This window comes from Fodinicurvata halophila, assembly GCF_042651425.1.
GTDB classification, from domain to species: domain Bacteria; phylum Pseudomonadota; class Alphaproteobacteria; order Kiloniellales; family DSM-21159; genus Fodinicurvata; species Fodinicurvata halophila.
On the sequence record NZ_JBHSCW010000010.1, the window covers coordinates 164440 to 205080 of the forward strand.

The 40641-nt window shown below is 68.1% G+C and carries 44 protein-coding genes and 1 pseudogene (1 of these 45 only partly in view); 24 read left to right on the plus strand and 21 right to left on the minus strand.

The window, feature by feature from the left end:
• The 9 genes from terL to ACFOW6_RS15970 all read left to right on the plus strand — a co-directional run.
• Positions 1-1040, plus strand: the 3' portion of a protein-coding gene (gene terL / locus ACFOW6_RS15930; protein ID WP_382423412.1) for a phage terminase large subunit. Its footprint begins 463 nt before the window's first position; only the last 1040 of its 1503 coding nucleotides appear in the window; the start codon falls outside the window, past its left edge; the stop codon is at positions 1038-1040.
• A gap of 13 nt (positions 1041-1053) precedes the next feature.
• Positions 1054-2277 (plus strand): phage portal protein, encoded by a 1224-nt coding sequence (locus ACFOW6_RS15935; protein ID WP_382423413.1) that lies wholly within the window; start codon positions 1054-1056, stop codon positions 2275-2277.
• Positions 2278-2289: 12 nt separating this feature from the next.
• Positions 2290-4179: an HK97 family phage prohead protease gene (locus tag ACFOW6_RS15940; protein ID WP_382423414.1), complete on the plus strand. Its 1890-nt coding sequence runs from the start codon at positions 2290-2292 to the stop codon at positions 4177-4179.
• A gap of 87 nt (positions 4180-4266) precedes the next feature.
• On the plus strand, positions 4267-4803 hold the full coding sequence (locus ACFOW6_RS15945; RefSeq protein ID WP_382423415.1) for a hypothetical protein: 537 nt from the start codon (positions 4267-4269) through the stop codon (positions 4801-4803).
• A 13-nt stretch (positions 4804-4816) separates the two neighbouring features.
• Positions 4817-5143, plus strand: a complete 327-nt coding sequence (locus ACFOW6_RS15950; RefSeq protein ID WP_382423416.1) for a hypothetical protein — start codon at positions 4817-4819, stop codon at positions 5141-5143.
• Entirely contained in the window at positions 5140-5574 is a 435-nt protein-coding gene (gp17, locus tag ACFOW6_RS15955; protein ID WP_382423417.1) for a tail completion protein gp17, read from the plus strand. Before ACFOW6_RS15950 ends, gp17 begins: the two co-directional genes overlap by 4 nt.
• On the plus strand, positions 5571-6002 hold the full coding sequence (locus ACFOW6_RS15960; RefSeq protein ID WP_382423418.1) for a phage tail tube protein: 432 nt from the start codon (positions 5571-5573) through the stop codon (positions 6000-6002). The genes gp17 and ACFOW6_RS15960 overlap by 4 nt, the downstream gene beginning before the upstream one ends.
• A complete protein-coding gene (locus ACFOW6_RS15965; protein ID WP_382423419.1) occupies positions 5999-6400 on the plus strand; it encodes a GTA-gp10 family protein in 402 nt (133 codons plus the stop codon). Before ACFOW6_RS15960 ends, ACFOW6_RS15965 begins: the two co-directional genes overlap by 4 nt.
• Positions 6400-6582 carry a phage tail assembly chaperone gene (locus tag ACFOW6_RS15970; RefSeq protein ID WP_382423420.1) on the plus strand — a complete coding sequence of 61 codons (183 nt, stop codon included), beginning with the start codon at positions 6400-6402 and terminating at the stop codon, positions 6580-6582. The genes ACFOW6_RS15965 and ACFOW6_RS15970 overlap by 1 nt, the downstream gene beginning before the upstream one ends.
• 326 nt (positions 6583-6908) lie before the next feature.
• Here the strand turns inward: ACFOW6_RS15970 and ACFOW6_RS15975 are convergent, their stop codons facing one another.
• Positions 6909-7418, minus strand: a complete 510-nt coding sequence (locus ACFOW6_RS15975) for a hypothetical protein (protein ID WP_382423421.1) — start codon at positions 7416-7418, stop codon at positions 6909-6911.
• A gap of 128 nt (positions 7419-7546) precedes the next feature.
• Between ACFOW6_RS15975 and ACFOW6_RS15980 the strand changes: the two genes are divergently transcribed.
• The 8 genes from ACFOW6_RS15980 to ACFOW6_RS16015 are packed head-to-tail and all read left to right on the plus strand — an operon-like array spanning position 7547 to position 16301.
• Positions 7547-8245 (plus strand): hypothetical protein, encoded by a 699-nt coding sequence (locus tag ACFOW6_RS15980; RefSeq protein WP_382423422.1) that lies wholly within the window; start codon positions 7547-7549, stop codon positions 8243-8245.
• The gene (locus tag ACFOW6_RS15985) at positions 8238-8915 is read left to right on the plus strand and encodes a DUF2460 domain-containing protein (protein ID WP_382423423.1); all 678 of its coding nucleotides are present in this window, start codon (positions 8238-8240) and stop codon (positions 8913-8915) included. Before ACFOW6_RS15980 ends, ACFOW6_RS15985 begins: the two co-directional genes overlap by 8 nt.
• Complete coding sequence (locus ACFOW6_RS15990) at positions 8912-11764, plus strand: non-contractile tail sheath protein (protein WP_382423424.1); 2853 nt, start codon at positions 8912-8914, stop codon at positions 11762-11764. Before ACFOW6_RS15985 ends, ACFOW6_RS15990 begins: the two co-directional genes overlap by 4 nt.
• Positions 11765-11776: 12 nt before the next feature.
• On the plus strand, positions 11777-12208 hold the full coding sequence (locus ACFOW6_RS15995; RefSeq protein WP_382423425.1) for a C40 family peptidase: 432 nt from the start codon (positions 11777-11779) through the stop codon (positions 12206-12208).
• Positions 12208-14589 (plus strand): phage tail protein, encoded by a 2382-nt coding sequence (locus ACFOW6_RS16000; protein WP_382423426.1) that lies wholly within the window; start codon positions 12208-12210, stop codon positions 14587-14589. The genes ACFOW6_RS15995 and ACFOW6_RS16000 overlap by 1 nt, the downstream gene beginning before the upstream one ends.
• A complete protein-coding gene (locus tag ACFOW6_RS16005) occupies positions 14586-15437 on the plus strand; it encodes a DUF2793 domain-containing protein (RefSeq protein WP_382423427.1) in 852 nt (283 codons plus the stop codon). The genes ACFOW6_RS16000 and ACFOW6_RS16005 overlap by 4 nt, the downstream gene beginning before the upstream one ends.
• Positions 15438-15451: 14 nt before the next feature.
• Positions 15452-15739: a hypothetical protein gene (locus ACFOW6_RS16010; RefSeq protein WP_382423428.1), complete on the plus strand. Its 288-nt coding sequence runs from the start codon at positions 15452-15454 to the stop codon at positions 15737-15739.
• Positions 15723-16301, plus strand: a complete 579-nt coding sequence (locus ACFOW6_RS16015) for a glycoside hydrolase family 108 protein (protein WP_382423429.1) — start codon at positions 15723-15725, stop codon at positions 16299-16301. Before ACFOW6_RS16010 ends, ACFOW6_RS16015 begins: the two co-directional genes overlap by 17 nt.
• Here the strand turns inward: ACFOW6_RS16015 and ACFOW6_RS16020 are convergent.
• Positions 16267-17640 (minus strand): MFS transporter, encoded by a 1374-nt coding sequence (locus ACFOW6_RS16020; RefSeq protein WP_382423430.1) that lies wholly within the window; start codon positions 17638-17640, stop codon positions 16267-16269. The two genes, ACFOW6_RS16015 and ACFOW6_RS16020, sit on opposite strands and share 35 nt — an antisense overlap.
• Positions 17641-17785: 145 nt before the next feature.
• Here ACFOW6_RS16020 and ACFOW6_RS16025 point away from each other — a divergent pair, with 145 nt between their 5' ends.
• Together ACFOW6_RS16025 and ACFOW6_RS16030 are read left to right on the plus strand one after the other, a co-directional pair.
• Entirely contained in the window at positions 17786-18190 is a 405-nt protein-coding gene (locus ACFOW6_RS16025; protein ID WP_382423431.1) for a 3TM-type holin, read from the plus strand.
• A 460-nt stretch (positions 18191-18650) separates the two neighbouring features.
• On the plus strand, positions 18651-19592 hold the full coding sequence (locus ACFOW6_RS16030) for a DMT family transporter (RefSeq protein ID WP_382423432.1): 942 nt from the start codon (positions 18651-18653) through the stop codon (positions 19590-19592).
• A 251-nt stretch (positions 19593-19843) separates the two neighbouring features.
• Here the strand turns inward: ACFOW6_RS16030 and ACFOW6_RS16035 are convergent, their stop codons facing one another.
• Complete coding sequence (locus ACFOW6_RS16035) at positions 19844-20557, minus strand: dihydrofolate reductase family protein (RefSeq protein ID WP_382423433.1); 714 nt, start codon at positions 20555-20557, stop codon at positions 19844-19846.
• A gap of 266 nt (positions 20558-20823) precedes the next feature.
• On the opposite strand from ACFOW6_RS16035, the gene ACFOW6_RS16040 reads away from it, so the two are divergent.
• Both ACFOW6_RS16040 and ACFOW6_RS16045 read left to right on the plus strand, forming a co-directional pair.
• Positions 20824-21234: a hypothetical protein gene (locus ACFOW6_RS16040; RefSeq protein WP_382423434.1), complete on the plus strand. Its 411-nt coding sequence runs from the start codon at positions 20824-20826 to the stop codon at positions 21232-21234.
• Between the two features lie 37 nt (positions 21235-21271).
• Positions 21272-22489: a winged helix-turn-helix domain-containing protein gene (locus ACFOW6_RS16045; protein WP_382423435.1), complete on the plus strand. Its 1218-nt coding sequence runs from the start codon at positions 21272-21274 to the stop codon at positions 22487-22489.
• A gap of 15 nt (positions 22490-22504) precedes the next feature.
• Here the strand turns inward: ACFOW6_RS16045 and ACFOW6_RS16050 are convergent, their stop codons facing one another.
• The 12 genes from ACFOW6_RS16050 to ACFOW6_RS16105 all read right to left on the minus strand — a co-directional run bounded on the left by ACFOW6_RS16050 (position 22505) and on the right by ACFOW6_RS16105 (position 31420).
• Positions 22505-22954, minus strand: coding sequence for a hypothetical protein (locus tag ACFOW6_RS16050; protein ID WP_382423436.1), 450 nt, complete (start codon positions 22952-22954; stop codon positions 22505-22507).
• A gap of 151 nt (positions 22955-23105) precedes the next feature.
• A complete protein-coding gene (locus ACFOW6_RS16055) occupies positions 23106-23567 on the minus strand; it encodes a DUF411 domain-containing protein (protein ID WP_382423437.1) in 462 nt (153 codons plus the stop codon).
• Between the two features lie 25 nt (positions 23568-23592).
• Positions 23593-23922: an SHOCT domain-containing protein gene (locus ACFOW6_RS16060; protein ID WP_382423438.1), complete on the minus strand. Its 330-nt coding sequence runs from the start codon at positions 23920-23922 to the stop codon at positions 23593-23595.
• Positions 23923-24027: 105 nt separating this feature from the next.
• A complete protein-coding gene (locus ACFOW6_RS16065; protein WP_382423439.1) occupies positions 24028-25155 on the minus strand; it encodes a molybdate transporter family protein in 1128 nt (375 codons plus the stop codon).
• 57 nt (positions 25156-25212) lie between these two features.
• Complete coding sequence (locus ACFOW6_RS16070) at positions 25213-26010, minus strand: ABC transporter ATP-binding protein (RefSeq protein WP_382423440.1); 798 nt, start codon at positions 26008-26010, stop codon at positions 25213-25215.
• Positions 26007-27065, minus strand: coding sequence for a FecCD family ABC transporter permease (locus ACFOW6_RS16075; RefSeq protein WP_382423441.1), 1059 nt, complete (start codon positions 27063-27065; stop codon positions 26007-26009). Before ACFOW6_RS16075 ends, ACFOW6_RS16070 begins: the two co-directional genes overlap by 4 nt.
• Positions 27055-28101, minus strand: a complete 1047-nt coding sequence (locus tag ACFOW6_RS16080; protein WP_382423442.1) for an ABC transporter substrate-binding protein — start codon at positions 28099-28101, stop codon at positions 27055-27057. Before ACFOW6_RS16080 ends, ACFOW6_RS16075 begins: the two co-directional genes overlap by 11 nt.
• A 3-nt stretch (positions 28102-28104) precedes the next feature.
• On the minus strand, positions 28105-28317 hold the full coding sequence (locus ACFOW6_RS16085) for a TOBE domain-containing protein (protein WP_382423443.1): 213 nt from the start codon (positions 28315-28317) through the stop codon (positions 28105-28107).
• An 18-nt stretch (positions 28318-28335) separates the two neighbouring features.
• Positions 28336-29130: a molybdate ABC transporter substrate-binding protein gene (locus tag ACFOW6_RS16090; RefSeq protein ID WP_382423444.1), complete on the minus strand. Its 795-nt coding sequence runs from the start codon at positions 29128-29130 to the stop codon at positions 28336-28338.
• 5 nt (positions 29131-29135) lie between these two features.
• A complete protein-coding gene (locus ACFOW6_RS16095; protein ID WP_382423445.1) occupies positions 29136-29954 on the minus strand; it encodes a substrate-binding domain-containing protein in 819 nt (272 codons plus the stop codon).
• A gap of 35 nt (positions 29955-29989) precedes the next feature.
• On the minus strand, positions 29990-30715 hold the full coding sequence (locus tag ACFOW6_RS16100; protein WP_382423446.1) for an ATP-binding cassette domain-containing protein: 726 nt from the start codon (positions 30713-30715) through the stop codon (positions 29990-29992).
• A gap of 3 nt (positions 30716-30718) precedes the next feature.
• A complete protein-coding gene (locus ACFOW6_RS16105) occupies positions 30719-31420 on the minus strand; it encodes an ABC transporter permease (RefSeq protein WP_382423447.1) in 702 nt (233 codons plus the stop codon).
• An 88-nt stretch (positions 31421-31508) separates the two neighbouring features.
• Between ACFOW6_RS16105 and ACFOW6_RS16110 the strand changes: the two genes are divergently transcribed.
• From ACFOW6_RS16110 to ACFOW6_RS16120, 3 genes are all read left to right on the plus strand, one after another.
• A complete protein-coding gene (locus ACFOW6_RS16110) occupies positions 31509-32387 on the plus strand; it encodes a substrate-binding domain-containing protein (protein WP_382423448.1) in 879 nt (292 codons plus the stop codon).
• Positions 32388-32502: 115 nt separating this feature from the next.
• The gene (locus ACFOW6_RS16115; RefSeq protein WP_382423449.1) at positions 32503-33018 is read left to right on the plus strand and encodes an adenine phosphoribosyltransferase; all 516 of its coding nucleotides are present in this window, start codon (positions 32503-32505) and stop codon (positions 33016-33018) included.
• A gap of 172 nt (positions 33019-33190) precedes the next feature.
• A complete protein-coding gene (locus ACFOW6_RS16120) occupies positions 33191-36073 on the plus strand; it encodes a PAS-domain containing protein (RefSeq protein ID WP_382423450.1) in 2883 nt (960 codons plus the stop codon).
• 45 nt (positions 36074-36118) lie between these two features.
• On the opposite strand, the gene ACFOW6_RS16125 is transcribed toward ACFOW6_RS16120, so the two are convergent.
• The 6 genes and pseudogenes from ACFOW6_RS16125 to ACFOW6_RS16150 all read right to left on the minus strand — a co-directional run.
• A complete protein-coding gene (locus tag ACFOW6_RS16125) occupies positions 36119-37366 on the minus strand; it encodes an amidase (RefSeq protein ID WP_382423451.1) in 1248 nt (415 codons plus the stop codon).
• Positions 37363-37746 (minus strand): hypothetical protein, encoded by a 384-nt coding sequence (locus tag ACFOW6_RS16130; protein WP_382423452.1) that lies wholly within the window; start codon positions 37744-37746, stop codon positions 37363-37365. The genes ACFOW6_RS16125 and ACFOW6_RS16130 overlap by 4 nt, the downstream gene beginning before the upstream one ends.
• A gap of 71 nt (positions 37747-37817) precedes the next feature.
• Positions 37818-38429 (minus strand): LysE family translocator, encoded by a 612-nt coding sequence (locus ACFOW6_RS16135; protein ID WP_382423453.1) that lies wholly within the window; start codon positions 38427-38429, stop codon positions 37818-37820.
• A 172-nt stretch (positions 38430-38601) separates the two neighbouring features.
• The gene (locus ACFOW6_RS16140) at positions 38602-39177 is read right to left on the minus strand and encodes a GcrA family cell cycle regulator (RefSeq protein WP_382423454.1); all 576 of its coding nucleotides are present in this window, start codon (positions 39175-39177) and stop codon (positions 38602-38604) included.
• 521 nt (positions 39178-39698) lie between these two features.
• Positions 39699-40439: a hypothetical protein gene (locus tag ACFOW6_RS16145; protein ID WP_382423455.1), complete on the minus strand. Its 741-nt coding sequence runs from the start codon at positions 40437-40439 to the stop codon at positions 39699-39701.
• A gap of 77 nt (positions 40440-40516) precedes the next feature.
• Positions 40517-40641: pseudogene (locus ACFOW6_RS16150) on the minus strand (IS5/IS1182 family transposase); the annotation flags it as partial.

Sequence of the window (40641 nt, forward strand, 5' to 3'; positions counted from 1 at the left end):
ACGCCAAGGCCCGGTTCGAGACGCGGGCCGGCGGCTTCCGCCTGGCAACTTCGGTGGGCGGGCTGGCCACCGGCGAGCGCGGCGACCGCTTCGTGATCGACGATCCGCACAACGTGCAGCAGACGGACTCGGACCGGGTGCGCGAGGCCACGCTGCGCTGGTTCCTGGAAACGGTGCCCACGCGCCTGAACGATCCGGCGCGCTCGGCCCTGGTGGTGGTGATGCAGCGGGTGCACGAGCGCGATGTCAGCGGCCTGATCCTGGCCCGGGCGATGGACTACGAGCACCTGATGCTGCCCATGGAGTTCGAGCCCGACCGGCGCTGCGTCACCCGCCTGGGGCCGGCCGATCCGCGCCGACGGGCGGGCGAGCTGCTGTGGCCGGAACAGTTCCCGGCACGCGAGGTCGCACGCTTGAAGGACACGCTGGGCAGCTACGCCGCCGCCGGCCAGCTGCAGCAGCGGCCGGCCCCGCGGGAAGGCGGGCTGTTCCGCCGGGACTGGTTCGCGATCGCGGGCGCCCTGCCGGCCGACTGCACGTCGGTGCGCGGCTGGGACCTGGCGGCCACGCGGGCCGGCGCCGGGGCCGGGGCCGACCCGGACTGGACCGTGGGCGTGAAGCTGAGCCGCTCGGCCGAGGGGATCTTCTACATCGAGGATATCGTCCGCCTGCGCGGCAGCGGCCTGGAGGTCGAGCGCGCCATCCTGACCTGTGCGCAACAGGACGGGCCCGGCTGCCTGGTGGCCCTGCCCCAGGACCCGGGGCAGGCGGGCAAGGCCCAGGCGGCCTGGCTGGTGCGCCGGTTGGCCGGCTATCGCGTGAAGGCCAGCCCGGAAAGCGGCGACAAGGTCACGCGCGCCGCCCCGGTGGCCGCCCAGGCCGAGGCCGGGAACCTGCGCCTGATCCGCGGCGCCTGGAACGATGCATTTCTGGAGGAGGCGAGCTTGTTTCCCAACGGCGCCCACAAGGACCAGATCGACGCGCTGAGCCGCGCCTTCGCCGAGCTGACCGCCGCCCGCCCGCCGCAGGTGTTTACATGAGTGGGAGGGCGTGATGCTGCATTGGCTGACGAAACGGCGGGCGGCGCCGGTGGCGGGGCCGCGGGGCAATGGCGGTGGCTTCACCGGCCTGCTGCGCCAGGGGCCGGAGCTGGAGCTGCGGCCCATCCGCGGGCGGCGGCAGGCGCTGGAGGCCTATGCCGGCTGGGTCGCTGCGGCGGCCGGGGCGCTGGCCCAGGACGTGCGGGCCGCGCCCTGGGACCTCTGGCAAAGAAGTGGCCGCAAACGGCACTGGCGGCGGCTGGACGAGACGGAGATTCCGCCCCTGCTGCGCCGGCCCAATGCACTACAGACCTGGGGCGACCTGCTGGAGCTGACGCAGCTGCACCTGGACCTGACGGGCGAGGCCTTCTGGCACCTGGTGACGGAACAGGACGGGCGTGGCCGCGCGCGGGTCACGGGGCTGCAGATCCTCTATCCGCAGTGGATCGAGGGGCCGGTGCTGGACCGCGCCGGTCTGGAGCTGGCGGGCTGGCGCCTGCAGGTGCCGGGTCGGGCGCCGCAGACCCTGCCGGCGCGCGACGTGATCTTCCTGCGCTATCCCCATCCGGCGGAGCCGCTGCGCGGCGCCTCGCCGGTGGAGGCGCTGGCCCTGTCGCACGAGCTGGACCAGCAGGCCCGGGCCTATGCCGGGGCGCTGCTGCGCAACCGGGCGACGCCGGAGCTGGTGATCACCAGCGCCGAGGAACTGACCAGCGAACAGGCCGACCTGATTCGCGAGCGCTGGCTGGACCGCTATCGCGACCCGGCGAGCGGGCCTGCGGTGCTGGGCCGCGGCGGGCAGGTGCAGCAGCTGGGCGGCCAGCTGAAGGACCTGGCCTTCCTGGAGCTGGCGCAACTGAGCCGCGACCAGGTCTTCGCCATCTACAAGCTGCCGGCCAGCAAGGTCGGCCTGACCACCGATGCCAACCGCGCCAACGCCGAGGCGGCGGACGCGACCTACAAGGAGAACGCCGTGCTGCCGCGCCTGCGTCGCATCGAGGAGGCGGTCAACCACGCCCTGCTGCCGCGGCTGGCGGAGGAGGCGGGGCCTCAGGGTAACGGCGCGGGGCGGCTGTGGTTCGAATTCGAGAGCCCGCTGCGCGAGGACCGCGAACACCTGCTGCGCCGGGCCGGGGAGCTGCTGGCCAACGGGGCCATCACCCTGGACCGCTATCGCGAGCTGCTGGGCGAGGACCCGGCGGGGGCGCGTGGCGAGGCCGAGGTTTCCGAGAGCTGAAGGGGAGGATGCATGGAAGCTGAAATGGAGACAGTTGGCCAGACGGCCGGCGTGCTGCGCCGCGCCGAAGGAACGGCCCTGGCCGATGACGGCCGGCCGGGTGCGGAGGCGGAGGACCGGCGAGTGACCTTCCGCGCCATCGGGCCGGGGGTGGACCGCCACGGCACCCGCATCGACCCGCGCGGGGTGCGCACCGCCAACTTCGACCGCAACCCGGTCTTCCTCTGGGGCCACGACGGCTATGCCGCCCAGGGCAAGGCGCCGGCGCTGGACAGCGTGATCGGCCGGGTGGTGCGGCACAGCGCCGGGGCGGCGGGCTTCGACATCGTGGTGGAGTTCGCCGAGGAAACGGTGAACCCGCGCGCCGAACAGGCCCTGCGCCTGCTGCGCGCCGGCTTCCTGCAGGCCGTGTCGGTGGGCTTCATCCCCCTGGAGAGCCGGCAGGAGGAGGCACCGGGCGGGCGCTCGATCACGGTCTTCGAGGCCGTCGAGCTGCTGGAGGTCTCGCTGGTGCCCGTGCCCTCCAACCCCCAGGCGCTGGCGCTGCTGCGCGCCCTGGCGCCGACAGACGATGCAGTGACAAGAGATCAACGTACAGCAAGGGAGTACAGCATGACGGCAGAGACTGAGACCCAGGCGCCGGAGCGCGCCGAGAGCCGGGAAGAAGCAGCGGGGGAGGCGGCGCTGACCGGCGCCGTGCAGCGCGAGGTGGCGGCCCTGCGCGGCAGCCTGCTGGCCGAACTGCAGGCCGGGGCGGCGCCCACCGACGGCCGGGTGCGCGACCTGGAGGCGCGCCTGGGCACGGCCGAGGCGCAGCTGGCCGATGCGCGCGAGACACTGCGCCTGCAGCGGGCGGGGCCGCTGCTGCCCGGTGCGGCCGGGGGAAGCGGAACGGAGGCCTTTCGCGGCATCTTCCTGTCCGACCCCGGCGAGGTGCGGGCGCGGCTGGCCCAGCTGCGCTCGGGCGAGGCGGCGACACGGGCCATCGACTCCAGCCTGTTCACCGGCGGCGGCAAGCTGGCCGCCGAGACGGCCGACCGCTTCGTCGACTACCTGATCGAACAGCAGGTGGCCCTGTCGCGGGTCCAGGTGCGGCGGATGAACAGCCCCGAGGGGCATACCGACGAGCTGACGGTGACGGCGCGCCGCCTGCGCCGGGGCAGCGAGGGCACGGCGCCCACGCCGGCCGACGCCGTGGGCGTGCGCCGGCGCGGCCTGTCCACCGTGGAGGTGATCTGGGCCGAGGACGTGACCCTGACCTTCCTGGAGGACAACATCGAACAGCAGGACGCCGAACAGGCCATCGCCGGCCTGCTGGCCAAGGCCTTTGGCAACGACGTCAACGACCTGGCCTGGAACGGCGCCGAGGCCGAGAGCGGCGATCCCTTCCGCTCCATCAACGACGGCTGGATCGCCCTGGCCGAGGCCGATGCGGCGGTGAACGACCTGGACCTGGAGGACGTGGCCCACGGCATCGACGCCGACAGCTCGGCGCGCGATGTCCTGGCCCTGCTGCTGCGCCAGCAGCCCGTACGCTTTCGCGGACGTACGGACCAGGCGATCTTCGTGCCGGTGGCCTTCGCCGAACGCTATGCCGAGGAGACGGCGAGCCGCCAGACGGCCCTGGGCGACCGGGTGCTGGTGGGCGGCTTCCCCGAGCTGCGCTACTTCGGCATCCCGGTGATCCCCGAGCCGCACCTGAGCGGCGCTACGGGGACCCGCATCATGATGACACCGGCCGGCAACCTGTTCTTCGGCATCCAGCGGCAGATGACCGTGGACGGCCAGTGGCAGCCGCGCCGCCGGGTGGTGGAGTACACCATGACGGCGCGCACGGATTACCAGTACGCCACCGGCGAGGCCATCGTGCTGGCCGACAACCTGCCGGCCCACCTGGCCTGAACCACACCACCCTATCCCCCTGACTGACGGGCGGGTTCCTAGCGTGGACCCGCCCGTGCTTTTTCGCGCAAGGGAGTAGAAGTAACGATGTCTTTACTAACGCAGGCGGAGCTGGCCGCCTTCGCCGGGGTGGAGGCGGGCCATCCGCGTCTGGAGGCGGCCGCGGAGTCCGCCGAGGCCTTGGTGGCGGCCTGGCTGGGCACGGCGTCGCTGACGGCGCGGCAGGTGACCTGCGAGATCGTGCCGCCGCGCCGGCGGCGCCTGCTGGAACTGCCGGAAGGACCGCTGAGCGCGCTCTCCTCTGTCGAGGTCGACGGGGCGGCGCTGGCGCCCGAGGGCTTCACGGCGCGGCCATGGGCCGTCTCGCGCGCCAGCGGCTTCCGTGCCGGCGTGCCGGTGACGCTAAGCTGGCAGTCGGGCTGGGGCGACGGCCCGGGCGAAGTGCCGCTGCCCGATGCCATCCGCCAGGCGCTGCGTCTGGTGGCGGGCAGCCTGCTGGGCCGCGGCGCCGATCTGAGCCGTGAAGAGGAACGCCTGGGCGACCAGCAGGTGACGCGCCGACTGCAGGGCCAGGGTTTGCCCGGCGAGGCGCGCCTGTTGCTGCGGCCCTGGCGCAAGCCGTGAGGGGGTGGGCGTGATGATGGGATTGAACGCGCGCCTGACCTGGCTGCGCCGGGTCGAGAGCCGCGACAGTGACGGCCGGTGGCAGGTGGACTGGCAGGAGGCGGGGCCGGTCTTCGGCCAGATTCAGCTGCGCCTGCCGGCCGGGGCGCCGGACGCGCCCTATGACGTGAGCGCCGTGACGGGACGCGCCTGGCTGCCCGGGCATCTGGCCCTGAAGCTCGGCGACCGCCTGCGCCACGCCGGTGTGGACTACGAACTGCGTGCGCTGGTGCCCGCCGCCGGGCCTGACGGCCTGCAGCAGGCGCGGCTGGAGGCTGTGCGGCCGGAGGCGGGCTCATGAGCCTGTCGGCGGCGCTCTACGAACGCCTGAGCGGCGATGCCGAACTGGCCGCCCTGCTGCCCGCCTTTCATGGCGGGGCGGCGCTCTTCACCGCCCTGCCGGTGCCGGCGACGGCCCCCCTGCCGCTGCTGGTCATCGGGCGGCCGGAGCAGGAGACCAACCTGGACGTACAGGACGTACGCCTGGCGCGCCTGGGTGTCGTGCTCACCGCCTACGCGCGTCAGGAGGCGCCGGCCGAGGAGGTTGACGCGCCGCTACGGCGGGCGCGCCGCCTGCTGGAAGGCGCCGACTTTGCCTGGCCGGGCGGGGAACTGGCGGCGCTGACCTGCCGCGGGCCGCTGGCGGCACCGGCAGAGCGGCCCTGGCGCGCGGCCCGCCTGGAGGTCGAGGGCCTGTACTTTACACAGCCTGAAGGAGGCAGCACGCCATGAGTCACCAGGCCTATCGCGGGCGCCTGGCCCGCCTGTACCTGGCCGACCTCCAGGACCCTGAGAGCTTCGAACTGGTGGCCGGGCTGCGCAGCAATGCGGTCAGCCTGGACAACGACCTGCAGGACGCCACCACCCTGGACTCCCAGGGCTTTCGCGAGCTGCTGCCCGATGCCGGGGTGCAGCGCCTGACCATCGAGGCCGAGGGCCTGGCCAACGACAGCGCCGCCTGGGCGCGCCTGCAGGCCAGCGCCGTGGCGCGGCAGGTGGAGCGCGCCCGCGTCACCTTCGACAACGGCGACCGCTTCCAGGGCGATGTCTGCATCGCCCGCTTCGTGCGCACCGGCAGCTACAACGAGGCCGAGACCTTCTCGCTGACCCTGGAGAGCAGCGGGCCGGTGAGCTTCACCACCGGGGGAGGCACGCCATGAGCGTGGGCGTGACGGGCAATCCCCAGCGCGGCGAGGTGGTGCTGACCCTGCAGGGCCGGCACCATCGCCTGCGCCCGACCTTCGCTTTCGTGGCCCGCGCCGAGGCGGCCCTGGGCCCACTGCCCGACCTGGCCGAACGCCTGGTCGCGGGCCAGGGCTGGCGCATCGGCGAGGTGGTCACTCTGCTGGCCCTGGCATTGGAGGAGGGGCCGGAGGCGCTGTCGGAGCCGGAGATCGAGGACCGCCTGCTGCGCGCGGGGGCGGCCCGTCTGCTGCCCGTGGCGGCACAACTGCTGATTCAGGCGCTGGCAGGTGAGGAACAGGAGGGAGGCGGCTCCGCCGAAGCCGCGCCGGGAAAGCCGGAAGACATGACTGGCGCATCGACTGGCGCCGCCTGATGGCGCTGGCCTTCGGGCGGTTGGGGCTCACCCCGGAGACCTTCTGGGCCATGACCCCGTGCGAGTTCACCGCCCTGCTGGAAGGCCGCGGCCTGCTGACACCGACCAACGGCGGCCTGTCGCGGGAAGAACTGGAATGTCTGGTGGCCTTGCTGGGAGAAAGCGCCTCTGGGTCCTGCTGACGCTTGGCGTCGGGAAGCATGCCAGCGGCGCCGCCGGTGCAAGAGACCTTTCGAGTGCGCTTCGCGCAGCCTCAAGGTGAAGGAAATTTTATGAAGGCGGGAGGTTTTTTTATTAATTATTGCAAATATTTAAGCCCTCTTCCCTTTTCCTCATGTTGAGGCGCTTTGCCGAAGGCAAAGCCTCGAAACAGGCTGGCACCGACTGATGGACCTGGCAAAATGCCAACGGCGCTGTTGGTGCCAAGCTGCTTCGAGGGCTTGACTTGCGTCAAGCCACCTCAGCATGACGGTGGGTAGGGAGAGGGTTTGGAAGGATCAGGGGCGCATCACCGCTCGTCATTGGCAGTGCCCGGCGTGCCCAGGACGGGTTCGCGGCGCTGTTTCTCCTGGCGGGCCGGCTTTTCGTTGCGCAGGCCGCGGAGGCGGCGGCTGCGCGTCTCCTCCTCGTCTTCGTCCTTGAGCGGCGGCTCGTCCGTCAACGGCGGTTCGCGGTGGGCCTTGCGTTCGCGCCTGGGCTCCTCAGGGGCCGGTTCCTCACGCGGGGCGGTGTCCCGGGCCGGGGCCTCGCGGACGGGCAGCTTTTCCAGGCTTTTCATCAGGGCCGCCTGCTGGGCCAGGATGCGGGCGAAGCCGTAGGACAGCAGCGCCAGGCTGAGCCAGGCGACCAGCCAGAAGCCGCTGGCCACCACCGGCGTGTTCATCACCAGCGTTGCGGTGCCGCTGGAGGGGCCGAAGATCTCTCCGGACAGGCCCTCGAAGACGGCCACCCGCGCCAGCGGCAGGAAGGCGATCACCAACTGGGCGAGGCAGAAGAGGTAGAGCAGGAAGCGGGCCATGCGTCTGTTTCCCTGGAAAGCCGCGAATGGCGCGAGCCTAGACCCAGCGGGCCGGCAAGGCAACGCGGGGACCCTGAAACAAAAATGGGAAGATTCCGTGACGTCCCCACGCGAAGAGGAGGTTGGGCATGGCCGAGCTGTCGTCGCCCTATGGTCATGACGGGCGCCATGAGGCGCCGCCGCTGCGCCTGGAGGTGGACCTGGCGGACTATCGCCGGCAGCTGCAGGCCCTGCGCCGGGAGACCGAGGCCGAGCTGGGCCGGGTGCTGGAGGCATCGCCCGCCGGCCTGCCCGATCCCAAGGCGCTGGCGGAGCTGCGCCGGAGCCTGCTGCAGAGCCGTGAGGCGGCGCGCGGCCTGAACGGGGCCGCCGACGACCTGGGCACGGCCTTCGCCCGCGCCTTCGAGGGTGCAGCGCTGGAGGGCGGCAAGCTGTCCGAGGTGCTGCGCGGCCTGGTCGGCGACCTGCAGCGCATGACCCTGCGCCGGGTGCTGGACGGGCCGCTGGAGCAGCTGGGCCAGGGCGTGACGAACCAGCTGGGCGGTTTCCTGGGTAATCTGCTGCCGTTTGGTGGAACGCGGGCCAGCGGCGGGCCGGTGCGGCCGGGCCGTGCCTATCTGGTGGGCGAGCGCGGGCCCGAGGTCTTCCGGCCCGATGCTGGCGGACGCATCCTGCCCAATGCGGCGACGCGAGAGGCAGCGGGCGCGCCGCAGATCACCATCAACATCCAGGCCCCCGGCGGCGATCCGCGCCGGGTGCGCCAGGCCGCCAGTCAGGCGGCGGTGCAGCTGGCCCGCATTGTCGAGAAGGGACGGCGCGATGCCTGAGCATTCCATTGAAGGCTTCGATCCGGGGGGATTCGACGACGTGGCCTTCCCGCTGGCGCTGGCCCGGGGGTCTGAGGGCGGGCCGGAGTTCAGCACCGCCATCGTGGAGACCGCCTCGGGCCGCGAGCAGCGCAACCAGAACCGGGCGGCGGCGCGCCTGCGCTTCAATGCGGCGCGCGGGCTGCGCTCGGCCGCCGACCGCGACCTGCTGATGGACTTCTTCTATGCCCGCCGGGGCCGGGCGCGCGCCTTCCCGCTGCGCGACTGGGCCGACTACAAGTCCTGCCCGACGACGCAGGCGGTCAGTCCCACCGACCAGCTGCTGGGCCATGGCGACGGGGTGCGGCGGCGTTTCGCGCTGGTCAAGCGCTATGGCGCCGGGGCGGCCAGCTACCAGAGGCGCATCACCCTGCCGCAGGTGGACAGCCTGCGCGTGGCCCTGGACGGCGTGGAAGTGGACGGGGCCGAGGTGACGGCGGGCTGGAGCGTGGACCGCCTGGCCGGTGAGCTGGTCTTCGACAGCGCACCGGCAGCGGGCGTGGAGCTGCGTGCCGGCTTCATCTTCGACGTGCCGGTGCGCTTCGACAGCGACCGGCTGGAGGTCTCCTGGCTGGCGCCGGGCGGGCACGAGGTGGCCGAGGTGCCGCTGGTGGAGGTGATCCTGTCATGAGCTATCTGATGAGCCTGCCGGCGGCCGAGCGGTACGGCCAGATCATGCGCTTCGCGCCGGACTACTGGCAGACGGACTTCAACCTGCTGACCTCGGCCTCGCTGGTGAGCGCAGGTGACGACAGCCTGGTCTTCCGCGCCGTCTATCGCCGCAACCTGGACCTGGCCGGCGCGCACTGGGCGAGCGAGGATACGGCCGGGCACCTGCTGCACCGCTACGAGGCGCAACCCAGCTATCGCGGCTGCAGCCTGCGCTTCCGCTACCGCGCCAACCCGGAGACCCTGGGCCTGGACGCCTTCAACGGGCCGGCCCTGGCGCTGGAGACCCATGGCGGGCCAATCCATCACCTGCGCCTGTGGAACCACCGCGTGCTGCCCAATCCCAACGCGGCGGACGACGACCCTTACGACCAGGTCATCGAGGTGGTCTTCGACGACCATCTGTATAGTGGCTTCAGCCCGCCAGACGCAAACGACCCCGAGGCCGTGCGGGCGGCGCGGGTGCCGGTGGACGACATCAAGCGGGTGCTGCTGACCCTGCCGCCCCGGAGCTACATGGCCGGGCGCACCAGCCTGGCCGCGCCGCTGGCCAGCGGCGACAGCCAGGTGAGCCTGGCGGTGCCGAGCGGATTGACGATCTCGCCGGGCGACCGCCTGGTCTTCCCGGCCCAGCGCGCACCGGGCCCGGACGCGTACAGGGTCACCAGCACCACGAGCGGCCCGCAGCAGACGGTCAGCTTCGAGCCGGCGGCCGTGCTGACCGACAGCATGGCCGCGGGGCAGGAGGTGCGGGTGACGGTGGAAACCCAGCAGCGCCTGCCCCAGGCCGAGACGGTGGAGGTGCACTTGGAGGAGCTGACCTGCACGGGTCCGGGGGCGCTGCTGGCGATCAACGACCAGGGCTGCGCGCCGCATGGCCTGGCCATGGCCGACGGCTACGACAACGCCTATCACCTGACACCGGCGCGGGTGGTGGCGCAGGCGGTGAAGCTGGGCTATCGCGACGACTGGGTGCTCTACTTGGGCATCTCGCACTTCCACAACCTGTCCTGGGACGAGGGCGCCGGGCGCTTCCAGGTGGACCCGGACCAGGCGTCGCTGAACCCGCCGGCGGCGGCCTGGCTGGCCGATCTCTGCGCGCGGCTGCAGGCGGCGGGCTTCCGCCTGTGGCTGTCGCTCAGCTTCGAGATCCTGGCCGACTTCATGCCGGCCGACTGGGCGCAGAAGGACCATGCGGGCCGCATGGCGCTGACCGGCTGGCAGCCGCCCTCGTCGCTGATCTCGCCCTGCAACGCGGCCGCCCTGGACTGGCTGGGCGGCGTGGCCGAGGCGACGTTGGGGTTGGCCGTGGACGCCGGTCTGGCGCCCTGCCTGCAGATCGGCGAGCCCTGGTGGTGGGACGGCAGCTTCGGCACCCAGGTGCCGCACATCTACGACGCCTTCACGCTGAACGCCTATCACGCCGAGACCGGGCTTTATGCGCCCACGCCCTGGCTGCAGCGGGTGGAGGGGCCGGCGGAGGTGCATGGGCCCTATCTGGACTGGTGCCGCGAGCGGCTGGGGGCGGCCACCGACGCGCTGCGCGACCGGGTGCGGGCGGCCTATCCGGCGGTGCAGGTGGCGCTGCTGCTGTTCACGCCGCAGGTCTTCCGCCCCGACAGCGAGATCCTGACGCGCCTGAATTTTCCGGCGGCGGCCTGGGCCTGGCCGGCCTATGACGTGCTGCAGGTTGAGGACTACGACTGGGTGGTGGCGGGCGATTTCGCGCGCACGGCCGAGACCTGGCGCATCGCCCAGGAGGTGCTGGGCTATCCCCTGTCGGCGATCCACTACTTCGCGGGCTTCGTGCTGCTGGGCGAGGAGGCCTGGCGCTGGCGTGCGATCGACCGGGCGCTGGCCGAGGCGCTGGCGCGCGGGCCGGCCCGGGTCTTCGTCTGGTCACGTGAGCAGGTCGTGCGCGACGGCTTCGTCTATGACCCTGAGGTGAGCTGGCCGGGGGAAGGCGCGGCGCTGACCCGCCTGGCGCTCGCTTGGCGGGTGGAGCGGCGCGACGGCCGGGTGCAGGGCTTCACCACCCACGACCGGCCGCTGACGATCGCCGGCGAGAGCTATCGCCCGGCCGTCAGCTTCGAGCCCAGCGAGATCCGCGCCACCGGGCGGCTGACCGGCGACAGCCTGGAGGCCTGGGGCGGCTTCCACAGCGAGGAGATCGCCGAAGCCGACCTGCGCGCCGGACTCTATGACGGGGCCCGGGTGCGCATCCTGCAGGTGGACTGGCAGGATCCGGAGGGGACGGCGCCGCTGGTGCTGGCCGAGGGGCATATCGGCGAGATCGAGCCCCGGGACCATCACTTCCGCGCCGAGCTGCGCGGGCCGGCCCAGCGCCTGAACCAGCCGCTGGGGGACGTCTACCAGCCGCACTGCCGCGCCGACCTGGGCGATGCCCGCTGCGGCGTGGACCTGGCGGCGCTGGCGCTGGAAGGCGAAGTGACGGCCCTGGGCGCCGGCGGGCCAGGCGGGCTGGCGGCGGACCAGGTCCTGGCCTGCGACATCCAGGTGGCGGCGCCCGAGGCCTGGCGCGGCGGGCTGGTGGAATTTCTCGATGGCCGCCATGCCGGCCGGTCCCTGGAGGTGAAGGAGCTGCGCGCCGACAGCGGGCGCCTGGTGCTGTTCGAGCCCCTGGGCCGGCCGCCGGACATCGGCGACCGCATCCGCCTGACGCCCGGCTGCGACAAGGCGGCCGCGACCTGCCGCCAGCGCTTCGACAACCTGGTGAACTTCCGCGGCGAGCCGAGCCTGCCCGGCAGCGATGCCGTGCTGCGCCCCGTGACCCGACTGAGCCGGGCCTGAGGATCCAAGACCATGACAGAGAACGATCTGCGCCGGGCCGTGGTGGCCGAGGCGCGCGGCTGGCTGGGCACGCCCTTCCGCCACGGCGGACGCTGCCGCGGCGCCGGCGTGGACTGCATCGGCCTGGCCATCGGTGTGGCGAAGGCGCTGGGCCTGCCGCACGCGGATGCGGCCGGCTATCCGCGCCGGCCCGACGAAGGGGAACTGGCGCGCGGGCTGGATCGGCTGCTGACCCCCTGCGCGCCGGAGGCGGCGAAGCCGGGGGACCTGCTGCGCCTGTCCTGCCGTGGGCGGGCGACCCATGTGGCCATCGTGACGGAGCGCGGCATCCTGCACGCCCATGCGCCAAGCGGGCGGGTGATTGAGCATGGCTATGACGGCTGCTGGCCCGGGCCGGCGGTGGCAGCCTATCGCCTGGTGCCGGCTGTGTCGGAGCGGGGCTGATGGCGACGCTGGCATTCTCCGTCGCCGGCGGGGCGCTGGGGCAGTCGCTGCTGCCGGCCGGCGTCAGCCTGTTCGGCCAGACCCTGGGCGGGGCCGCCATCGGCCAGGCCGTGGGCGGGCTGGCGGGGGCTGCGGTGGACAACGTGCTGTTCGGCGCCTCGCTGCCGCGCCAGCGGGTGGAGGGTCCGCGGCTGTCGGAGCTGCGGGTTTCGGGCTCGGAGTACGGCAGCGCCATCCCGCTGGTCTATGGCGCGGCCTGCCGCCTGTCGGGCACGGTGATCTGGATGGGTCCGGTGGCCGAGCGCAAGTCCACGCGCACCGAGACCCACGGTGGAGGCGGCAAGGGCGGCGGCTCGAGTGCCAAGACCACCACCACGACCTACAGCTATGACGTCTCGCTGGCCCTGGGGCTTTGCCAGGGGCCGGTCCGCGCGCTCAGGCGCATCTGGGCGGACGGGCGTTTGCTGTGGGAAGCGGGCCAGGAGCTGGATGGCCTGGCCGCCGGGCTGCAGCTCTATCCCGGCGACGCGGCGCAGGCGCCCAGCCCGGTGATCGAGAGTGTCGAGGGCGCGGGCCGGGTGCCGGCCTATCGCGGCCTGGCCTATCTGGTGCTGGAGCGCCTGGAGCTGGGGCCCTTCGGCAACCGCCTGCCCAACTTCACCTTCGAGGTGGCGCTGCCGCCCGAACGCACGCGCCTGTCCGATGCCTTGGTCGACCTCTGTGCCCGGGCCGGGGTGGGGCCGGTCCAGGCCCTGGCGCTGGAGGGGCAGCCGCTGCGCGGCTATGCCATCCCGCGCCTCATGTCGGCGCGCGAAGCCATCGAGCCGCTGCAGCGCGCCTATTTCTTCGACATCCGCGAACAGGACGGGCAGCTGGCCTTCCGGCCGCTGGTGCAGGCGGCGCAGACGCGCATTCCCGCCGAGGACCTGGGCGCCTTCGATGCCGATGGACGCGCGACGGCGGACTTTGCGGAGGGGGCGCCGGTGCCGCGGCTGGCCAGCCGGCGCGCCGATGTCCACAGCCTGCCGCGCGCGCTGGCGGTGCAGTATGCCGACGTGGCGCGCGACCACCAGGCGGGGGTGCAGCAGGCACGCCGGCGCGAGTCCCTGTCGCGCAGCGAGACGGAGCTGCAATTGCCGCTGCTGCTGACTGCCGACGAGGCGCGGAGCATCGCCGAGCGCAGCCTGGCCCTGGCCTGGCAGCAGCGGGTGACCCACGAGATCACCCTGCCACCGGCCTATCGGCGGCTGGGCCCCGGCGACGTGGTCAGCCTGGAGCTGGAGGGTGCAGAGCTGCAGGGGCGTATCCTCGAACGCCGCTTCGCCGCACCCGGCCTGCTGTCGCTGGAGCTGGTGGCCGACCGCACGGGCCCGGGCAGCGCCCTGGAGGCGGCCGCCCCGCCCGGCGTGCCGGCGCTGGCCGCGCGCAACCGGGCGCCGGCCCGCAACAGTCCAACGCACCTGATCCTGCTGGACCTGCCGGCCCTGCGCAGTCAGGACGCCGGCGCCGGCTTCTATGTCGCGCTGAGCCCGGCGGACCCGGCACTGCGCTGGCCGGGGGCGCTGGTCGAGGGTGGCGGCCTGCCGCAGCCGGAGAGCTTCCGCAGCCTGGCCGAGAGCGAGACGGCGGCGGTGACGGGCCGGGCCTTGACGATCCTGCCGCCCGGGCCGGTGACCCACTGGGACCGGGCAGCGGCCGTGGAGCTGCAGCTGGATGACCCGGAGCGTGAACTGGACAGCCTGCCGGAAGACCAGGTGGCGGCGGGGCGTAACCTGCTGTGGCTGGGCGGCGAGATCCTGCAGTTCGCCTCTGCCGAGTTGATGGGACCGGGAAGCTATCGCCTGTCGCGCCTGCTGCGCGGGCGCCTGGGCACCGAGGCGGCGGTGGCCGGCCACAAGGCCGAGGAAACGGCAGTGCTGCTGGACGGGCCGGGGCTGGGGCGCATCGCCCTGGACGTGAACGACCTGGGCCGGCCGCGCTGGTACCGCGCCGTCACCTGGGGCCGGGACGGCGATGATGCGGAGGTGACGGAGCGGACCTGCGAAGGCCGCGCGCTGCAGCCCTGGGCGCCGGTGCACCTGCGCGGGCGGCGCGCCGGTAACGACGACCTGGCGATCACCTGGGTGCGCCGGGCGCGGCTGGACCGGCGCTGGCGTGACGGTTTCGACGTGGCGCTGGAGGACGGGCCCGAGACCTATGAACTGGAGGTACTGCAGGATGGGGCCGTGCTGCGCCGGGAGACCTGCCCGGCGCCGGAGTTCACCTATACGGCGGTGCAGCAGCAGGCCGACTTCGGGACCGTGCCCTCCTCGGTGCGGCTGCGCGTCTGCCAGATCTCCCCGGTGGTGGGCCGGGGGCAAGCAAGGGAGGCCGAGCTGTGAGCCACGAGAGCGAGACGACGCCCCGATTCCACCTGCCCTATCTCTTCACCGGGCAGGCGCAGAAGGAACTGTTCCATAACGCGGCGCTGAACCGCCTGGATGCCCTGCTGGCCTGTGTGCTGGTCAGCCGCACGGAGACCGCACCGCCGGCGGAGCCGCAGGCCATGCAGGCCTGGCTGCTGCCGGCGGGCGCGCAGGGCGACTGGTCGGGCGCGGCGGGGCGCATCGCCCTGTGGCTGGACGGCTGGGACTTCCTCGATCCGCCGTCGGGCCTCAAGGCCTGGATCGCCGACGAGGACCGGCACCTCTTCTTCGACGGTGCGGCCTGGCGCGCGCCGCACGCCAGCCCGGCGCAGGGGCAGCTGGCCGACAGCGCCGTGCAGCCGGCGGGATTGGTGGCAGCGCTTGCGGACTATGCGCCGCTGGCCGGGGCGACCTTCACCGGCGATGTGGAGACGGCCGGGAATCTGAGTGCGGCCAACAATATTCACGCGGGGGGTGGCTTCCTGACGCTGGGCAGCGGCGCGGCCGGCCTCTCGGCCGACGGCACCTATGCTTACCTGAAGGACGCCGACGGGGCGACGCGCCTGTTCTTCGGGCGCGCCGGAGCCGACAACCGCGTCATCGTCGAGCTGCAGGACCAGGCCGGCGGCGCCAGCTTCCAGGTGCGCGATGCCGGGGCGCAGACCGTGGCCAGCGTGAGCTCGCTGGGGGCGGCGGACTTCCAGGGCGCGGTGAGCGCCGCCGGCTTTGCCAGCGCCGGCCAGGCCGGTGTCAGCGGGAGCTTTCAGAGCGCCGACGGCAAGACCGTGACGGTCACCGGCGGCCTGGTGACGGATATCTCATGAGAGGGGAGGAGGAGATGAGCCTGTACGGCAAGCCCGACAGCCTGAATGCGACCTTCATGGGCCTGCGCGGGGCCTGGATGGGCCTGTGGCGGGCGCTGATCCTGGCCGCCCTGGTGGGCACCGGCAGCGTCGCCTGGCAGTCCGTGGAGACCCTGGTGGAGGTGCGCACCGAGCTGCGCCTGATGCGCGAGCAGGTGACCCGGCAGCTGGAGAACCACGACGAGCGCCTGCGCTACCTGGAGCGGGAGTCCGCCTATCGGCCCACGCCTGGACAGGAGGCGCCTGATGCAACCCGGCTTTGATGATGCCCTCGCCTTCGTCCTGGCGTGGGAGGGCGGCGGGGCCGTCACCGACGATCCGGCCGATCCCGGCGGCACCACGCGCTGGGGCATCTCGCTGCGCTTCTATCGCCGGCTCCATCCCGACGCGGAGGCGGACGACATCCGCCGGCTGGACGCGGCCGCCGCGGCGGACCTCTATCGCACGCACTTCTGGCAGGCGCAGCACTGCGACCGGCTGCCGCCGCCGCTGGCGCTGCCGGTTTTCGACATGGCGGTGAACTGCCCGCCCGAGGTGACGGTGCGCGCCCTTCAGCAGGCGCTGGGGGTGGCTGTGGACGGGGTCTTCGGTCCGGTCACCCTGGCGGCAGCCCGTCGGCGCGGACGGGAGGAGGCGGTGCTGCGCGACCTCTGCGCCGAGCGGGCGATCTACTACGCCGGGCTGGCCGGCTTCGCGCGCTACGGCCGCGGCTGGCTGCGCCGCACCCTGGCCGCCCACGGTGCGGCACTGGCGCTGCGCGCGGCGTCAATCGACATGCGGGAGAGTGTGATTACACAGGCCAGTGCGCGTGATGGGTATCGATGACGAAGGCATGGCGATGGCGGCCGGGCGCATGGCGATGCGGATGCGCATGGGGTTCCGGGCCTTCCCAGCCCTCGTGTTCGTGCTGATGGTGTTCGTCGTGGACGTGCAGATGGCTGTGATGCTGGGGCGCGTGCTCGTGTTCCAGCATGACAGGATCTCCATCGGGCCAGAGCCGTGCGGACGCAAGGGTGCCTGTCAGCGCGAGCAGGCCGAGGACAAGGAAGGCGAGCGAGAGCCCGTACTGGCTGCCCAGCCATCCGGCCAGCGGATAGGTGACCAGCCAGCAGGCATGGGACAGCGAGAACTGGGCCGAGTAGACGGCGGCGCGATCCGCTTCGCGGCAGGACTGCTTCAGCAGCCGCCCCGAGGGCGTCAGGACCAGGGAGCTGCCCGCGCCCAGCAGGAACCAGAGCAGCAGCAGGGGACCGTAGGCAGGTTGGAGCAGGCCGAGGAACAGGCTGGCCGTCATGAGGCCGCCGCCCGTCAGCATGAGCGGGCGCTGGGCGACGCTGTCCAGCAGGCGCGGCAGGCCGAGCGCCACGACCATGGAACCGCCGCCGGCGGCGGCGAAGGCGAGCGCGACCGCAGTCTCCCCCAGGCCCAGGTCGCTGCGCACATAGACCACGGTGTTCACGATCTGCATGGCGCCGGCGGCGGCCACCGCCAGGCTGAGGGCCAGCAGGCCCTTCAGGCGGGGCGTGCGCAGATAGATCGTCAGGCCGTGCCCGAGCCGGTCGCGCAGGCCCTGCGGCGCATCCGTCGCCTGGGCCCGGGGCAGCACGACCGAAATGACCAGCAGGGCCGAGGCCAGAAAGGCCAGGGCGTTCAGCAGGAACAGCAGGTCGAAGCTGACCAGCGTCAGCAGCAGGGCGGCGGCCAGGGGACTGAGCAGGTTCTCCAGGTCGTAGGCCAGCCGCGAGAGGGAGAGAGCCCGTGTATAGTGGCGATCCGTCTCGAGGATGTCGGGAATGGTGGCCTGGAACAGCGGCGTGAAACCGGCGGAACAGGCGTTCAGCAGAAAGATGAGCAGATAGATCTGCCAGACCTCACTGACGAAGGGCAGGAAGGCAACGGCCGAGGCGCGCAGCAGGTCGAGTGAGACAAGAAGGCTGCGCCGCGGCAGGCGCGTGGCGTAGGCGCCGACCAGCGGGGCGATGCCCACATAGGCCACCATCTTGATCGCCAGGGCCGTGCCCAGCACGTGGCCCGCCTGGGCGCCGGCCAGGGAGTCGGCGAGCAGCGCCAGGGCGACCGTCGTCAGGCCGGTGCCCAGAAGGGCGATCACCTGGGCGGCGAAGAGATGCCTGTAGCGCCTGTCGCTCAGGGGTCCTGAAAACATGGCTCAATCTGCAGCTTGCCAACCCCGGCATTGTCGGGAGGGCGAGCGGCGGAATCAAGACGGACGGGCCGGTGCTACGTCCGGTCTTGGCGGCCGGCTTGGTCCGTCATGGGAAACATCGAGACGGGAAGATGAGGAGGGAACGATGGCATTTCCAGCCCTGATTGCGGCGTTGGCGCCGGTCTTCGGACAGGTGCTGGACCGCGTGCTTCCCGACAAGGGCGCACGGGACGAGGCGGAACGCGAACTGACCGCCGCCTTGCTGGCCCATGCCGGCGAGATCGAACGTGCCGGCGCCGAGATCGTGCTGGCCGAGGCGCGCTCGGAACATCCCCTGACGGCCACCTGGCGGCCGCTGCTGATGCTGGTCATCGCCGCGGTGATCGCCAACAACTACCTGCTGGCGCCCTATCTGCAGGCCCTGTTCGGCATGGGCCTGACCCTTGAGCTGCCCGAGCGCCTCTGGGACCTGCTGACACTAGGCGTCGGCGGCTACGTGGTCGGCCGCAGCGGCGAGAAGATGGTGAAGTCCTGGAAGGGGACGGGGTGAGAGGGTTAGAGTCTAAATAACAATTCCGCCTGGTACTTCTGGGATCTTACGATGTGGAGCGTCGTGTGTGTCAGCTCAAGCACCCCACTATTGCACAGCATGTGGGGATAACCCTGAAAGGTGGTAAACGTAGGGAATTCCTTCGGCAGCATCGCCCACTGGCATCCCGTTGCTGCCATGTACTGGATCGCATCCCAGACGTTCAGAATCCGTCATCCAAGGACGTCCGATCTTGCTCTGCGCGGACATGAATTGGACGACCACCACCCGCTCCTCGTCCGTGCTGCTGCTTGCGTGGCGCAGGCCATTGCGGGCATAGTCTCGGCGAGTGTTTTCAGTCCAGGACATAGAAATCTCTAAGGTGTCGCAACCCAAGATAATCATAACTAACTGAAATCATTAAACTTAATGTTCGGTCGTGTTCTTTCGGGGAGTGACGGGTGTAGAATTCAATCAAAAGTTGAAAATCTACGCCCAGCTTTTTATAGGCATGGCGTTGTTCGGCACGGGGACTCCGTCTGCCAAGGTCGTGTCGGAGGCCTTTCCCCTTTTTCTCGGGCCGTTCCTTCGTCTTTCGGTGGCCGCTTTGGCCTTGACGCCCTTCTTGATCGTCTACCGGCGGCGTCTGCCGCGCATATCCAAGCCGGACTGGATCAAAATCGTTGTGATTGGCGGGGTGGGCATCGTCGCATTCACGCTCTTCCTACTCACCGGCATGCAGCGCGTGAACGGTGTGGTCGGCTCAGTCGTGATGAGTTTGAGTCCCGCCGCCATGGCCACCGCTGCCGTGCTCTTTATGCATGACAGCATGGGATGGCGGAAGATTCTGGCCGTCACGCTGGCCGTCGCCGGCGTGCTTGTGATCAATGTCTCAGGACAGTCTATCCAATCCTCTGGCTGGGACCTGATTCTGGGCAGCATTCTGGTTTTCTGCGCAGTGGCCAGCCAGACGCTCTACTCGCTGCTGGGCAAGCAGCTGATCAAGGACCTACGCCCCACCGTGGCGTTGCCGCTCATCGTCTGGGTTGCGACGCTATTGTTTGCCGGACCCGGCCTGTATGAGGCCGCAAGCTTCGACTTCTCCAAACCGACACTGAACGAGTGGGGTGGGCTTTTCGTCTGGGGCATGGGCCCGCTGGCAATCGGCACATTGATCTGGTTTCGCGGTCTGAGCCAGGTACCGCCAAGCACCGCCTCGGGCTACATGAGCGCAATGCCTGCGATGGCGCTGGTGCTATCCTACTTCTGGCTCGGCGACGAGTTTCACCCCATTCACTTGATAGGCTTCGCGCTGGTCTTTACCAGCATTGGGCTCGTGACTTGGGCCCATCGCGTCAAAGAAGCGCGCCAAGAGAAAACACAGTGCGCGGCGGACAGCGCAAACTGTGCCATGCCCTGTTGAAACACGGCTTGCCGGTAGGAAGGCTAATCTCAGCCAAACGGATATTCGGTCGCGCCGTTAGAGTCTGCATGAATACTCTGCCCGCCACTTCTGGAACCTGACGATACGGCGCGTCATGCGGCGGATCGAAGCGATGGGGGCTTCCCAAGCCTGAGCTGGGCAATCGCTATTATAATCAACAAGGGGCCCAGTTTTTTGACTTGTGCGATTTTCCCAAAGGCTGATGTTGGGCATCTATTCAGGAGCAGATGTTACCGTTCGATTATCTGACCTGTATGCCTGCCCGCGTTGTTGATGCCCTGACCTTCCTCGGCAGCCAGCTTCCTGCGGCGCGCCAGCTCGGCTTCGGACGGAGTGTCAGGAACAAGCGATGCTTCCGGGAGAGGTCCGGCTGGACGGTAGGTGTTGAGGAGGACGCCCTTGGGTACGGGGCGCGAGTCGATCAGGGTCAGGCCCCGCGGCGGCACGCCAGTCTCGAACAGCCGCTTGCCTTGGCCGAGGACCAGCGGGAAGATCCAGATGCGGAACTCGTCGACCAGGTCTGCGGCGATCAGTGTCTGAAGCAGTTCGCTGCTGCCCCAGACATGTAATGGAGGCCCGTCGGGGGCCTTCAGCCCGCGAATTTCCTCAACGGCGTCACCGCGCAGGGGATGCGTGTTCACCCAGTCGAAGCTGTCGAGGCTGTTCGTGATGACGTATTTCGTCGCCTTGTTGAAGGCCCTCGCGATGGGATGGTCACCGACATAGGGCCAGTACGCCGCGAATATTTCGTAGGTGCGGCGTCCCAGGAGCAGGTCGAAGTCATCAGACATGATTTCGCCGAGGGCCTCGTCCAGGGCTTCGTCAAAGAAGGGTGCAATCCAGCCGCCTTGCCTGAAGCCTCCACTCGGATCCTCCTCCGGTCCTCCAGGCGACTGCATGATGCCGTCGAGCGTGACGTGGGTAATGGCGATGACCTGTCTCATGAGTGTTTCTTCGGTTGCGGGTGGCACCAGATGGCGTGTGCCTTCGACGAATGCACATACCAACACATGACTATCATGGATTGTTCTTTCTGCTAATACAGTGGATCGATCTCTGGTCCCCGGGCGTCGGTAACGAAAGCGCCCAACGCGCCACTCTGCACGCATCATATGAAGATTCGGTCACAGGCCATGACAATTCTTGATGAATTTGCGATTCGGCTGCTTTATAATCTGGATTCGCGCAAAAGCCTGACCGGATTCATCTCATGCCTGAATCGCATTCCCAGACGTCCCTCCTGACCCGCCGGAAGGCGCTGGCGGGGCTCGGTCTCCTGGCGCTGGCCGGTGGACTGGCCGGCTGTGGCTCCGGCCGCGATCTGCCAAGCCGGCGCTACGCACGTTCTCGCAGCGGGACGGGCAAGATCTCCCTCGCCCTGCTGACGGACAGCTCGAGCATGACGCCGATCCGGGAGAATATCGACTGGCGCGTCTACCACCACGAAGGGTCTAGCGGGAACCACAGGTCCCTGGTCGCCCAGGAGAACGGCGCCAATCCCAGGATGAGCCTGCCCTCCGGCTGGTACTACGTGGAGGCGCATCACTCGCGGGGTGTCGCTACCCACAGCGTCGAGGTCATGCAGAACAACAGTCTCGACTACTACATCGTCAGGAACTGAGCGTCCCGCCACCGGACGGAAGGGGACGCAAGGCCGTATGGCGGGGCAGGAACGATTGACGCGTTTGCAGGCGCAGCGGATTGCTCTGGCCGCCCAGGGGTTCGCCGGACGGAAGCCGGCGTCACGGGTCGAACGGCGCCATCTGCTGCGGCTTCTCGAGCGCATCGGCCTGTTCCAGATCGATTCCGTCAATGTTACCCAGCGGGCTCAGTACATGCCGGCGTTTTCCCGGCTTGGTGCCTACGACACGACCATCCTCGACCGCGCCCAGGCCCGGCGGCCGCGTGCGCTGTTCGAATATTGGGCCCATGAGGCCTCGTTGTTGCCGGTGGAGATTGAACCGCTGCTGCGCTGGCGCATGGAACGGGCGCGGCAGGGACGCGGCATCTACAGCGGGCTTGCCACCTTCGGCCGCGAGCGCCGCGCCGTCATCGACCATGTCCTGCGGGAGGTCGAGCGGAACGGTCCGCTGAGCGCCGCCGACCTCGATGGTCACCGCAGCGCCAGCGGCTGGTGGGAATGGAGCGAACCCAAGCGGGCACTGGAGTGGCTGTTCTGGGCCGGGCTGGTGACCACGCATTCGCGCGGCCCCAACTTCGAGCGGCTCTATGACCTGCCCGAACGCGTGCTGCCGCCGCAGATCACGGCCCGCCCGACACCCTCACCCGCCGATGCGCAGCGCAGCCTCATGGAGATCGCGGCAAAGGCCCATGGTGTGGCCACGGCCAGCGACCTGCGCGATTATTTCCGCCTTGCCCCCGACGATGCCCATCCGCGGATCGAGGAACTGGTGGAAGAGGGCGTGCTGATCCCGGTCACTGTTAAGGGCTGGCCAAAGCAGGCCTATCTCCACCGCGCTGCCCAGCGCCCCCTCAAAGTCGAGACCCGTGCCCTGCTCGCCCCGTTCGACCCCTTGATATGGGAACGCGCACGCACCGAACGCCTGTTCGCCTTCCACTACAGGATCGAGATCTATACCCCCGCCGACAAGCGCGTCTACGGTTATTACGTCTTCCCCTTCCTGCTGGGCGAGCGGATCGTCGCCCGGGTCGACCTGAAGGCCGACCGCCGGGCTGGCGCGCTTCAGGTGCAGGGTGCCTTCGCGGAACGGAATGCTCCGCCGGAAACAGCCGCCGAGCTGTTCAGGGCGTTGACCTCGATGGCCTCCTGGCTCGGCCTCGAACGGGTGGACATCCGCGAGCAGGGCGACCTGGCGCCGCAGCTCAAGGCAGCAGCAGCCAGCCGGACAACATGATCGAATCTTCGCTTCCTAATCCTGGGATGATCCGGCCCGTTCGTAGTTGAACAGCGCACAAAAGCCGGGACTGTCCGTGTCCATGCCCTTCGTCACTGTGGCGGGGGGTTCTTCGGCGCCGTCGAAGACCTTCAGATGCAGGCTTTGGGATTTGGCCAGGCTGTCGCTGGTCTCGCTGTGGGCAAGGGCGACAAAGGCAGGTGGCTTGTCGCCGCAAAGGCGATTGCCGTTCAGGAGAACGGGGTTCTGTGACGAGCTCACGCGATAGAGACCCGGCCTGTCCGGGCCGAGGGCCCCGAGTTCGAGCGCCGCGCCGTTCTGGAAGACGATACGGTCATCCTCGACAGAAATGTCGCCCGTGATCGCCATGGCGGTGGTGCTGGTCGCGATCCAGTCATGCGAATCCGCCTGTGCGACCTGCGTCGCAGCCAGCAGAAGCAGGCTCAAGATAATCCTGTAAGGCATGGGCAATCTCCGGGGTTGTGGAATCTTGAGCGTGCACCGAACGATGTGCACCCGGCAAGCCTACAACCTTTCCATGCTGGGAGAGAGTCCTCATTGGAGGCCAAGGTGTGACCCCAGCGCAGGTTTCAGCAGAAGGACGCGCCGCGCTCACTCAGTGACGGGCGAAGACGGCCTGCTTGCCCGTTTCGGTGAAGACGATGACATCGTAGGGTTGGCTGCGGTTTCCCTGCTCCATGCCGGGTGAGCCCAGCGGCATGCCCGGGACGGCCAGGCCTTTTGCCTGGGGCGCGGCCTCGAGCAGCCGCGCGACATCTTCTGCAGGAACATGCCCCTCGATCACGTAGTCGCCAAGAACGGCGGTGTGGCAGGAGGCCAGGTCCGGGGTGATGCCGTGGCTCTGCTTGATCGGGGCCAGGTCTTCAACGTCGTGAACTTCCACGGCGAAACCGGCCTCGCGCATATGGCGGACCCAGGCTTCGCAACAGTTACAGTAGGGCGACTTGTAGACCTCGAGCTTTTCCGAGGCCAGGGTCGGCAGGGACAACTGCAGCAGGGCCAGGAGCAGGCTGCCGGCGAGGAACAGAACCGGAATGCGGCGGAATTGTAGGGCCATGCCTGTAAATCCTTGTGTAGGGGGTTCAGTCCCGCAGGTGCTTCCTGCGGTTCTGGAATTCCTCTTCGTCGATTTCGCCACGGGCGAAGCGTTCCTTGAGGATCTCCAGGGCACGATCCTGGCTGTTGCCATTGTTGCGCGAGGTGTCGCCGATGCCCAGGGCGCGCAGCACCAGCACCACACCCAGGATCAGCAGGCCGAAGACCAGCAGCATCATGATCGGCCCCATGAACCAGCCGCTCCAGCCGTCCATCATGTGATAGCCGTAGGAATTGCCCGATTGGGCCAGGGCCGCGCCCGCGGCCATGCCGGCAGCAGCCAGAGTCAGGGAGAAAGTGGAAAGCGCCTTGATCATGAGTTTCTATCCCGTCCTGGCCGAGGCCGGTTTCAAGTTTCAGAGAGGCAGATTGAGGCTTCCAGTTGGGGGAAGGTCAAGGGGGATCAATAGCGCGTGTTCGTTTCAATGCCCCTTGCGGCGCGCATGCAGGTGACGTTTGACGCTTGCACGCACGCCCTCCACGGCGCAGCCGGCCAGCAGGCCGACGGCCGGGTTGACCAGCAGAGTCAGCGCCGCCGCCGTGCCCATGGCTGGCCAGCAGTTGGGGCGGGCATCCAGCAGGCGGCGTGAAAAGGCCAGATCGCCGCCGGCGATGACCAGCAGGGCGCCCACGGCAGCCAGGGGAATGGCGCCCAGGATGGCCGCTGCATCCTGGGACAGGAAGAGGGCGCAGAGCAGCAGCAGGCTGCCGAAGACGATGGGGGCGAGGCCGCTGCGCGCGCCGAAGCGGTGCTGGGCCTGCAGGCCGCCGGCGCCGTGGCACATGGGCAGGGCGCCCAGGGGTGCGAGCAGCAGGTTGGCCAGGCCGGTGGAGAGCGACAGGTTGCGTTCCGTGGCCCGCCCGGCAGCGCGGGGATAGAGCTGGCGTGCCAGGGCGGCGGCGACAATCACGGCATTGGTGAGGGTCAGTGCCAGCTGGGGCAGCACGGTCAGCTCCAGCGCCAGCAGCAGGTCGCCCCAGCCGGGCAGGGTGACGGCAGGCAGGCTGCCCCCCAGGGTGACCGCACCCGGAAGCTCCGCCGTGCCCGCCAGCAGGCCCAGCCCGACGGCGCCCAGCAGCACCAGTGGCATGGCGGCGAGGAGCTTCAGCGCCAGGAGGCCGAGCAGCAGGGCCAGGACCAGCAGGCCCAGCCAGGGCGTCTCCATCACCAGGTCGAGGCCAAGAAGGGCCAGCGAAAGTCCGAGGCCCAGCTGCAGGCCGGCCGTAACCGACTGCGGGATCAGGCGGGCCAGCCGATCGATCCAGCCGGTCACCCCCAGAACCAGGAAGACCAGGCCGAGCACGAGGCCGGTCGCCGCGATCGATGCCGGGTCGAGCTGGCCGGTCAGCATGATGGCGGAGACCGCCTTCATCGGCTGCACCGCCATCGGGATGGCATAGAACAGGCCGCTGGCGACCAGGAAGAGGCCGAAGCCGAAGAGCACACCCAGGGGCGCCAGGCCAGCCACGGTGATGGCTCCCAGGACATGGGGCAGGAACATGCCCAGGTCGCCGAAGGCGCCGCTGACCTCTCCCGCTATGCGTTTCATGCCCTTCATCGCCAGCCGGATGCCTCCGCGCAAAAATTGCAGATTCCCGAGCCTACACTAGAAAGCATGGCTTCCGGAACGCCTTGTCGCCGGAACGCAGCTTGTCCAGCCGTCGATGTGCCGCACCGTAAGCGGCGTGCCGTAGAGCGCGGAGAGGGACTCATCCGTCAGGGTCTCTCCCGTCGCGCCGATGGCCACCACCCGGCCATCCTTCAGCAGCGCAGATCGTTCGGCGCAGGCAAAGGCCTGGTCGGGGTGGTGGGTCGAGAGGATGACGGTCAGGCCGCTTGCGGCGAGACGCCGGATCGTCTCCAGAACCAGGACCTGGTTGCCGAAGTCGAGACTGGCGGTTGGCTCGTCGAGAACGAGGATACGCGGCTCCTGGGCCAGGGCGCGGGCAATGACGACGAGCTGTCGCTCGCCGCCGCTGATCTCCGTATAGGCACGTTCGGCCAGCTGGGCGATGCCCATTTCGTCCAGGACGCGTTCGACCACCTGGCGGTCACGGGCGGCAGGGGCCGAGAAGGTGCCGATGCGCGCGGTGCGGCCCATCATCACCGCCTCGTAGACGGAGAAGGCGAAATAGCCGGGCGCGGCCTGGGGAACGTAGCCAAAGCTGCGCGCCCGCTGCGCCGCCGACCAGTCGCGGATGTCCTCGCCTGCAACCCGTATGCGGCCGGCAAGCGGCGGCAGCAGGCCGAGCAGGGTCTTGAACAGCGTGGTCTTGCCGCTGCCGTTGGGGCCGAGCAGGGCCAGGGCCTCGCCTTCGCGGCAGGTGAAGCTTACGCCCTTGCCGACGGCCTTGCGGCCGTAGCCGAAATCCAGCGCCTCCACCTGCAGCAGGTCCGTGCTCATTGCCATTGCCTTTTCGCGGTGGCCAGGACCCAGATGAAGATTGGTGCACCGATGACGGAGGTCAGGACACCCAGCGGGATTTCCGTCGGTCTCAGGGTGCGTGCCAGGGTGTCCACCAGCAGCATGAAGGCGGCGCCGATCAGGACGGCGGCCGGCAGCAGGCGCCCGAAGGACGGCCCCACCAGGAAGCGCGCGATGTGCGGGATCACCAGGCCGACCCAGCCGATGATGCCGCCGATGGAGACCACCGCTGCTGTCATCAGCGTGGCGCAGAGAATGGCCGCGATGCGGATCCGGGTCGTGTCCACCCCCAGGGAGCGGGCCTCCTCCTCGCCCAGGGTCATCACGTTCATGCGCCAGTGCAGGGCCATGAGCGGCACCAGGCCGAGCAGGAAGGCGGGGGCCACCGAGGCGAGATCGCCGCGATTGACCGCCGAGAGCGATCCCAGGAGCCAGAAGGTGATGGCGGGGAGCTGGTCGTAGGGATCGGCGAGCACCTTGAGCATCGACACGCCCGAGCCCAGCAGCGTGCCGATGACGATGCCGGCGAGCACCAGGACCAGCACCGGGTCACGGCCCCTGAGCGTGCTGGTGATGCCGTACACGATGGCCACCGCCGCCAGGCCGCCGGCAAAGGCCATGGCCTGGATTGCCAGCATGGGCAGCGACAGGAAGATGCCGAGCACGGCCCCCAGCGCCGCGCCCGAGGAAACGCCCAGGATGTCGGGCGAAACCAAAGGATTGCGGAACAGCCCCTGATAGGAAGCGCCGGCCGCCGCCAGGGCGCTGCCGACGATCATGGCCATGACCACGCGCGGCCCGCGTATCTGGCCGATCACCAGTTCCGTGGAGCGGTCGAGTGTCGAAGGTGCGCCGGTCAGGTGCGACCAGAGCCAAAGGCCGAGATCGTTGGCTGTGACCGGGTAGGCCCCCAGCGAGAAGGCCAGCAATGCGGCCGCCGCGAGCGCAGCGCTCCCGACCACCACTCCGGACAGGGCGCGCCGGCGTGCCGTGGTCTGCTGCCGCTCGCCGGTCGACGGCTCCCTAGCGGCCATCTCGGGCGCCGAGAAGCTGCCGGATCTCGGCGTCGCTCAGGTCCCGCATGTAGAAGAGTTCATAGAACTCCCGGGTGATCGCTTCCATCGGTTCGGGGAAGAGATCGGGGTAGAGGATGGAGGCAAGCCATCGCACGCCGAGAACGCGGTTGACCGAAGGCGGAAAGTCGATCCAGGGGAAGGGCAACTGCGGAGCAAGGTGGACGCGCCCCGACTCGACCGCCGAGACGGTCTGCCAGCGCGGATTGTCCTCCACCTGGGCCGCGAAGTCCGGATTGACCGTGAAGATGACCTCGGGATCCCAGGCGATGACCTGTTCGAGGGAGACGGAGGCAAGCCCGCCGCCGCCCAGCGCCTCGCCGGCGACATTGCGGGCACCGACGAAGTCCATTGCCTCCACATTGATGGAGCCGCTCAGCGCCGTGTCCAGGCCGTCCGGACCGCGGGCGTAGTACATGCGCGGCCGCTCCTCCGGCGGCACCTCGGCAATCCGGTTCTGCACCTCGTCGAGCGTGGTCTCGACGTAGCCGGCCAGCCGCTCGGCGCGTTCCTCGACACCGAGAATGTCGCCCAGGCGCCGATAGGTTCCGGGCAACTCGTCCAGGCGGCCGCCGAAGAGAACCGAAGGCACGCCGGTCTGCTGCGAGACGCGGTCGGCCAGGTCGGCGTAGGTGTCGCTGACCGATCCCACATCGACCACGACATCCGGCTCCAGGGTCAGCACGACCTCGAGATTGATGCTGTCGCCACTTCCGGTGAGGCGGCCGTGGGCGGGCAGGTCGCGATAGGCCTCGGGCAGGAACGCGGCCTCTTCGGGCGAGGGCGCGCGCGTCCACCCGAGCAGCTTGTCGGGGGCCAGGGTGAAAAGGAGGATGGCGGCCGGCGGGCCGGCGGCAAAGACGCGGTCGACCTGCTCGGGAACCGAGACCACGCGTCCGGCCGAGTCCTCGATTTCAGTGGCCAACGCGGCGTTCGCGCCGGCCAGGACGCCGCCGAGGAGAAAGGCAAGAGACAGCCATTTCGCCCCGCTGTTCACGGCCTAGTCCTGTTTGCCGATCATCACGTCGCTGGCCTTGATGACGGCACTGGCGGTCTCGCCCTCGCGCAGCGCCAGGTCATCCACGGCGTCGTTGGTGATCGACGCCGTCAGCACGACATTCGGGGCCACCTCGATACGGACGTGCGCCGTCGTCTGGCCCTTATTGATCGCGATGACGCGGCCTTCCAGGATGTTTCGGGCACTCAACTTCATCGTGCACTCTCCCTTGCTTCATCCCGGGGGCGGCGCGAACCCGTAACGCTCGAGGATCGCCTGGCCCTCCGGGGCCAGTATGAACCGGGCCAGGCTCCGGGCCGCTTCACTGTCCCTCAGGACCAGCAGGCCATAGGTGGCTCCGACATTCAGCGCGTCGGGAATGTCGATGATCCGGAGCTCCGGCACTTCCCCCGCTGCGAGTACGGCATTGGTGCAATAGGTCAGGAAGAGGTCGGCTCGCTCTTCTTCCATGACCCAGCCGTAAACGGAACGGGGTGTATCAGGCTTAGGGGAGTCCGGGCCGCCGGTCAACTGGAGGGATTTCTCCTTCAGCTTCTCCGCGGCCCCGTCCTGCAAGGCCTCCGCCTTGTCGAAAAGCGCGAAGGCGTAGTCGCCCGAGGGATCCGCCTTGGGCGTGGAGGTGCCGACACGGACGTCCGCGCGCAGCATGACGTCGAGCAGGTTGTCGCTCGTGACCTCCAGGTCCGGCTGGGCGATGGCGCAGAGCCGGTTGCGGGCGAAGGCGACGACCTCGCCGCCCCGTTCGTCCGCGATGGCCTGGGGGTGCTTCATGTTGGCCGACGCGAAGACATCCGCCGCCTCGCCCTCCATGATGCGTTCGCGCAGCAGGCCGGAGGGAGCGAAATCATGTATCACCTCCGTGCCTTCGGCTGTCGTGAAGGCTTCGCTCGCCTCGCTGAGCGCCGCCCGCAGGCTACCCGCCGCCAGAAGCTTGACGGGCTCTGCCGCCGCTGGCGTTGCGGCCAGGCCGAAGGCCATGGCCGCAAACAGCGTGGTCAATCGATTCACCGATTTCAGTCCGAAGCGTTCGGGATGAACAGCTGTTCCCCGCGCAGCTTGTAGTTGGCGATGGCCTGCTGTCCCTCGTCGGAGACCAGCCAGTCGATGAAGGCCTGGCCATCCTCGGCATTGACGTTCTCGTGCTTCTCGGGATTGACCAGGATCACGCCGTACTGGTTGAACAGGCGGTCATCGCCCTCGACCATGATCTCCAGGTTGCCCCGGTTCTCGAAGCTGATCCAGGTGCCGCGATCGGCCAGGCTGTAGGCGGGCATCTGGGCGGCCGTGTTCAGGGTTGGACCCATGCCCTGGCCGAGCTCCCGGTACCAGGAGCCTGAGGGGTCGACGCCCGCTTCCTCCCAGATGGCGAGTTCCTTCTTGTTGGTTCCGGAATCGTCGCCGCGCGAGGCGAAGGTGGATTCCGTCTCGGCGATGGCCGTGAAGGCCTCGACGGCATCCTCGCCGCCGGCGATTTCGGCCGGATCCTCGGCGGGGCCGACGATGATGAAGTCGTTGTACATCACCTCGACGCGTTCCACGCCGTAGCCCTCGGAAACGAACTTCTCCTCGGCCGGCTTGGCGTGCACGAAGACCACGTCGGCGTCACCGCGCCGTCCGGTTTCCAGCGCCTGGCCGGTCCCCTGGGCGATCACGCGGACCTCGATGCCCGTTTCCTCCTCGAACATGGGCAGCAGGTGGTCGAACAGACCGGAATTCTCCGTCGAGGTGGTCGAAGCCACGGTGATGACATCCTCCTGGGCACTGGCGGGTAGTGCCGTGAGGGCGGCTGCGGACAGGGCCGCAGCGGTGAACAGGGTCTTGAAAGCTTTCATGAGGTCTCTCCCTAGCGTTGGTGGTTGGGTGAAGGTCACCAGAGAAGCTCACCCTTGATGAAGGCGCGGGCCTCTTCTGTTTGCGGTTCGTCGAAGAACCGGTCGGCGGGTGTCTGTTCGAGAAGCTGCCCGTGATGCAGGAACAGAACGTTGTCTGCGATGCGCCGGGCCTGGCCCATGTCGTGAGTCGTCATGACGATCTTCACGCCCTCCGCATGGATCGCGTGGATCATCTGCTCGATGGCGCGGGTGGCGGCGGGATCCAGGGCCGAGGTGGGCTCGTCCAGGAACAGGACCTGTGGCTTGAGGGCCCAGGCCCGGGCAATGGCGAGGCGCTGCTGCTCGCCGCCCGACAGCGTGCGCGCCGGCCGTTCGGCCAGTTCGTCCAGGCCGAAGTGCGCCAGGGCCGCATCGGCGCGGCCGGGGCGTTCGCTGCGCTCGACACCGGCCACCGAAAGGGCGTGAATCAGGTTGGCGCGGGCCGTTCGCCGCAGCATGACCGGACGCTGGAAGACCATGGCATGGCGCTTGGCGACGTTGCTGCTGGCCGGTCCCGTCCAGGCGATCTCGCCGCCCGTCGGCTTGAGGAGGCCGTGGCACAGCCGCAGTGTCAGAGACTTGCCGGCGCCGTTCGGCCCGATGATCACCGTGCGGGACTCGTCGAACAGCTGGAAGGATATGCCCCGGACGAGCTGCTTTTCGCGCACGGCGAAGCGCAGCTCCGAAACCTTCAGCGGCAGTATGGAGGGTATTCCGTGCATGGATCAGGCCGCCTGTCGTTGTGCGACCCGGCTCGAGACGAAAGCCCCGGCGTTCAGGATCAGGGTGAGCAGCAGCAGGATGATGCCCAGGCCGAGCGCCAGGGCCAGGTCGCCCTTGGCCGTTTCCAGCGCGATGGCCGTGGTCATGGTGCGCGTGAAGCCGGCGATGTTGCCGCCCACGATCAGGACGGCCCCCACTTCGGCCATGGCCCGGCCGAGGCCGGCCAGGACGACGGTGACCAGGCTGAAACGCCCGTCCCAGAGCAGCGTGGGAATGGCACGCAGGGCGGAAGAGCCCAGCGAGCGCAGCTGCTCCTCGTACTCGGCCCAGAGATCGTCGATCACCGAGCGCGTGAGCGAGACGATAATCGGCGTGATCAGCAGGCTCTGGGCGATGATCATGGCCGTGGGCGTGAAGAGCAGCGACAGAAAGCCCAGCGGGCCTGTGTTGGAGAGCAACAGGTAGACGACCAGACCGGCGACCACGGGCGGCAGGCCCATCAGTGCATTGAACACCACGATCACCGCGCCGCGGCCTGGAAAGCGTGCGAGCGACAGCGCCGCCCCGAGCGGCAGGCCGATGAGGCAGGAGATCAGAACGGCGCTCAGCGTGACGCGCAGGGACAGCCCCACGATCTGGGCCAGTGCCGGATCGCCGCTGAGGATAAGGTGAAAGGCGGTCAGGAACGCGTTGTCGCCGTCCATGGAATTCCCTGTTCTTTCAGAGAATTATGGACAGGAGCGTAAATATCGACAACAATGTAAATATTGCAGTGAAACAGGGTTAAATGCAATGGATCTGATGACCACGGCCGAGGTCGCGGATTACCTTCGCCTCAAGGAGCGCACCGTCTACGAGATGGCATCCAGGCGGCAGATCCCCTGTACCCGGGCGACGGGCAAGCTATTGTTCTCGCGCAAGCTGATCGAGCGCTGGGTGGAAGGGCGCACGGAGCTGCCGCTCGGCTACGATGCCGCACCACCGCCCATCTATGCGGGGTCGAGCGATCCTCTGCTGGAGTGGGCCCTGCGGGAATCCGGCAGCGGCCTGGCCGTGCTTGCAAACGGCAGTCGCAACGGCCTGGAGCATCTGGCGCAGGGACAGGCCGTGATGGCCGGACTGCACATTCGCGACCCGAACGGCGGGAGCTACAACGTGGAGACGGTCCGTCGCGAGATACCCTATCCGGACGTCGTTGCCATTCGCTGGGCCGAGCGCGAGCAGGGCCTTCTGGTCGCACCGGGCAACCCGCTGGGCATTCAGAGCCTGGAAGACCTGCCCGGCCGGCAGCCCCGTATCCTGCTGCGCCCCGAAGGTACCGGCAGCCGCGCCCTCTTCGACGCGCTTATCCAGGAGCACGGCCTGGAGCAGGCGGCGCTCAACCTGCTTGTGCGGGAGGCTCCGACCGAGGGGGATCTTGCAACCGAGATCGCCGAGGACGAGGCCGACTGCGGGCTGGGCATTGCGGCCGTGGCCGGCCGCTACGGACTGGACTTCATACCGCTGGATATTCGGGAGGCCTTCGACCTGGTGATGCGTCGGCGCGACTACTTCGAAGCCCCTGTCCAGAAGCTGTTCGCCATTGCGCGCAGCGAGGCGTTCCTCAAGCGCGCCGAAAGCTATCGCGGGTATGACCTGCAGCGACTGGGCGAGGTGACCTACAACGGCTGATGCGCCGTTCGCACAGCGCCGTGCGGCCAGGCCGGAGCAAGGCCAGTTGCACATAGCTCTCTCAGGCACTAGCTTGTGCGCCGTTTTGCAGACTGCACACGAGATAGATGGATCGATGGACCTGAAAGAGCATATCCGCGCCGTTCCCGACTTCCCCAAGCCGGGCATCCTGTTCTACGACATCTCGACCCTGCTGATGCACGCCGAGGCGTGGCAGGAGACGGTGCGCCGGCTGACCGACGAGGTGGCGCCCTACAAGCCCGACATGCTGGTGGGCATCGAGTCCCGCGGGTTCCTGACCGCCGCGCCGCTGGCGCTGGAGATGGGCATCGGCTTCTTCATGGTGCGCAAGAAGGGCAAGCTGCCCGGCGAGACGCTGGAGTACAGCTATGGCCTGGAATACGGCAGCGACACCATCGAAATGCAGGCCGATGCCGTGACACCCGGACAGCGTGTGATCGTCCTGGACGACCTGCTGGCCACCGGCGGTACCATGGACGCCTCGATTCAGCTGCTGCGCCGGGCGGGCGCCGAGGTGGCGGCGGCGGCCTGCATCATCGAGCTCACCTTCCTGGAGGGCCGCAGCAAGGTGGATGTGCCGGTGCATACCCTGGTGTCCTACGACTCCTGAGGGTGTTTACCTGTTTCGTGTTGAGAGATTCTCTTATTGGACAACCCCTCGGTGCAGAATCTTCTCGATATTAACGAACCCTTCATGGCAAGATCGTAATTTATGCACGTCAGGGCTGGAGACCAAGGTCTTCACGGCCTGATGTGTCATTGGTATTCGATCCGGGGTGTCGATGTCTGCAGAGGTCTTCCTCTACGCAGTCCTGGCTGCAGGAATTCCCGGTTGCCTTGCCGTCTGGCTCGGGGCCGCCCTGACGCGCAACCGCAGGCAGAAGAGACAGCTCGAGGCCGAGGCGGAGACGCTGCGGCGCAGGCTGGAGGAGCAGGAGGAGATCGCCGAGGAGTGGGGCTGGGAAACCGATACGCAGCACCGCTTTACATGGTTCTCCTCCAACCACAGCCGGCTGACCGGCCATTCCGCCTCTCTCTACCTTGGCAAGGCGCGCTGGGAGGTTGCCAACCTGGAAGTGGAGGAGGGGTTCTGGGAAGAGCACCGCCGGACGCTGGATGCGCACAAGCCTTTTAACAGCATGATCTACATGGCGCGCGCCCACGACGGCGGTCTGCGAGTCTTCCGCAGCAGCGGGCAGCCGCGCTTCGACGCGGATGGCACCTTCCTCGGCTATCGCGGCGTGGCCACCGATATCACAAAGGTGGTCTCCGCCGGAGACCAGGCGGACGTGGCCCAGCGACGTCTGCAGGATGCAGTGGACCTGATGCCCCAGGGCTTGGCCCTGTTCGATGCCGACGAGCGGCTGATCCTGGCCAACAGGATCTACCGCGAGCGCTTCACCAGGGCGAACCAGCGCATCGAGACGGGCATGACCTTCGAGGAGCTGGCCCGTACGGCCCGTGCACAGGGTCTGGTCCGCGAATGGGGCGCCGAGGACGAGGCCGCCCTGCAGTACAGGCTTTCAGTCTTTCGCAATCCTCCCTATCGCATCGAGCAGAGCTACCAGGACGGGGACACGCTGGACGTGATGGGCAGCCGCACGGCCGATGGCGGCCAGGTCATCCTGTGGACCGACATCACCGAGATGAAGCGGCGCGAGAAGGCGCTGACGCTGCTGGTCACCGGGCCGGCGCGCGGCCGCGACTTCCTGGAGACGGCCTGCGAGGCGGTTTCCGTCCTGCTGAACTACCGCTTCTCAGGGATTGCCCGCCTGGATCGCAGCGGGCATCGGGCCGAGGTCCTGTCCTGCTGGATGGACGGGGGGCCGGGAGAAGTGTTCAGCTATTCCCTGGAAGGAACGCCCTGCGAGGGTGTCTACAGCCAGTCCGGACGCTGCTATTTTCCGGATCGCGCCAGCGAGCGCTTCCCAGAGGACAGGATGCTGGTGGACCTGGGTGGACGCGCGTTCAGCGGGGAAGCCCTGTACGGCCGCACTGGCGAGAAGATCGGCCATCTGTTTGCCGTTCACGATGCACCCGACAGCGAGACGCAGCGGCACAGCGACATCCTGAACCTGATCGCCCGCTGGGTGGCGACCGAGCTGGAGCGGCGCGATGCCGAGGAGGAGCGCCTGCGCTCGGCGCGCCTGCTGCAGATCTTCTTCGATCACATGACCGAGGGCATCAAGGTGGTCGACAAGGACATGCAGGTGCTGGCCTACAACCGCCGCTTCCTGGAGATCGCGAACGTGCCGCGCCAGCTGATGGCCGAGGGAGATTATCACAAGGTGCTGCGCCACAGCGCCGAACGCGGCGATTATGGCGCCGGGGACGTGGACGAACTGGTGGAGCAGCGTATCCAGCGTCTGTTCCTGCCGCGCCCTTGCGTGACCGAGGAGCTTCGCCCTACCGGCCGTAACCTGGAGATCCGCACCAACCCCCTGCCCGACGGCGGCGTGGTGGCCACCTATGTGGACATCACCGACCGCAAGAAGGCCGAGGAACGTCTGCGTGAAAGCGAGCATCGCTACCGCCTGATCTCGGATCTGGCCTCGGACCTGGTGTTCTCCTATGCGCTGGACGAGGATGGCCGACTGGGCCTGGAATGGTATGCCGGCACCCTGCTCTCTCGCCTCTCGCTGCCGGGTCTGCCGGACACGACCGAGGACTGGGAAAACCTGGTGGTGGCCGAGGACCGGCCGGTGCTGCGCCAGTGCCTGCTGAAGCTGGCGCGCGGAGAGGACTGTTCCGAGGAGGTCCGACTGCAGTGCGACAGCGAGCAGGATGTCTGGGTGCGCATCCTGGCCCGCGGCGAGCACGACGTCGAAAGCGGCCGCCTGAAGCGGATCCTGGGTGCCGCCCAGGACGTGTCGGAGCGCAAGAACGCCGAAGCCGAAATGATGCAGGCCATGCAGGCCACCGAACTGGCCAATCGCACCAAGAGCGATTTCCTCGCCACCATGAGCCACGAGCTGCGCACGCCGCTGAATGCCATCATCGGCTTTGCCGAGATCATGGAACAGCAGATGCTGGGCCCGCTGGGCGATGTCCGCTATCTGGACTACAGCCACGACATCAAGGAAAGCGGTTCGCACCTGCTGCGCATCATCAACGATATCCTCGAGGTCTCCAAGGCGGAGGCCGGGCGCCTGGAACTGCACGCAGAGTACTTCCGCCTGCTGCAGCTGGTCGAATCCTCGGCCCGCCTGGTCCAGCACCGGGCCGAGGACAATGGTGTGGCCCTGGAGTGGGAGGTGCCCGAGAGCGACCTGCAGCTTTATGCCGACCAGCGCCGTCTGAAGCAGGTTCTGCTGAACGTGCTGTCCAACGCCATCAAGTTCACGCCGGAGGGCGGAACGGTCCGTCTCCACGCCCAGAGCACATCGCAGGGCGGCCTCTGCCTCGAGGTGCAGGACAGCGGCATCGGCATCGAGCCGGAGAATATCCAGCGGGTCTTCGAGCCCTTCACGCAGCTGGATTCCGGCCTGGGGCGGCGCCACGAGGGCACCGGCCTGGGCCTGCCGCTCAGCCGCACGCTGGTGGAACTGCATGGCGGAGAACTGACCCTGGAGTCCAGGCCGGGAGAGGGAACCCGGGTCATCATCCTGCTGCCGCCGGAGCGAATGGCGGGCGGCCAGGGGGAGGCCCTGCGCATCCAGGCCTGAGGCCGCGGTGTCCGTTGCGGTGCCGCCGGGATAGAGGCGTCGGATTCAGAAACCGGCGGACCGCGAGAAACTCTCCGCAAACTCCAGTAGGGCACGGTCGCTGCCGCGCGGGCCGAGCAGGGACAGGCCGAGCGGGCATCCCTGTTTCGTGGTGACCGGCAGGTGCACCTGGGGCAGGCCCGAGAGGTTGGCGTAGCTGGTCATTGCCAGGACGTGCAGACGCTGCCGGAAAAGTACGTCGGGATCGGCCCCCAGTGGCGGGGCGATGTCCGGCGCCGTGGGCAGCACCATCAGGGCGTCCTCGCCCAGAAGCGCTTCCATGCGGGTTTGCACGGAGGTCATCAGGGCCCGGCATTCGGCCAGTGTCTCCTCCATTCCGGCCACTTCGGCCGCCCAGGTCATGCGCTGGGACAGTTCGGGACTGAGCGTCGGGCTGCGGGCCTCGATCCAGTCGCCGTAGACGGCCCAGGCCTCGGCGGCCTGCAGGTGGCGGAAGGCGTCGCGCCAGGCATCCAGGCCACCGTCCTCGGCGGCCGGCTGCGCGGGCTGGCGCTTGCCGAGGCGCATCTCTAGGCGCTCGACGAAGGGCTCCAGTTTTTCCGAGACATCGTCTTCCAGACGCCCGAAGGCCTCGCTGGCGTAGAGCAGCCGCGCGAAGTCGAAGGCTTTCTCGTCCGTGCCCAGCAGGACCTCGCCCACGGCAAGGAAGGTCTCGGGATCGCGCGCGAACCAGCCCACGGTGTCGAAGGAGGGCGCCAGCGGCACCACGCCGTCGATGGGAATGCGTCCATGGGTCGGGCGCAGGCCGTAGAGGCCGCAATAGGCGGCAGGGATGCGCACCGAGCCGCCGGTGTCGCTGCCCAGCGCCGTGTCGCAGAGTCCGCCGGCCACGGCCGCCGCCGACCCGCAGGAGGAGCCGCCTGTGGAGCGGCCGGGTGCGTTGCTGTTGGCCGGCGCGCCGTAGTGATGGTTCTGGCCGCTGAGACTGTAGGCGAACTCGTCGGTTATGGTCTTGCCCACCATGGCGGCGCCGGCCTCAAGCAGCCGCGTGACGCTGGAGGCGGTGGTCTCCGCCGGCTCGTGCGTGCGGCGATAGTCCGGGTTGCCGCAGCCGGTCACGTGGCCCGCGATGTCGTAGATATCCTTGACGGCGACCTCCAGGCCCGACAGCGGTCCGGGCGCAGAGGGTGGCAGGCTGAGGCGCTCACCGGGCAGGAAGGCGTTCAGAGGGTCGCTCCCCGTCTCGTGCCGTGCCGCGGCGGCACCAGGGTCGTTCGCGGTACTGTCGGTCATATCTCGCGCGTGTCCCCCGGGTTCTGATCCGTGCCGGTCTCCCGCGGTGCCTTTTCGGTGTCGTTCTCCGCCTGTGGGTCTTTCTGTTCGCTCTCGGGCGGCGGGTCCAGGCGCGGGATGACGATGTCGCCCTCCTCGTTGATCCGGGGCATGCCGTAGCGCGGCAGGCTCTCCACCAGGCCCGACATGCTCTCGGACAGGCGGCCCAGCATCTCCTGGAGCAGGGTGCGGGTCTCCTCGGGCAGGGCGTCCTCGAGGTTGGGAGAGTCCTCGGGTGCGGGCGCCTCCTCTCCGGAGGAGTCCTGGGCCCAGGCGGGTGTGGTGGCCAGCAGCAGGGCCATCCCCAGCGCCGGAAGGAAAGAGGGAACTGCTGTCTTCATGCCTGCAAGTCTACGGCAGAGGCCCGGCGCCTGTCACTGCCGAAACCTGTTCGCCGGGACACCAGGGCACTCTATTCGAACACGACCGGCAGGATCGAAAGCACCAGCAGCGCGGCCATGGCAATGTTGAAGAGCTGCAGGCGCCGGCCTTCGGCCAGGAAGCGTCCCAGGGCCGAGCCCAGGAGGGTCCAGGCCGATACGCAAGGGAAGGCCACCAGGGCGAAGAGCGCGGTGATCAGCAGGACCTCGGCGAAGACGCTGTCGCCGCCGGTGGTATAGGCGGCCACGGCGCCGGTGGCCATCATCCAGGCCTTGGGGTTGACCCACTGGAAGGCGGCGGCTTGCAGGAAGGTCAGCGGAGGACGGGAACTTGCCTCGCCCTGGCGCCGCGTGGTGGCGATGCGCCAGGCGAGCCAGAGCAGGTAGGCGATGCCGGCGATCTTCAGGATGTCGTGCAGGGCGGGGACGGCGCGGAACAAGCCGCCCAGTCCCAGCCCCACCGCCAGGACCATCACCGGGAAGCCGATGGAGATGCCCAGGATGTGGGGCAGAGTGCGGCGATAGCCGTAGTTCACGCCAGAGGCGGTGACCATGATGTTGTTGGGGCCCGGCGTGATCGTGGCCACCAGGGCGAAGGCGGCGATGACCGGTATGAGCTCCGGGGCGGGAAGCATCTGGACCATGGGCGAACTCCTCCGGGTAGGACAGCAGGACTGACCTGAAGGATGCGGTGCCGGTGTTTCAACTGTCAAACGCGCTTTGCGGATGGCTGTCCTGTTCGAACCGCGCCCGTGTGACCCGTCTCTGGGCGAACGCCCGTGTCCCCGGCACGCCGCCGGGCAGGCAGGCAGCGCCTCAGGCCGCCTCGGACCCCTTGTCCTTGGAGCGGGTGATATAGGCCATGGCGCAGTGCTCGGCGCAGTAGGGGCGCCCGGGCGCCGCCGGGCTCTCGCAGAAATGGAAGTCCGGCTGCGAGGGATCGCCGATGGGCCATTGGCACTTGCGGTTCGAGATCCCGGCCTCGGCCTGGGGCAGCTTTCGGGTCACCGGTTGCGGGCGCTTCGGCGCCGTCGCACGGCTTGGGCGCGCCTTGGCCGGCTGCGGCATCTCGGCTGGCTGCGACGGCGGGGCCGCGGTCGCGGTTTCGCCCTGGCTTGCCTGGCCGGCCGCTTGCTGCGCCGTTTCGGCCGTCTCGCCGCTGTTCTCGCCGCGGGCCGGCATGGCCAGGGAATCGCTGCGCTTGCGGGCGGGCGTGCTGGTGCCGGCCTCCTGCTTGCGGATGGGCGAGGGGCGCGAGGGCAGCTTCAGCCGGTGAGCCTTGCCCACCACGGCGTTCTTGGATATCCCGAGCTGCTTACCGATGGCGGAGGCGGACTGGCCCTCGCTCCAGAGGCGGCTCAGTTCGTCGATACGTTCGGCTGTCCACGTCATCGCCCTATTCCCTATATATTGCGATTTTCTACAGTGTCCCTACGATATCGTGTAGTGGCGCCTCTGTCGAGTCGGGAGTTACACGCGGACTGTGGAAAAGCCGGAGTCTTGCGCCGGTTTGCAGCCAGGGCCGTGAGATGAGGCGGCCCTGAAGCCTGTGCCAAGATGCTTCGAGGCCTTGCCTTGCGGCAAAGCACCCCAGCATGAGGATTGGCGAGTGAGGTATTAGGGTATTGATTTTAAATGAAAATCTCATTCTTTCTTGTCGGCAATTAGTTATATGCGCGGGTGGTAGGGGGGAGATCTTCTTCACCCTCGAACATGAAGTTCTCACCTTTTCAAGGATTCCGTCCCGCCTGAGCATGCGCGAAACGCATTCGAAGGAAGCCGCCCAGAGGGTGTTAAGGTACGGAACTTCAATAGATTGTTTTCTTCCGACCTAAAGCAGCTGCGCGATTTTGAGTTTTGGGCTGCCAATCACGCGAGCCCCATAAGCTCAACTTTATTGCAGCGAGCTTAAGCTACAGCCCCCAAGCACGGTAGAAAGGGTCTGAACGTAATGCGGGATGCGAAGCGATAATTTCTCGTACTTCCGACTGGAAGCGCGCGTTCTGAGACAGCGATTTAATGATCAGTGCCTTCGGATGGATGATTCCTTGTGGATAGGAGTGGTTCTTCGAAAGTGCATATTTGTATAAGTGGAGAGCTTTTGTTTTGTCCGTTTGTAGCTGGTGGTGAAATTTGTAAACATCCCAAGCGGCTCGGTTTTCTGCCTTTCTGAGAAGATCAAGAAAGGTGGTAGATGAAGGTGCGTTAGTGTTGCAGATTGGAGTAGTGCCGCCGACTGTACGACCAAGCCAGTAGCTGTCCTTCCACCAATCAAACGAACTCTCTAACAGTGAAGTAAGTTCATCTGGGTCAAGGAATTTGGATCCTATGATGAGTGCGGCGTATATTGAATATTCGGTGCCGATCGTTTCGAAAAGATTTATTAGCTCACGCATTTCACGCTTCAGCCGTCTATCGGCGCGAAATCTCGAATGAATACAGAATTTTGCAATCAGTATGATGCTAAAATCGTCAACAAATACGTTGTCCTTAAACATCTTTTTGATCTGATAGAATTCAGCATTAGGATGGTTCCGGCGTGAAAGGCTTGAGAAGGCAGTTAGTCGAAGTGGTGGATTTAGCTTGATTAACGTTACTAGGTCTTCTGCAGGAATTTCGTATCCGACCTCGGCACTAATTTTGGCCAAGTACATGAAAATTTTGCTGCCATTTCCGCGTGTAAACCGAGAGTTCCTAAGGTCAGTTCCTCTCCAGATTTGGTATGCCCTGTCTAGGCCGCAGACTCATAAGACTTCAACCAGATGCGGAGTGAAGCCAGCTTGAGCGCGGCGAGGTAGTTTTCCGGTTTGCGGTCATAACGTGTTGCGATGCCTCTGAACTGCTTGATTTTCCCGA

Bases quoted from the DNA above. Each gene is read 5' to 3' on its own strand.
- ACFOW6_RS15995 (WP_382423425.1), top strand. From the start codon at position 11,777: ATGACAGAGAACGATCTGCGCCGGGCCGTGGTGGCCGAGGCGCGCGGC.
- ACFOW6_RS16050 (WP_382423436.1), bottom strand. From the start codon at position 22,954: ATGCCTTACAGGATTATCTTGAGCCTGCTTCTGCTGGCTGCGACGCAG.
- ACFOW6_RS16135 (WP_382423453.1), bottom strand. From the start codon at position 38,429: ATGGTCCAGATGCTTCCCGCCCCGGAGCTCATACCGGTCATCGCCGCC.
- gp17 (WP_382423417.1), top strand. From the start codon at position 5,140: ATGAGCCTGTCGGCGGCGCTCTACGAACGCCTGAGCGGCGATGCCGAA.
- ACFOW6_RS15935 (WP_382423413.1), top strand. From the start codon at position 1,054: ATGCTGCATTGGCTGACGAAACGGCGGGCGGCGCCGGTGGCGGGGCCG.
- ACFOW6_RS16085 (WP_382423443.1), bottom strand. From the start codon at position 28,317: ATGAAGTTGAGTGCCCGAAACATCCTGGAAGGCCGCGTCATCGCGATC.
- ACFOW6_RS16000 (WP_382423426.1), top strand. From the start codon at position 12,208: ATGGCGACGCTGGCATTCTCCGTCGCCGGCGGGGCGCTGGGGCAGTCG.
- ACFOW6_RS16095 (WP_382423445.1), bottom strand. From the start codon at position 29,954: ATGAAAGCTTTCAAGACCCTGTTCACCGCTGCGGCCCTGTCCGCAGCC.
- ACFOW6_RS16125 (WP_382423451.1), bottom strand. From the start codon at position 37,366: ATGACCGACAGTACCGCGAACGACCCTGGTGCCGCCGCGGCACGGCAC.
- ACFOW6_RS15940 (WP_382423414.1), top strand. From the start codon at position 2,290: ATGGAAGCTGAAATGGAGACAGTTGGCCAGACGGCCGGCGTGCTGCGC.
- ACFOW6_RS16145 (WP_382423455.1), bottom strand. From the start codon at position 40,439: ATGTACTTGGCCAAAATTAGTGCCGAGGTCGGATACGAAATTCCTGCA.
- ACFOW6_RS15985 (WP_382423423.1), top strand. From the start codon at position 8,238: ATGCCTGAGCATTCCATTGAAGGCTTCGATCCGGGGGGATTCGACGAC.
- ACFOW6_RS16025 (WP_382423431.1), top strand. From the start codon at position 17,786: ATGGCATTTCCAGCCCTGATTGCGGCGTTGGCGCCGGTCTTCGGACAG.
- ACFOW6_RS16035 (WP_382423433.1), bottom strand. From the start codon at position 20,557: ATGAGACAGGTCATCGCCATTACCCACGTCACGCTCGACGGCATCATG.
- ACFOW6_RS16075 (WP_382423441.1), bottom strand. From the start codon at position 27,065: ATGGCCGCTAGGGAGCCGTCGACCGGCGAGCGGCAGCAGACCACGGCA.
- ACFOW6_RS16045 (WP_382423435.1), top strand. From the start codon at position 21,272: ATGGCGGGGCAGGAACGATTGACGCGTTTGCAGGCGCAGCGGATTGCT.
- ACFOW6_RS15945 (WP_382423415.1), top strand. From the start codon at position 4,267: ATGTCTTTACTAACGCAGGCGGAGCTGGCCGCCTTCGCCGGGGTGGAG.
- ACFOW6_RS15975 (WP_382423421.1), bottom strand. From the start codon at position 7,418: ATGGCCCGCTTCCTGCTCTACCTCTTCTGCCTCGCCCAGTTGGTGATC.
- ACFOW6_RS15960 (WP_382423418.1), top strand. From the start codon at position 5,571: ATGAGTCACCAGGCCTATCGCGGGCGCCTGGCCCGCCTGTACCTGGCC.
- ACFOW6_RS16120 (WP_382423450.1), top strand. From the start codon at position 33,191: ATGTCTGCAGAGGTCTTCCTCTACGCAGTCCTGGCTGCAGGAATTCCC.
- ACFOW6_RS16020 (WP_382423430.1), bottom strand. From the start codon at position 17,640: ATGTTTTCAGGACCCCTGAGCGACAGGCGCTACAGGCATCTCTTCGCC.
- ACFOW6_RS16055 (WP_382423437.1), bottom strand. From the start codon at position 23,567: ATGGCCCTACAATTCCGCCGCATTCCGGTTCTGTTCCTCGCCGGCAGC.
- ACFOW6_RS16115 (WP_382423449.1), top strand. From the start codon at position 32,503: ATGGACCTGAAAGAGCATATCCGCGCCGTTCCCGACTTCCCCAAGCCG.
- ACFOW6_RS16100 (WP_382423446.1), bottom strand. From the start codon at position 30,715: ATGCACGGAATACCCTCCATACTGCCGCTGAAGGTTTCGGAGCTGCGC.
- ACFOW6_RS16110 (WP_382423448.1), top strand. From the start codon at position 31,509: ATGGATCTGATGACCACGGCCGAGGTCGCGGATTACCTTCGCCTCAAG.
- ACFOW6_RS15950 (WP_382423416.1), top strand. From the start codon at position 4,817: ATGATGGGATTGAACGCGCGCCTGACCTGGCTGCGCCGGGTCGAGAGC.
- ACFOW6_RS16015 (WP_382423429.1), top strand. From the start codon at position 15,723: ATGCAACCCGGCTTTGATGATGCCCTCGCCTTCGTCCTGGCGTGGGAG.
- ACFOW6_RS16070 (WP_382423440.1), bottom strand. From the start codon at position 26,010: ATGAGCACGGACCTGCTGCAGGTGGAGGCGCTGGATTTCGGCTACGGC.
- ACFOW6_RS16140 (WP_382423454.1), bottom strand. From the start codon at position 39,177: ATGACGTGGACAGCCGAACGTATCGACGAACTGAGCCGCCTCTGGAGC.
- ACFOW6_RS15970 (WP_382423420.1), top strand. From the start codon at position 6,400: ATGGCGCTGGCCTTCGGGCGGTTGGGGCTCACCCCGGAGACCTTCTGG.
- ACFOW6_RS15990 (WP_382423424.1), top strand. From the start codon at position 8,912: ATGAGCTATCTGATGAGCCTGCCGGCGGCCGAGCGGTACGGCCAGATC.
- ACFOW6_RS16040 (WP_382423434.1), top strand. From the start codon at position 20,824: ATGCCTGAATCGCATTCCCAGACGTCCCTCCTGACCCGCCGGAAGGCG.
- ACFOW6_RS16105 (WP_382423447.1), bottom strand. From the start codon at position 31,420: ATGGACGGCGACAACGCGTTCCTGACCGCCTTTCACCTTATCCTCAGC.
- ACFOW6_RS15965 (WP_382423419.1), top strand. From the start codon at position 5,999: ATGAGCGTGGGCGTGACGGGCAATCCCCAGCGCGGCGAGGTGGTGCTG.
- ACFOW6_RS15980 (WP_382423422.1), top strand. From the start codon at position 7,547: ATGGCCGAGCTGTCGTCGCCCTATGGTCATGACGGGCGCCATGAGGCG.
- ACFOW6_RS16060 (WP_382423438.1), bottom strand. From the start codon at position 23,922: ATGATCAAGGCGCTTTCCACTTTCTCCCTGACTCTGGCTGCTGCCGGC.
- ACFOW6_RS16130 (WP_382423452.1), bottom strand. From the start codon at position 37,746: ATGAAGACAGCAGTTCCCTCTTTCCTTCCGGCGCTGGGGATGGCCCTG.
- ACFOW6_RS16065 (WP_382423439.1), bottom strand. From the start codon at position 25,155: ATGAAACGCATAGCGGGAGAGGTCAGCGGCGCCTTCGGCGACCTGGGC.
- ACFOW6_RS16010 (WP_382423428.1), top strand. From the start codon at position 15,452: ATGAGCCTGTACGGCAAGCCCGACAGCCTGAATGCGACCTTCATGGGC.